A 56,893-nucleotide genomic window follows, 5' to 3' on the forward strand; every position below is an offset into this window, starting at 1 on the left:
AGGAAAGCTTGTCCTAGGCATTTTTGTTGTTGGAACTGATGTTCCTCTGATGAAGATGCTGGATTGATGTTGCCTGACCGCGCATCACCGGATGATATCTCGAGAAGCTGGTCTTAATGGTATGGCTTCGAGGTGCACCGGCGTGCCCTCAATGAAGACCGTACCGAACACGTCGATGTCATCAAAGAATGACCTGGTTGTAAAAGGTAACCGGGTCTGTCGCTTATGGGCGACTATGTGGTGAGCATAGACAATGAGAACGAACAAGTGTTCTAAGGGCATTTGGTGGATGCCTTGGCATGCACAGGCGAAGAAGGACGTGATACGCTGCGATAAGCTGTGGGGAGCTGCGAATAAGCTTTGATCCATAGATCTCCGAATGGGGCAACCCACCTTAAATGCTTGGAAAATCCAGTCTGTTTTATGAACGGCCTGGGTTTCCAAGCATTGTGATAAGGTATCTGCACCTGAATACATAGGGTGTAAGAAGCGAACGCAGGGAACTGAAACATCTAAGTACCTGCAGGAAAGGACATCAACCGAGACTCCGCAAGTAGTGGCGAGCGAACGCGGACCAGGCCAGTGGCAATGCTGAATAAAGTGGAACGGAATGGAAAGTCCGGCCATAGAGGGTGATAGCCCCTTACACGTAGAACAGGCATTGTCCTTGAGTAGGGCGGGACACGTGAAATCCTGTCTGAACATGGGGAGACCACTCTCCAAGCCTAAGTACTCGTGCATGACCGATAGCGAACAAGTACCGTGAGGGAAAGGTGAAAAGCACCCCGACGAGGGGAGTGAAATAGAACCTGAAACCGGATGCCTACAAACAGTCGGAGGGCGCAAGCCTGACGGCGTACCTTTTGTATAATGGGTCAACGACTTAGTGTAACTAGCAAGCTTAAGCCGGTAGGTGTAGGCGCAGCGAAAGCGAGTCTGAATAGGGCGATTTAGTTAGTTGCATTAGACCCGAAACCGAGTGATCTAGCCATGAGCAGGCTGAAGGTTGGGTAACACCAACTGGAGGGCCGAACCCATAACTGTTGCAATAGTTCGGGATGACTTGTGGCTAGGGGTGAAAGGCCAATCAAACTCGGAAATAGCTGGTTCTCCGCGAAATCTATTTAGGTAGAGCGTCGACCGAATACCCTCGGGGGTAGAGCACTGGATGGGCTATGGGGACTCACCGTCTTACTGATCCTAACCAAACTCCGAATACCGAGGAGTACTAGTCGGCAGACACACGGCGGGTGCTAACGTCCGTCGTGAAAAGGGCAACAACCCTGACCTCCAGCTAAGGTCCCCAAGTCATGGCTAAGTGGGAAAGGATGTGAGGATCCCAAAACAACCAGGATGTTGGCTTAGAAGCAGCCATCATTTAAAGAAAGCGTAACAGCTCACTGGTCTAAATAAGGGTCTTTGCGCCGAAAATGTAACGGGGCTAAAGCCATGCACCGAAGCTGAGGATTTGCAGCAATGCAAGTGGTAGCGGAGCGTTCCGTAAGTCTGTGAAGGCGGACCCGTGAGGGCTGCTGGAGATATCGGAAGTGCGAATGTTGACATGAGTAACGATAAAGAGGGTGAGAGACCCTCTCGCCGAAAGACCAAGGGTTCCTGCTTAAAGTTAATCTGAGCAGGGTTAGCCGGCCCCTAAGACGAGGCGGACACGCGTAGTCGATGGGAACCACGTTAATATTCGTGGGCCTGGTGGTAGTGACGGATCTCGTGTGTTGTTCAACCTTATTGGATTGGTTGGGCGGCGAAGAGGTTCCAGGAAATAGCTCCACCGTATAGACCGTACCCGAAACCGACACAGGTGGTCAGGTAGAGTATACCAAGGCGCTTGAGAGAACTATGTTGAAGGAACTCGGCAAATTGCACGCGTAACTTCGGAAGAAGCGTGACCCCATTTTACGCAAGTATGATGGGGTGGCACAGACCAGGGGGTAGCGACTGTTTATCAAAAACACAGGGCTCTGCGAAGTAGCAATACGACGTATAGGGTCTGACGCCTGCCCGGTGCTGGAAGGTTAAAGGGAGGGGTGCAAGCTCTGAACTGAAGCCCCAGTAAACGGCGGCCGTAACTATAACGGTCCTAAGGTAGCGAAATTCCTTGTCGGGTAAGTTCCGACCTGCACGAATGGCGTAACGACTTCCCCGCTGTCTCCAACATAGACTCAGTGAAATTGAATTCCCCGTGAAGATGCGGGGTTCCTGCGGTCAGACGGAAAGACCCCGTGCACCTTTACTATAGCTTTACACTGGCATTCGCCAAGGCATGTGTAGGATAGGTGGTAGGCTTTGAAGCAGGGACGCCAGTTCTTGTGGAGCCATCCTTGAAATACCACCCTTATCTTCGTGGATGTCTAACCGCGGTCCGTTATCCGGATCCGGGACAGTGTATGGTGGGTAGTTTGACTGGGGCGGTCGCCTCCGAAAGAGTAACGGAGGCGCGCGATGGTTAGCTCAGACCGGTCGGAAATCGGTCGTCGAGTGCAATGGCATAAGCTAGCCTGACTGCGAGACTGACAAGTCGAGCAGAGACGAAAGTCGGTCATAGTGATCCGGTGGTCCCGTGTGGAAGGGCCATCGCTCAACGGATAAAAGGTACGCCGGGGATAACAGGCTGATGACCCCCAAGAGTCCATATCGACGGGGTTGTTTGGCACCTCGATGTCGACTCATCGCATCCTGGGGCTGGAGCAGGTCCCAAGGGTATGGCTGTTCGCCATTTAAAGCGGTACGTGAGTTGGGTTCAGAACGTCGTGAGACAGTTCGGTCCCTATCTGCCGTGGGTGTAGGAATATTGACAGGATCTGTCCCTAGTACGAGAGGACCGGGATGGACGTATCTCTGGTGGATCTGTTGTCCTGCCAAGGGCATAGCAGAGTAGCTATATACGGAATGGATAACCGCTGAAGGCATCTAAGCGGGAAACCAACCTGAAAACGAGTGTTCCCTATCAGAGCCGTGGAAGACGACCACGTTGATAGGACGGGTGTGGAAGTGCAGCAATGCATGAAGCTTACCGTTACTAATAGCTCGATCGGCTTGATCGTTCTCATTGTTCATGTTCATCAACGATGAATTGACGTGTTCAAATCAAACGAAGCAATCGCTTCCCAGCTTCTCGAAAAACAACGCTTGTTGCGTTTTGCCGACCTGGTGGTTATCGCGGGGCGGCTGCACCCGTTCCCTTTCCGAACACGGCCGTGAAACGCCCCAGCGCCAATGGTACTTCGTCTTAAGACGCGGGAGAGTAGGTCGCTGCCAGGTCTGCAAAACGCAACAACAAAATCTTCTCATCACATAAGGGCCTCAAGCCCATAACAGAGGCCGCACATCGCGGCCTTTTTTGTTATAATATCAACTCCTCAGCAGTCACCACTGCTGAATGAGACTTCGCCAAAGGCAAAGTCATGGTGCCGCGGGGTGGAGCAGCCCGGTAGCTCGTCAGGCTCATAACCTGAAGGCCGCAGGTTCAAATCCTGCCCCCGCAACCAATATCTCCCAACACCAAAAATCCCCTCCCAGAATAACCACAAACACAGCATCCACAAAGCACCCGCAAGGGGACTTGAACAACACAGGCTCAGTTGGTGATTAATTTAGAAATATAGGTTTTTTGCGCTGGTCTGCGCCTGAAAAAGCGACCTTCGCCGTCCCTGGCATGGCAGTCTTCTAGCTCGAATAAACCGATGAACGTCGCTAGCCCTACGATCTGCATAATTCTGTATGCAAAGATCGACAGACAGGCGCTCCAACATCTCAGCAATACTCCAACTTCACTTTTGACGCACTTGAAGATCGAGGACGAGGTGTCGTCGGACTACATTACGATACACTTCCGGGTGCCAATGAAATCCGGGAGATACATGGCTGCCTCAACCTGTGCCGCAATATCTAAAGGTGTAGGAGAAGATTGATGAAGCCGATATACGCAGTGCTGGGTGTCTGTTCAGTGTCCGTTGCAGTTTTTGGTGGTGCGGCATCCTATTCCAGAGCGACCGATGTTCCATCGGAGAACGCCTCGCCAATTTATGGTGTGACCATTCCGGCCGGTTATCGGGACTGGAAGTTCATTGCACCAGCGCAGGAGGCGCCGCCACTGGATGAGTTGCGGGCGGTTCTTGGAAATGACATTGCCGTCGATGCCTATAAAAAGGGGACATTGCCGTTCCCTGATGGCTCGGTTCTGGTCAAGCTGGCGTACAAGCGCCAGCAGTCGACCGAATTTCAGCCAGCGACTGTTCCTGGTGCATCAACAACCGTGCAGGTGATGGTCAAGGATTCGAAAAAATATCCCGACAGCCACGGATGGGGCTTTGGGCGGTTTGTTGACGGCAAACCGGTAGACATCGCGCAGCATGAGACCTGTCTTTCGTGCCATGTCGGCAACGTCAAGGATCATGACTACGTCTTTACGCGCTACGCCCCCTAAGCATTCCGGCGTCCATATCCCCCCACGATATTGGTTGAAAGTATTTCGCCCCGCGCTTCTGAGAAAGCGGGGCGATTTTATTTTTACGGCGAGATCGGTGTTTCCTGAAAAGTCTGGTGTCCCAAAGGCCATCGACAATGGCCAGACCAATTCATTTTTGGAATGCCGCGCGGCTCTTTCTCCAAGCCGCGCGGCGGCGATGTTAACGGACTGATTTAAAGGCTGCCCTGAGTTCTTCCGCAAAGATCTGCGGTTGTTCCCAGGCAGCGAAATGTCCGCCTTTGGCTACCTGGTTATAGTAGGTCAGATTTGGATAGGCCTGTCGGCTCCAGCTTTCCGGTGCCTGGTAGATTTCCTTCGGGAATACGGTGATTCCAACGGGGATCTTGATATCCCGCGTTTTCTGCGTCTCTGAACTGAAATTGTTGTTGTTATTTTCCCAGTAAAACCGCGATGACGAAGCCCCGGTGTTGGTCAGCCAATACAAGGTAATGTCATTGAGCATCTCGTCGCGCGACAGGACCTTTTCCGGTACGCCGTCACTGTCGCTCCACTGCGCGAATTTCTCGTACATGAAGGAAGCAAGCCCCGCAGGCGAGTCCGAGAGCGAGTAGCCGATTGTCTGCGGTCGCGTGACCATCATGGCACCATACGCTGCATTCCGGCCAAAAAATGTACTCAACGATTGAAACGCATCACGTTCCGGCGACGTCAATTCAGCAGGGGCGGGATCGCCGCTATTGATTGCCTTCATGAGGTTTCCAGGCACGGTCGCCGGCATGTTGAGGTGGATAGCCAGAAGGCCCTCCGGAGCCTGCCGCGCCAAGGCATCCGATATAACGGAGCCGTGGTCTCCGCCCTGAGAAACATAGTGCTTGTATCCAAGCCGCTTCATCAACCTATCCCAGGCACGGGCCGTCCGATCTGGACCCCAGCCCAACTCCGTTGGTTTGCCGGAGAAGCCATAACCGGGGATCGATGGAATGACCACGTCAAAGGCATCTTCCGCCCGGCCACCATAGGCGGTTGGATCGGTCAGAGGTCCGATTGTCTTCAGGAACTCAAAAGGGGAACCGGGCCAGCCGTGCGTCAGGATGACCGGCAGGGCATTCGGGTGACGAGAGCGGACATGGATGAACTGAATATCGACGCCGTCGATGTTCGTTATGAATTCAGGCAATGCATTGAGCTGTGCCTCGGCCTTGCGCCAGTCATAGTCTGTTCCCCAGTAACGAACGAGGGCCTGCACGTTGGCAAGCTGAATGCCCTGCGAGATGTCACCAACCGTTTCCTTGTCCGGCCAACGGGTGTCGGCGATGCGTCTGCGCAGGTCATCAAGCTGGGACTGAGGAACATGGACCTGGAATGGACGGATGCTTTCGTCGGCTGTGGCCACTTGGGGGTCTGCGGCCGCTGCATTCGAGATGTGGGCTGCTGACACGAGCATGGCTGCCGCAAGCGCTGCGAGGATGCGGCGAGCCTCGACGTGTCTTTCGGCGACATTATTCTTGATCACGGGCATAGGTGTTTCCTTCGTCGTTGTTCATGACGAAATCAGGCTATGCAGCCGACGTATCCCGAATGTTTTCAGATTTGCGGGAACTGTATCAAAGCGTAGCTCTCCCGATTGTCCGCTTTTAACTGTCTGCTGTTTAGTAACATTTGGTGCGGCAAACCAAACTGATTTAAGGCGGGACGATACACCCCGACCGACAACATATCAGCGGTCGACGAGCGCCTGTATTGCTGCAAGGGACAGTGTTCCGTCAAAGCCGCCATTTTGCTCCAGCTTGCCCGTTAGCAACTGAACCGCCGCATTATAGGGTGTCGGGACACCGTGTAGGCGGCCGAGGAGGACGATCTCGCCGTTGAGATAATCGACCTCGCTCGAAGCTCCACGTTTGAAGCTTTGCCATGTCGATTGCTGACCGGACTGGATGCCGCTGTTTTCCGCTGTTTTCCAGTTTGATATATCAATGGTCCTCTCAATCGGTGATGCGGGCGAATAGCCCGCAGCCTGCAAAACATCCCGAGCCTCCTGCCCGAGCGCTGCACCGATTGAACCGGCCTGGTCATCCGTGCCATCGAAGAGTTCGAGCGCGTTCCTGACGTTGTGCAGCAGCTTCGCCGATTTCCAGCGGCGAATGTCTGCGCTGGTTTCGGCAAGATAGCCTGCCCGGATCAGGTCGGTGACAATCAGTTCGCTCGTTGCATCATTCCGTGAAGGAAAGCGCCCAACTGTAACGATACCAAGTTGCGGGTCACCGCCCACTGCTACCTTGCCGGTTTCCGTAAACCGGGCGGGCGTCATAATGCTGGCGCCGTAGACATGGGAAAATGTCCTGAGAGCCGCAGCCTCCGTTGCGAGACCATTCTGGAACGTGACGATCGGCAGGCTGGCGGCCACACCGTCGTTTTGATCTTGTAGCGGACGCCAGGACCAGAAGGATAATGCCGTGGCTGCATCCTGCGATTTGACTGTCAGCAACAGGATGTCGTCGGAGTTGAGTTCCGGAGGATTGCTGAGATCAAAAGCGTTCAAGTTGATCTGTCGTGTTCCGGATGGGCGCTGGAAACTCAATCCGTTTTGTTGGATATGCTTGATCTGAGCGCCGCGACCGACGAGTGCATAGCTGATACCCGTCAGTTCGAATTGTGCGGCAAGGCTGGCCCCGATCGCACCTGCGCCGATAATTACGTAACGTGTCATGTTTGCAGATACTCCCGAAGTAAGCGGACTTCTCGCAACAAAATTGGCTGTCACCCCGTGATACGCGCAAAAACGCGATCCAGAGCCTGCTTCAGAGCTGTTGTGCCGCCGTCTTTGTCGAAATCCACCTGTACCTGTTCGTTCAGGCCACCCTTCGTCGCAAATTCACGGCTGAGTTCGCCAAAGGAGCTGGTACGCGACTTTTTGGCTCTTTCAGCGAGACCATGAAAGAGCGGCGCCAAATAGGCCTGTCCTTTCGACCGGTCGAGACCATTGTCTTCAAGCCAATCTGTTGCCGCGTCCAGAATGTGGAAATAGGTCGACATCAGTGCGCTGGCTGCAGCCAGCAGGTCGTATTCTTTTTTGCTTTCGCACTGAACGGCGCTGCCAAGTGCATCGAAAAGTGCCGCCGTCTCAACGTCCGGCGGAAAAATTGCGGTTACACCAATGCGGTCTTCAACGAAGGGCAGCGGGATAGCCTGAACCAGATGTACGTCAGCACCGATCCACTCCAAAAGGGTCTGCCGTTCGATTGCCGCGATGACACTGATTACCGACTGACCGTCCCGAAATGAAAGTGGCTCAATAACCTCTCTCGCGATCTGCGGGCGGACGGCGAGAACGACGACGTCGCTCTGGTCAACGACCGCCTGATTGTCCCTGGCGACCGATGCGGTCTCGAAGTCGGCAGCAAGGCGTGAAGATATATCGGCGCTGCGTGGAGAAAGGTGCACCTTGCCAGCATAGGCAGGCGTCGCCAGCAGTCCTCGGACCATGGCCTCGGTGATGGCACCCGTGCCGACAAAGCCAATCGATTCAATGGTCATGGTTTTTACTCCGCAGCGCGCAACGGGCCCAATGTAACGTCCGTCGCATAGTTTTCGCGCATGAAATTGATGAAGTTGTCCTGGAACTGCCGGGTGTGGGCGTGTGCCAGTTCGTCGGCGAGGTCGACATTCTTGTCGCGGATGGCATTGAGCATCAGGCTGTGCTCGTCGGTCAGGAGATAGCCCTCATGCGTGCGTTCGAGGTATTCGAAGTGCAGATGGAGCATGCGTTGCCCCTGCGAGAGCAGCTTCTCGTAGAAGGAGGCCAGGTACTGGTTCTTGCCGGCATGGGCAATCGCCATATGGAATTCCTTGTTGGCCTCGGACATCGCCAGGTGATTGCCCGTCTTTACCGCTGCGGCGAAAGCCTTGTCGCACTTGGCGATGATCTTCAGGTCGGCTTCCGTGCGCAGTGCGGCAGCAAGCCTGGTGTTCATGCGCTGGGCGATGTCGAGCGCTTCGACATATTTTGGGAACGTCGCGACCTCGATCGGGGCAACGATGGTGCTGCGGTTTGAAAGCGTCACGACAAGTTCGTCGGATCCCAACCGGATCAGCGCTTCGCGCACCGGCGCGCGCGACATGTTGAAACGCTCCGCCAAAGTCGTCTCATCAAGAAGCTGTCCAGGTGGCAACGCCAGCGACAGAATCTCGTTGCGCAGCGTTTCATAGACACTTCTCGAGCCTGTTCCCCGCACCCGCTTCACTTCAACTTCTTCAGACACTTAAGTCCCTTTCACTTTCAGAGCTCGCATTGGGCCAGAAATCCACCGTCACAGCAATGTAAAATTTCCGCTTGACTTTGTCGACACCATGTTGACTCATAATGCTCAGTCGACACGAAGCCGACAGAGATAAGCAATAGAAACGGCTCTAGCCGACGAGTGGAACAAACGCGCTTCGCGCACAGCAAAGAGGAATGCCGATGCTTTCGAAGATGATAACGTCCGCACTGCGGGCGCTGCCTGCGCTCGCCCTTCTGGGAGGTCTCGCCGTCACATCCGCCCACGCCCAGACCGCTGAAGGCTACTGGCAGGGCGTGCAAAAGGCGGGAGTGCTGAAATGCGGTGCCGCCGTCGCACCACCCTACATCATGCGCGATCCCGCCACCGGTGATTACTCCGGTTTCTATGCTGATCTGTGCCGTGAATTCGCTGACGTTCTGAAGGTGAAGCCGGAGTTTGTCGACACCACCTGGGACAACATCGTGGCGGGCCTTCAGGCTGGAAAATGGGACGTGTCGCTGGCGCTGAACAGGACGCCTGCTCGTGCCATGGCGGTCCAGTTTTCCATTCCGGCGATGGAGTATCAGATCTCTCTCGCCTACAACAAAAACAACCCGAAAATACCTCAAGGCGCCTCGTCCGTTGCTGAAGTCGACAAGGCAGGTGTCACCATCGCGGTGATGTCCGGTACCGCACAGGACAAGGCAATCTCCGCTGCCGTGAAGAACGCCACCATCATGCGGTTGCCCGGCAATGACGAGACGCGCCTGGCCTTGACCTCCAAACGCGCCGATATTCTCGTCGATGCTTCGGACACCAATCTGTTGCTGACCCAGGAAAATCCCGATTGGGCAATAGCGCTCAATCCCAAGCCGGCGCTTGCAAAACAGGGTGTGTCCTTTGGCCTCCCGCATGGAATGACGGCCTCTGACGTCGAGGTCGTGAACATCTTCCTAGAAGAACGGGTTGCAACCGGTCACGTCGACGAACTGATCAAGAAGGCAATTGATCAGGTTCTCAAGGGCTCGAACTGACTCCGCCGGCAGCCGGCGGTCTCTGCCGGCTGCCTCCTATCGACGCCACGATAAACCGAGATCGGCCATGACCATGTCATTCAGTCTTCCCCTCGTGAAAATGCAGTCGTTGCACAAGAGCTATGGCAATGGCGCAGTTCAGGTGCTCAAGGGCATCGATATTGAAATGAAGCCTGGCGACCGGGTCGTTGTCATCGGACCAAGTGGCGGCGGCAAGAGCACTCTGCTTCGCGTCATGATGGGGCTGGAGCAGATCGACAGCGGCGCCGTCAGTTTTGATGGAAAACCCTATATTTCCTCTGAGGGGACGGGCAAAAAAACCGTCATCGACACCGATGTTCGCCGTTCGATCGGCATGGTGTTTCAGCACTACACTTTGTTTCCGCACCTCAACGTCATCCAGAACCTCGTACTCGCACCCTGCAAGGTGCGCGGTGAAGCAAGGGCGAAAGCGGAAGCCCGGGCCCAGGCCCTGCTAGAACGGTTCGGACTTGGCGCCAAGGCAAAGGCCTATCCGGCGCAACTGTCAGGTGGACAGAAGCAGCGTGTTGCCATTGCCCGTGCGTTGATGCTGGACCCGAAGCTGATGCTTTTCGATGAGGTGACCTCGGCGCTTGATCCGGAACTTGTCAGCGAGGTGGAGCAGGTGATCATGCAACTGGCGGCGCAGAACATGCCGATGATGATCGTCACGCACGACATGTGGTTTGCCAAGAACATCGCCTCGCGGGTGATCTTCTGTGCGGGCGGCGTGGTGGTGGAAGACGGGCCGCCGGAACAGGTGCTCGGTTCGCCGAAGGAAGAGCGCACCAAGGAGTTCATCGACCGCGTTTTCCATATCAAGCAATAGGAGGGGGCCGTGAACTACACGTTCGACTTCAATGCCGTTTCCTTCGCACCGCTCCTTCGAGGGCTATGGGTTTCGCTTGAACTGACTGTCGCCGCAAACATCATGGGTATCGTCGCCGGTTTCGGTCTGGCGTTGCTGCTGCTGAGCCCCTATCGGTTGGTCAGAATGCCGTTCATGCTGTTTGTCGAATTCTTTCGCTGCACACCGGCAATCGTCCAGATTGTCTGGATCTTTTATTGCGTGCCTATGTTGTTCGACGTGTTTCTCGATCCGATCACGATGGGCATCATGGCGCTGGGGCTGAACCTGACCGCGTTCAATGCCGAGGCCTATCGCGCCTCGATCCAGGCGGTGCCGAAGGAGCAGATCGACGCGGGAATTGCGCTCGGCCTCAATCCCTGGCAGCGCATTCTCTACATCGTGTTTCCGACTGCCTTTCGCGCTTCCGTGCCAGTGCTGCTGACAAACGGCATCGTCATCTTCCAACAGAGCGCTCTGGTCGCGATCGTCGCGATTGCCGACCTCATGTACGAGGGCAAGTCGCTGGCGACCGAAACCTATCGCCCGATTGAAACCTTCACGGTCGTTGCCCTGATCTATTTCGCTGTCTCGTTTCCCGTCACCCAGATCGTTGGGTTTCTGGAGCGTCGACGCCAGTTGCTGGCAAGCTAGGAGGATGTGATGTCACTTGATTTCTCGGTCCTGGCGCGTTTCGAAAACGCATTGTTGCTTGGGCTTTTTACCACGCTGAAGCTGACTGTAGTCTGTATTTTGCTTGGATGCTCGCTGGGCTTTATCGTCGGCCTTGCCAGAACATCGCGAAGCACCGTCCTTCGTTTTGTTTCCGGGCTCTACGTGGAGTTCTTTCGCGGTACGCCGGTACTGATCCAGCTTTTCTGGATCTTCTTCTGCCTGCCGCTGATCCTCGGCGTCGAACTGTCGAACTTCATGTCCGGTGTCATTGCCCTGACGCTCTATATGGGCGCGATCACCAGTGAGACATTCCGCGCCAGCCTCAGGTCTGTCGGACCGGAACAGCGGGATGCCTGCGTCGCGCTTGGTCTTCCCCCACGTATCCAGGTCACAAGTGTCGTGCTGCCGCAGGCGGTTCTTCGGGCAATCCCGACGCTCCTCTCCAACTGCGTCAGCCTGTTCAAGGAGAGCGCGCTGGTGTCAGCCGTCGGCATGGCTGACCTGATGTTTGTCGGCCAGAACATCTCCAACAACACGGCGCGACCCGTCGAGGTTCTGACAGTGGTCGCGCTGATCTATTTCGTCATCGCTTTTCCAATCACCCGCGCCGTCACGCTTGTTGAAGGGCGAATCCTCAAGAAACTTGCCCTTTAGCGCATCTGCCACAGGAGAATGCATCCATGAAATTGTCTGGCGTAATGCCCGCTCTCATCACCCCGTTCGATGCCAATGGAAAGGTCGATTTCAAGGCCTATGAAAAGCACCTGACGGCACTGCGTGCCGCCGGTGTCACGGGTTGGGTGCCGATGGGCTCGACCGGAGAATATTCCGCCATGTCGAATGACGAACGGCTGGAGGTTTTGAAGTTCGTGAAGGATTTCGCCATTGAAGGCGAGGCCCTGATCGCCGGTACCAACGCCCCGGCAACCCGGGAGGTCATCGAAAATACGTTGAAGGCCAAGGAGATCGGCTACGACACGGTTCTGCTTGCGACCCCGTTCTACACACGCCCGACGCAGGACGAATTGCTGGCGCATTTCCAGAGGGTGCTCGATGAAACGGATATCAACCTCGTGCTCTACAGCTATCCCTACAAGGACGGTGTCGAGATTGGTTTCGACATTCTCGATGCGCTGGCTGATGACCCACGCGTCATCGGCATCAAGGAAAGCTCGGGCTCGCTTCAGCGCGCCGTCGATATTCATTCCCGTTACGACGGCCGTATCGGACTGGTCTCGGGCTCTGACGATATCGCTCTCGATTTCATGTTCTGGGGGGCGGATTCCTGGATTTGCGGCCCTGCCAACTGCATGGCCAAGGCCTGCGTCGACCTTGATCGGACATTCCGCTCCGGTGATCTCAAGGCGGCCCGCGACAAGATGATCGTGCTCTACAAGGCCATGAACATTCTCGAGAGCGGAAAGTTCGTTCAAAAGGTCAAATATGGTTGCGAGTTGCAGGGGCTGTCCGTCGGCAATTGCCGTGCACCGCTCGGCGAACTGACCGCCGAAGAGAAGGCCGAATTCAAGGCCGCCATGCAGCCCATCCTGAACTGGTGAAAAAAATCGGCGGGCGTTCTGGCGCCCACCGCCATGACATCAATGGAGAATGCGAGCATGACAACCGTGATTGTCGGCGCAGGGATCATCGGTACAGCCATCGCTTACGAGCTGCAGAAGCGCGGGCACCAGGTGGTTCTTGTCGACAAGGGTGAGATCGGACGCGGGGCGTCGTATGGCAACATGGCATCCATCGCCGTGACTGAATTCATGCCCGCCTCGCGTCCATCCATCTGGAAACAGATTCCCGGCTGGATGCTCGACCCTGAAGGGCCGGTGCGCGTTCGCCCCGGTTATATGCCAAAGCTTCTCCCTTGGTTCGCCCGTTTTGTCGCCGCCTCACGTCCGGGAAAATTGCGCCAGCTTGAAGCGCAGGGGGCGGCACTTTGCAAACGCGTCTTTGACGATCTCCTTCCTCTGCTTCGGGAAACCGGATTGGAAGGCGAGCTGACCGATGAAGGTTGCCTGTCGCTTTATCTCGATGAGAAGGAGTTTCGTGCCGACCGTGAACACATCGAGCTCCTCGAGCGGTTTGATTTTCCACACCAGCGCCTGAGTGGCGACGAGGCGCGTGAACTGGAGCCGGCGCTGGCAAAAAACATTGGCATGGCGGTTCTGTTCCCACAAAACCGCAGCCTGCGCGATCCTTTCCGCCTGGTGAACCGTCTGGCGGACAAGTTCACAGCTCTTGCTGGTACCGTCGCACGCGGCGAAGTGGTGGGGTTCGATAGGAACGATCGCATCACGGCCGTGAACCTCGCAGATGGCGGCTCGATCTCCGCCGACAAAGTCGTGATCTGCGGTGGTGCCCATAGTGGCCGCCTCTCGAAAATTCTTGGTGAGCCCATCCCGCTGGAGACCGAGCGGGGATATCATACCCAGATCATGACGCCCGGTATCTCCATGAGTCATTCCATTATCTGGCCGGCCCGCGCCTTCATGGTCACGCCCACGGCGGGTGGCATCAGGGTTGGTGGTACGGTCGAAATGGCGGGTCTCGATGCGGCCCCCGATTATCGGCGCTCAAAAGTGACGGTGCGACGGGCGCAGACCGCTCTGCCCAACCTCAAATGCGAGAATTTTTCCGAGTGGATGGGGCATCGTCCCGCCCTTCCTGACACGGTGCCGGTTCTGTCCGCCTCGGCAAAGACGTCAGGCATTTTCTACGCCACCGGTCACGGCCATCTCGGGGTCACTTACGCCGCCACGACTGCGCGGCTGATGGCTGATCTCATCACAGGCGCCCCACCACCTATCGACATGCACCCCTATCGTATCGACCGTTTCTGATGGACGTTCGGTCAGACATATTCATGTGAGGATACCATGCAGAACAGACTTTTCATCGACGGCCAATGGATCGCTCCTGCAGACGGTGCCATTCTTCCGGTGATCGATCCGGCAACGGAAGAGGTCTTTCATCACATTGCGGCTGCCGGTCGGACGGAGGCGGATGCTGCAGTAAAAGCTGCGCGTCAAGCGTTTGACCATGGGCCGTGGCCAAGACTGTCTGGCAAGGAGCGCGCCTCCTATCTGCGTGCCATTGCGCAGGGTATTCGAGACCGTCTGCCCGATCTGGCGCAGATGGAGACCCGTGACAACGGCAAGCCCCTGCCGGAATCCGAATGGGATCTTGCCGACGCTGCCGGCTGCTTCGACTTTTACGCCGATCTTGCCGAAGAGCTGGATGGCGAGGTTGAGGACATCAAGCTTGCCGATGCCCGCTTTATCTCGAAAGCTGTGCGTGAGCCGCTTGGTGTTGCCGTCGCGATCGTGCCGTGGAACTACCCGTTGCTGATGGCGTCGTGGAAGGTTGCTCCGGCCCTTGCCGCCGGCTGCACCATGATCCTCAAACCAGCGGAGACGACATCGCTTACGGCGCTCGAACTTGGTGTTATTGCGGAAGCTGCAGGGTTGCCGAAAGGCGTCCTTAATATCCTCTCCGGAAAGGGGTCGGTGGTCGGGCAAGCTCTGGTCGATCACCCCGACGTTGACAAGGTTGCCTTCACCGGTTCGGGTCCGGTCGGCTCGCGTATCATGGCGGCCGGCGCGAAGGACATCAAACGCATCAGCCTCGAGCTTGGCGGCAAATCTCCCTTCGTGGTCTTCGCCGACGCCGACATCGAAAAGGCCGTTGAATGGATCATGTTCGGCATTTTCTGGAACCAGGGGCAGGTCTGCTCGGCGACATCGCGTGTACTGGTCGAGGCTGGTCTTTATCCGAGACTGCTGGACCGGCTCGTTGAGGAAGCCGGCAAGATCAGGATCGGCAATGGGCTAGACGCTGGAACGCTGCTTGGGCCTCTCGTCAACGAAGGACAGTACGATGATGTGCTGCGCCATATCGACCGGGCCGTCGAGCAAGGCGCGACCCTTGCCTGTGGCGGTCGGTATGACGGGTTTGAAAAAGGGTTCTGGGTTTCGCCGACAATCCTGACGGATGTGGCGCTCGACAGTGATGTCTGGATCGAGGAGATTTTCGGCCCCGTTGTCTGCATACGTCCGTTCGAAACCGAGGAAGAGGCGATTAGCCTTGCCAATGGGTCCCGCTTCGGGCTTGCAGCGGCTGTGATGTCCGCCGACGATGCGCGTTGCGAACGGGTTGCCGCAGCGTTCCGGGCCGGCATTGTATGGATAAATTGCTCGCAGCCGACATTCACCGAAGCGCCTTGGGGCGGTTACAAGCAGTCAGGCATTGGTCGTGAACTGGGCCGGTGGGGGCTCGACAATTATCTGGAGACCAAGCAGATCACCCGGCTGGTCAGCGATGAGCCATGGGGATGGTATCTGAAATGACCTTCGACAAGGTGCTCGATATCCTGCTTGTCCACTGCCAGGGCGAAAGCGGCAATGTCCTTGTCGGGGGTGCTCCGGACATCCCCGGTGAGACCATTCTCGAGAAGATGAACTATCTGAATGACGTGGACCCCTGGTTGCGTCTGTTCTTGACGCGCGAGCCGCGTGCCCAGGTGGTGCACACCACCAACCTGCTTCTGGCGCCGACCCGACCGGACGCCGACGCGGCATTTATCGTGTTGCAGCCTGACCGGGCGCATCCGATGTCCGGCTCCAACTGTATCTGCGTCGTGACGGCGCTTCTCGAAAGCGGTCGTTTGCAGATGGTCGAGCCGGAAACGGTCGTTCGCCTGGATACGGCAGCCGGGTTGATTGCCGCTCGAGCCAGATGCGAAGGCGGCCGCTGCCTGTGGGTCAGTCTCGATAATGTGCCCGCTTTCGTGCATCAACTCGACGTGGCCATCGACACACCCAAATGGGGGCTGATCACGGCGGACATTGCCTTTGGCGGTGTCTTCTACGCGCAGATCGATGTTGCGCAGATTGGGATGCGGATTGAGCCCGAAGCCGCGCGTGCCCTGGCGGAAGCCGGTACCGAAATCAAGGCGCTTCTGTCCAGTCAGATCAAGGTCAGCCATCCGGAAATTCCAAGTCTGGACGAGATCGCCTATGTGATGTTCCGTGATTATCAACCGGATGGCTCCGTCATCACCTGCACAACACTGAAGCCGGGACGCGTTGATCGCTCTCCATGCGGAACTGGTTCGTCGGCTAATCTTGCCATCCTTCATGCGAAGCATATGGCTGCGGTCGGAGACATAAGGGTTTCACGCAGTATCATCGGTGGAACCTTCTCGGCCGAGATCCTCGGCGAGACCGATATTGCCGGTCGTCCCGCCGTTTTGCCGCGTATCACGGGTCAGGCTTATGTCTTCGGGCGGCAGCAACTGCGGCTTGATCCAGAAGATCCCTTTGCCCATGGTTTTGCCATGTCGGATACCTGGGGACCGCAAGTGGGGGAACTATGAAACTTTCCGGACAATCCATCCTCGTGACCGGCGCGACGGGCGCCATTGGGCAGGCCATATGTCAGGCTCTTGCTACCGAGGGCGCGCGTGTCGTTGTTCATTATGGCCGCAATCGCGACGTTGCCGAAACGCTGGTGAGAACCCTGGGGGAAGGCCATTCGGCCGTCACTGCGGACCTCTCCAGTTCCGAGGGTGCGCAGCTTTTGTGGGATCAGTCGATTGCTGTGGCAGGCAAGCTTACCGGGCTGGTCAACAATGCCGGTATCCGCTCGGAGGTGGCAATCGACGCCCCGATGGACGAATGGCAACGGGTCTGGGCGCGTGAGATGCAGGTCAATTTCCTGTCTGCCGTCGATCTGTCGAAGCTCGCCATCCAGCACTTCCGCCATAACGGCGGTGGTCGCATCGTCAACATGGCGAGCCGCGCAGGGCAGCGTGGCTACACATCGAGCGCCATGGCCTATGGCGCATCAAAGGCTGCACTGATCAATCTCACCAAGTCCATTGCACAAAGCCATGGGCACGAGGGCATTACCTCCGTCGCGCTGGCGCCGGGGTGGGTGCGCACAGAGATGGCCGAAGCCTATATTGCCGAACATGGTGAGGCGGCAGCGCTCGCCGGCATTCCCATCGCCAGAATGGCCGACCCGCAAGAGATCGGCGAAATCACCGCATTTGCCTTCCGTCCTTCCCAGGCCTCCCTTAACGGCGCTGTGCTGGACGTGAATGGTGGCAGCTATATGAGGTAATCAGACATACGCTTCCAGAACAAAGTCGTTATTGTTACCGGTGCCGCAGGTGGCATCGGCGGCGCCATCAGCAGCCGTTTTGCGGCAGAGGGTGCCCACGTCATCGTCACGGATATGAATGGCGAGGGAGCCGAGGCAACGGCAAGCCAGATCAGGGGCGAGGGCGGCTCTGCCCGGGCCGTGGCCAGTGATATCTCGAACGCCGAGGGCTGCCGCGCCATCATCGACGATGTGATTGCTCACGAGGGCCGGATTGACGTCCTTTGCAACAATGCCGGTATCAACAGGCGTGGCAATCTGCTGTCATTGACGCCGGAGGACTGGCGTTTGAGTTTTGCCGTCAATATCGATGCGATGTTCCATCTTTGCCAGGCAGTGCTTCCGCATATGATCGAAGCCGGTGGCGGCGCTATCGTCAACACCGCGTCGCAATGGGGGCTCTACCCGGCACCGAACCACATTGCCTACAACGTCACAAAGGCGGCGGTTGCAAGCTTCACTCAGAACCTCGCCCGTGACTATGCGCCCAGCAACGTGCGCGTCAACGCGGTCTGCCCCGGCGAAATTCACACGCCAATGCTGGAAGCGGGGGTCAAGCGTTCGGGACGCACCATTGCCGACCTCGACAAGCTCGTACCCTTCGGCCGCATTGGCAAACCGGAAGAGGTTGCAGCACTGGTGGCATTCCTGGCGTCTGAGGAGGCGGCCTTCATGTGCGGTTCTCTGGTCGAAATCACGGGTGCTCAGGCCGTTGCGTGAGATTTAGGGCTCGCTGTTTATCGCTACTGCGAGCCCGCTGCACTCATCATCTGCCGCATCCGTTCGATCAACCGATCGAGAACGGCTATTCTCTGCGCTCCGACAGGGCGTATGGCGTAATAGGAAACCTCGATCTTCGGCTCGAACGGTATTGCAACCACCTTCGCATCGGCGGAACGGAGACTGGTGTGGTCGACAATGCCGACCCCCATGCCCGCGGCGGCGAAATAACAACAGTTGAGCATCGACGTTTCCATCGTGCTGATCGGCTGATGGTCTTCCGTCGAAAAGGCGCGGTCGAGCGCCAGTCGCAAAGGTGAATTCCTGCCGGGGATAAGAACACGTTCATCGAGCAGATCGCCAGGCGTGACGACCTGACGGGAAGCCAATCTGTGATCCGCCGTCATTGCCGCAACCGCATAGGAACTGTGCAGAGGCGTGGCGTTCTTGTCCGCCATTCTGGGTGAGGCGAATACCAGCCCGAGATCATACCGGTTCTGGTCGACCATATCCCAGATGTAGCGGCTGTTTTCGACGTCAATGACCAGCGGAATATCCAGCCGGTCACCGATCACCTCGACAATTGCCTTGTGAAGATAAGGCCTTACCAGCGATGTGACACTGCCAATCCGCAAGACGGTGTTCTTGTGTGCCCTTATGTCGCCTGCCGCCTGGGCGATCTGGTCGAGGCCGAGGTAAAGTCGCTCGACTTCCCGGTAGAACTGTGTCGCTTCGGCGGTTGGCACCAATCGCGCGCCCACGCGTTCAAACAATCGCATTTGGACGATATCTTCGAGATCGCGGATAAGGCGGCTGACAGCAGGCTGCGTGACGTTCATGGCCTCGGCGGCAGCGGTGATGCCACCGGTCATCATTACGGCGCGAAATGCTTCGACCTGTCTTGGTTTCAGCCTCAACTTGCAGTCCCTCACATAACATTACGGCATGGCTTAAGTACAAAATGCAATTTTTCTTTTGCCAGGTAAAACGTTAATTCGTCTTTTACCCGCAGGGAGCGCGGGTCGGACAACCCGGAGGAGTCCCCGTTATGAAATTTTCTGTTTTCGCAGCCGCAATGGCAGCGTCCGTTTTTGCCATGCCGCTCGCGAGCGAGGCCCGGGATCTGACCGTTGGCCTGTCCGCCTCTACGACGTCCATGGACCCGCAATTCTATGTCGTCGGCCCGAACAGCGCGATGGCGCGCAACATTTTCGATGGTCTCGTCAACCAGGACGACAAGCAGCAGATCCAGCCGGCTCTGGCTGTTTCCTGGACAATCGTTGATGACACGACCTGGGAATTCAAGCTTCGAGAAGGCGTGAAGTTCCACGACGGAAGCGATTTTACCGCTGAAGACGTGGTCGCCAGCATCAAGCGCATTCCGCTTGCCTCGACCAACAGCCCAAGCTCGTTTGCCGCTTATGTGAAGGCCATTACCGAGGTCGAAGCTGTCGATCCGCTGACGGTCCGCATCAAGACATCAGGCCCGACGCCGCTGTTGCTCAACAACCTCAGCCGTATCGCCATGCTTCCGGCCGAAATGGAAAAGGTTACGACCGGCGAGATGAACACCGGCAAGGGTGTTGTTGGCACCGGCCCGTTCAAGTTCGTTTCCTGGTCGCCGGACGACAATGTCGTTGTTGCGCGCAACGATACCTATTGGGGTGAAAAGGCTGCCTGGGACAAGGTTACCTTCCGCGTCTTCAAGAACCCGAGCGCCCGCGTGGCCGCCATGCTTTCGGGCGATGTCGACATGATCGAAAACATCCCGACGGCCGATACCCGCCGTCTGGAAGCTTCGGACAAGATGAAGGTCGTCAACATTGCCGGCAACCGCATCATGTACCTGCATATGGATCAGGGTCGTGAAGAATCGCCTTTCGCAAAGGGGGCTGATGGCAAGAACCCGCTGCTGAAACCGGAAGTACGTCGCGCGCTGTCGCTGTCCATCAACCGTGAAGCGCTTGTCGACCGTATCATGGACGGCCAGGGCGTGCCGGCCGGTCAGGTCGTTCCGGAAGGGTATTTCGGGTACGATCCGGCCATCAAGGTCGATGCCTATGACCCGAACAAGGCCAAGGAACTGCTGGCGAAAGCGGGTTACCCCGACGGTTTCCAGCTGACCTTCCATGCATCGAACGACCGTTATCCTAATGACAGCAAGGTTGCGCAGGCCATCGGCCAGTTCTTCAGCCGTGTTGGCGTGAAAACGGAAGTCGCGACGCTGCCGGGCAGCGTCTATTTCACACGCGCCTCGAACCTCGAATTTTCGTTCATCATGGGCGGTGCTGCTGTTGAAACGGGTGAGGCTTCCGGCGTTCTCGGACCGATCCTCGAAACCTACGGCGAAAAGGCTGGCCAGGGCAATCGCGGTCGTTACTCCAACCCGGAGTTCGACAAGGCTCTGAACGAAGCCCGATCAACGCTCGACGACGCAAAGCGTGAGGAACTTCTGAAGAAGGCCACTGAAATCGCAATGACGGATCTCGGTGTCATTCCGGTTTTCTATCTCGCCAACACCTGGGCGGTGAAGAGCGACATCAACTACGCCGGTCGCTCCGACGGTTACACGCTTCCCTACTACGTGAAGCCGAACTGATCGAAGAACAAGGAGCGGTCCACCATGTCTTTCAGCGGTGTATTTCCCTATCTCGTCTCGCCGGTTGATAGCGCCGGTCAGGTGAAGCAAGGTGTGCTGACGGATCTGGTGGATCATCTGATCGACGCTGGCGTCCATGGTCTGGCCCCGCTCGGCAGCACGGGTGAATTTGCCTATCTCTCCCAAGAGCAAAGACGCCGCGTCGTCGACACCGTGATCTCGGCCAATCGGGGCCGGGTTCCCGTTGTCGCCGGCGTGGCGTCGACATCCACTGCCGATGCCGTTGCCCAGACAGAATACATGGTAGAGGCCGGCGCAGATGGCATTCTGGCGATCCTCGAAGCGTATTTCCCGGTCAGTGACGAGGGCGTCGAAGCCTATTTCACCGCCATCGCCAAGGCGGCCAAGGGTCGTCCGGTGGTGCTCTACACCAATCCGCAGTTCCAGCGGTCCGATCTGTCTTTGCCGGTCATCGAACGACTGAGCAGGATCGATAACATCAGCTACATCAAGGACGCCTCGACCAACACGGGGCGGCTGCTTTCGATCATTGAGCGGACCCGTGGCCGCATGGAGGTATTTGCAGCCTCCGCGCATATTCCGGTCTGCGTGATGATGATTGGCGGGGTCGGCTGGATGGCCGGTCCAGCCTGCATCGTGCCCAAGCAGAGCATTGCACTCTACGAGGCGGCCAAGGCCGGCGACTGGACGCGTGCGATGGACCTTCAACGGCCGATGTGGAAGGTCAACGAGATTTTCGCGAAATATTCGATCGCCGCCTGCATCAAGACGGCGCTCGATCTGCAGGGTTTTGCCGTCGGTGCGCCAATGCATCCGCAAATGCCGCTCGGTGAGGCCGCGCGAGCGGAAATCGCCAGCGTGCTGCGCGATATTGGCGCGCTCTGAATTTTCTGATCCCACACATTGAAGGCATTGAGAATGAAGCCGATTTCGATCATCGTCGATTGTGATCCCGGTATCGATGACACGATTGCCCTGTTGACCGCATTCGTGTCGCCGGAACTCAAGATTCTGGGCATCACACCGGTCTGTGGCAACCAGCCGCTCGAGCGCACGGTGCGCAATGCGTTGCAGGTTTGCGAACTTGGCAACCGTATCGATATTCCGGTTTATGCCGGTTGCTTCCGGCCGATGCTGCGTGAGCCGATCCATGGGCAGTTTCATGGCAAGACCGGACTTGGCAACACCGTGTTGCCGGAACCGGTGAAAAAGGCCGAAGAAACGTCTGCCGTCGATTTCCTGATTGATGCGCTGTCCAAGGCCGCAGAGCAGGGCGAGCGTATCACGCTCTGCTGCCTGGGGCCGCTGACCAACGTCGCGGTCGCCCTGCGCATGAAACCGCAGATCGCCGAAGGCATCGAACGCATCGTGATGATGGGTGGTGCCTATCGCGAGCCGGGTAACCGCACAATGACCTCGGAATTCAACGTTCTCGCCGATCCGCATGCCGCTCATGTCGTGTTTTCGACTGGCATTCCACTGGTTGCCTTGTCGCTTGATGCCACGCATCAGGTCATGCTGAAGCCGGAGCACGTCGCAGAGTTTTCGCGTGTCAGTGGTCGCATCTCCGAAACACTGGCCGAGTTGATGGCATTTTGGGATCGCAACGATGTGCGTCGTTATGGTTCGCGCGGCGGTCCGCTGCATGATCCGCTGGTCATGGCCTATATCCTTGCGCCACATCTGTTCGAAACTGAGAAAGCCCGTGTTTTCGTCGAATATGAAAGCGAACTCTGCATGGGTCAGACGATTGCCGACTGGTACGGTAAGAGCGGCCTCGAACCGAATGCCGACATCGTCACGAAGGTCGATGCGGAAGGCGTGATTGCCTTCTTCCTTGAGCGCCTGTCGCGTTATGCCGAAAAGGCCATGGCATGAGTATCCACAAGGTCATCATTGATGCGGACCCGGGCGTGGACGATGCCGCCGCCATCCTGATGGCGCTTGCCTCGCCTGAAATCGAGGTGCTCGGCCTGTCGATCGTGGCTGGCAACGTGCCGCTCGGCGACACCGTCACGAATGCCTGCAAGCTTGTTGGCCTCAGTGGTCGCCGCGACGTACCTGTTCATGCCGGTGCGAGCGGCCCTCTGGTACGTGAGCAGGTTTACGGCAAATATGCCCGGATCGGCTCCTTTGACGATACGCTGGTCAAGGCTGGCGATATCGTGCCGTCGCAAGAAGGTGCTGTTCAGTTCATCGTGCGATCGGCGCGTGCTGCCGCAGCTGCAGGCGAACAGATCACCATCTGTGCCATCGGACCTATGACCAATGTGGCGCTGGCGTTGATCCAGCATACGGATGTTGCCCGTGGCATTCGCCAGATCGTTTCAATGGGTGGTGCGTTCACGGCTCTCGGGCACCGCACGCCCTGGGCAGAATTCAACATCTACGCCGACCCGCATGCGGCGGAAATCGTCTTCCAGTCCGGCGTACCCATCGTGCTGATGCCGCTCGACATGACATTTCAGGCGCTTTTCACCGCCGACCATTTCCAGCGCTTTCGCGCGGGTGGCGAAGCGGGTGCTGCGCTTTACAATCTCTTCTCCACCTTCGATCGCAGCGATGAAAAACGCTTTGGTCGTCCGGGCGGACCGATCCATGATGCGACGACGATCGCCTGGTTGATCCGGCCCGAACTGTTCACCAGCCGCGAGGCTTTTGTCGGCGTTCAGGTCACGGGCCTGACGATGGGTTATACCTACGCCGATTTCTACAAGAAGATGGACCGGCCGGCCAATGCCACTGTCGTCACCGACGTCGACGAAGCTGGGTTCATCGAATTGCTGATCGAGCGCATCGCCCGCCATGGCGACGACGCGCTCGACAGACGAACCCTGGGAGGCTCACACGCATGAGCGGATATCTCTTAAGCCGGTCGCTCCAGACCATACTCACACTGTTTGTCATGTCGGTCCTGGTTTTTGCCGGCCTCTATCTCGTCGGCAACCCTGTCGACTTGCTGTTGAGCCCGACTGCGACACCGGCCGAGCGCCTGCAGGTCATCCAGTCCTTTGGTCTCGATAAATCTGTCTGGGAACAATACTGGATCTTCCTCAGCAACGCCCTTTCGGGCGATCTCGGCAACTCCTTCGTGTTCAACCAGCCAGCGCTGACACTGATCATGAACCGCATGCCTGCGACACTCGAGCTCGCTTTTGTGGCGCTCGCCATGGCGCTGGTGATCGGTATTCCGCTGGGTGTTTACGCCGGCCTGAAGCCGAAAGGCTTCATCTCGAAATCGATCATGACCTTCTCGATCCTCGGTTTCAGCTTGCCGACCTTCTGGATTGGTCTTGTGATGATCATGCTGTTCAGCGTGTATTATGGCTGGCTTCCGTCCTCCGGTCGCGGCGACACCGTCAATGTGCTTGGCGTCCCGCTGTCGATGTTCACCTGGGATGGCCTGTCGCATCTTCTGCTGCCGGCGTTCAATCTGGCGCTCTTCAAGATTTCGCTGGTCATTCGTCTGACCCGCGCGGGCGTGATGGAAACGATGCAGCTCGATTTCGTCCGTTTTGCCCGCGCCAAGGGCCTGCCGGAACGCCGCATCGTTACCGTGCATGTGCTTAAAAACACCCTGATCCCGCTGATCACGGTCATCGGCCTCGAGCTTGGCTCGCTGATCGCCTTCGCGGTTGTCACCGAAACCATCTTTGCATGGCCGGGCATGGGCAAGCTGATCATCGACGCCATCGGTGTTCTCGATCGTCCCGTCATCCTCGCCTATCTGATGATCACCGTCGTGATGTTCAGCGTCATCAATCTTCTGGTCGACATCCTCTATTCGATCGTCGATCCCCGCGTCCGTCTTGAGGGGAACTCGTGATGACCGACAACAACAGCTCGACCGTTTCGGTCCATGCCGCTGCAAACAGCGGCGCAAAATCCGCCTCGCGTTCGCCATCGCGTGAAGTTCTTTTTGCCCTGATGCGTGACAAGCTGGCGCTGCTTGGTCTCGTATTGGTGACGGTGTTCATTCTCGCCGCCATCTTTGCTCCGATGATTGCGCCGCAGAACCCTTATGATCTGGCGCAGCTCGATATTCTCGATGGTCGCCTGCCGCCCGGTTCGGAAAGCATGGCGGGTATGACCTACCTGATCGGTACCGACACGCAGGGCCGTGACCTGTTCAGTGCCATTCTCTACGGCTTGCGAACCAGTATTCTCGTGGGTCTTTCCAGTGCGGCGATCGCACTTGTCATCGGTGCATCGATCGGTCTGACCAGCGCCTATGTCGGCGGCCGGCTGGACTCGATCCTGATGCGTATCGTCGACATTCAGCTTAGCTTCCCGGCCATTCTGATTGCGCTCATCTTCCTCGCCATTCTCGGCCAGGGCGTCGACAAGATCATTCTGGCGCTGGTGGTCACGCAGTGGGCCTATTATGCCCGTACGATCCGCGGCTCCGCCCTGGTTGAGCGCAAGCGGGCTTACGTCGATGCAGCCCGTTCGATGGCGTTGCCGGACCGCAGCATCCTTTTCCGGCATATTCTGCCCAACTGCCTGCCGCCGCTGATCGTCGTCGCCACCATGCGCGTCGCCTATGCCATCATGCTGGAGGCAACGCTCTCGTTCCTGGGCATCGGCTTGCCGGTCACCGAACCCTCGCTTGGCCTGCTGATTTCGAATGGCTTCGAGTACCTGCTGTCCGGCGACTACTGGATCAGCTTCTTCCCGGGCATCGCCCTTCTGTTGCTCATCGTCGCGATCAACCTGATCGGCGATTCCCTGCGCGACATCCTCAATCCGCGTCGTGAGGGCTAAGATCATGACCAAACCTATTCTTTCGATTTCCAACCTCAATACGGCATTCCGTGTTGGTGGTGAGTGGCGCAACGTCGTGCATGATGTCAGCTTCGATATCGCGCCGAAGGAAACCGTTGCCGTCGTCGGCGAATCCGGTTCCGGCAAGAGCGTGACTGCCATGTCTATCATGCGGCTCCTGTCGCCAGGCAACTCGCGCGTCACCGGCAAGATCGAATTCGAGGGCAAGGATCTTCTGTCGATCCCGCTCGGCGACATGCAGAAAATCCGCGGCAACCGCATCGGCATGATCTTCCAGGAGCCGATGACGTCGCTCAATCCGGTGCTGAAGATCGGTGAGCAGATCACCGAGGTGCTGCGTCAGCATCGCGGCATGTCGGAAGCGCAGGCACAGGCGGAAGCCGTGCGGCTTCTCGAAAAAGTCCGCATTCCCTCGGCCAAGTCGCGTCTCAACGAATACCCGATGAACTTTTCGGGCGGCATGCGTCAACGCGTCGTCATCGCCATTGCGCTTGCCTGCGATCCCAAGTTGCTGATCGCCGATGAACCGACGACCGCGCTCGACGTGACCATCCAGGCGCAGATCCTCGAGCTGATCAAGACGTTGCAGGAAGAAGAGGGCATGTCTGTTCTCTTCATCACTCACGACATGGGTGTTGTTGCGGAAATCTCCGACCGGACGGTGGTGATGTATCGTGGCGAGCAGGTCGAGACCGGCACGACGCACGATCTCTTCGCGGGTGCCAAGCATCCCTACACCCGCGCCCTTTTGTCGGCCGTTCCGCAGCTCGGCTCAATGACCGGGAAGGACCGTCCGTTGCGGTTCCCGCAGGTCGACATGGCAACCGGCGAAATCCAGCCGGTCAAGCCCACTGAAGATACGGTCAAGCGCGACCAGCCGCCGATCCTCAAGGTCGATAATCTCGTCACGCGCTTTCCGATCAAGAAGGGGTTCCTGCGCAAGACCATCGGTCGCATTCATGCGGTCGAGGGCGTTTCGCTGGAACTGCGTCAGGGAGAAACTCTGTCTCTGGTCGGCGAATCCGGTTGCGGGAAGTCAACGACCGGTCGATCGATCATCCGTCTGACCGATGCGGTTTCAGGCGAAGTCCAGATTGACGGCAAGAACGTATTGAAAGCTGGAAAGACCGATCTTGCCAATATCCGTCGCGAAGCGCAGATGATCTTTCAGGACCCGTTCGAAAGTCTCAATCCGCGCATTCGTGTCGGTCAGGCGATTGCCGAACCGATCATCACCCATGGTCTGGCGCCAGCCTCGCAAGCGCGTCAGCGTGTTGGGGAACTTCTCGAACGTGTCGGTCTCTCCGCGTCGATGGCGGATCGTTTCCCGCACGAGTTTTCCGGTGGCCAGCGTCAGCGCGTGTGTATCGCCCGCGCCCTCGCGCTGGAACCAAAGCTCCTGATTGCCGACGAATCCGTGTCCGCGCTCGACGTGTCGGTCAAGGCTCAGGTCATCAATCTGATGCTCGACCTGCAGGAAAAATACGGTCTCGGCTATCTGTTCATCAGCCATGACATGGCGGTTGTCGAGCGCATCAGCCACCGTGTCGCCGTCATGTATCTCGGCGAAATTGTCGAGATCGGCCCGCGTCAGGCCGTTTTTGAAAACCCGCAGCACGAATATACCAAACGTCTGATGGCCGCGGTTCCGATTGCAGATCCATCGCGTCGGCAGACACGCCGCATCTCTAATGACGAGATCAAGAGCCCGTTCCGCGCTGCCGATTATGTGCCGCCGAAGCGGACTTACGAAGAAGCCGGCGAAGGCCACTTCGTTCAGATCGCGTAAGGAAACCATGCCATGATCATCACCTTCGGCTCAATCAATGTCGACTTCGTGTACGAGGTCGAGGACATGCCGCAGCCGGGCCAGACGCTGCTTGCCAGACGCTTCCGCACGGAAGCCGGTGGCAAAGGGGCCAATCAGGCACTTGCTGCAGCCCGCGACGGGGCGGAGGTGGTGATGGTGGGTGCTGTCGGCCAGGATGGTCTGGCAGAGATCGGCCTGCAGAACCTCAAAACGGCAACGGATATCAGCCGTGTGGCCACTCTTCGCGAACCGACTGGCAATGCCTCGATCCATATCGACGCCAAGGGGCGGAATATGATTGTGGTCGCAGCTGGTGCCAACCTGGCGGTTTCTTCCGATAGCGTGGAGGAGGACATGCTGCAGCGGGCGAATATCGTGCTCATGCAAATGGAAAACGATGTGGCGGAAGTGGAAAAGCTCATCCGCCGCACGCATGCCTCCAGTGCCACCTCAATCCTCAACCTCGCACCGGCATTTCCCTTGTCGGAAGAGGTTCTCTCTTTGTGCGATCTGATCGTCGTCAATGAAGACGAAGCCGAGGCTTTGGCGGGTTGGCTCGGCTGCGGTGTATCGGCAGAGGACTTGTCCGCGCGCCTTGGTACCGGTGTCCTGCGTACACTTGGCGGTGACGGCGCCGAAGCCGTCGCGTTTGGCGACAAGGTGCGGGTCGCGGCCATGTCGATTGATGTGAAAGACACGACGGCGGCAGGCGATTGTTTTGTTGGTGTCCTTGCCTCGGCGCTTGATCGCGGCCTTTCGCTGAAAGAGGCCATGCTGCGCGCCTCGATTGCAGCGGGTTTGGCGTGCTCGCGGCCTGGAAGCCAGAGCAGTCTTCCTGAGCGAGACGAGACGGACAGGGTCATCATCTGATCCCCGTCGCCCCTAAGATTTCCCAGGTGCGTCGGAGAGTCAGAGCGAAACGGCATCCTCTCCGCCTTGAATCAAGATTCTTCGCGGCCTGATTGGAACTTCCGTGCCCTCTGGCGTCTTTTTATCGCATGGGCGCGCCACTGAAGAAAACCGACCGGCTGCAAGATGATCTCGACATTCGGGATGCGATCATCCACGTCCTCTATCTGAAACTCGTTGCCGAACGTGAGACGCGCGAAGCGATTATTGACGCTGCACGGTCGGGTGCCGCACCGGAAGTGCTTGAGGCGATTGCGTCAGACCCTGTTCCCGTGATCGATGAATTCGGACAACAGGAAACGGTCCGCAAGCTCCTGAATCAATTCGCGAAGATGAAATCCCGTTCTTCGGGAAAGAAGATCGGGCCGGGCCGGTGAAGTCATGTCCGGAAAACTTTCGACCTATCAAAGCAAACGCGATTTCAGGAAGACGACAGAGCCCGCCGGAACGGTCGAGATAAAGCCATCGCGGCGTCTTCGCTTTGTCATACAGAAACACGATGCGACCCGCCTCCATTACGATCTTCGCCTTGAGCTTGATGGGGTGTTCAAGTCATGGGCCGTGACGCGCGGTCCTTCACTCGATCCGGCAGACAAACGCCTGGCAGTCGAAGTTGAAGACCATCCGCTCGACTACGGCGATTTCGAAGGCACGATCCCGAAAGGTGAATATGGCGGTGGCACGGTCATGCTGTGGGACCGTGGTTATTGGGAGCCGGAGGGTGACATGTCGCCGGAAGATGCGCTCAAGAAAGGCGACCTCAAATTCGTCCTCAACGGGGATCGCCTGCAAGGCAGCTTCGTGCTTGTTCGCATGAAACACGACCGAAACGGCGGCAAGCGGACCAACTGGCTGCTGATAAAGCATCGTGACGATAAATCCGTCAGCCGGAACGGTGGCGCAATTCTCAATCGGGAAAAAACGTCGGTGGCATCGGGCCGGGAGATGGCGGCGATCACCGCCGGCACAGGGCGAAAGCCAAAGCCATTCATGTTGAGTGAAGCCGTTATCGGTGCCGACGCCGTATGGGACAGCAGCGAAGGGCGTGCGGCGGAAGAGAGGCAAAAGCAGCGACAGCGCGAGGCCAGAAAAAAAAGACCTGCGGCAAGCTCTATGCCCGCCTTCGTCCCGCCGCAGCTCTGCAAGTCTCAGGAGAGGCCGCCATCTTCGACAGGCTGGCTGCATGAAATCAAGTTCGACGGTTACCGTATCCAGATGCGTGTTGAGGCAGGCAAGGTTCAGCTCAAAACGCGCAAGGGGCTCGACTGGACTAAACGTTTCAGCCACATCGCCGGCGATGCCGCCGATCTTCCCGATGTTATCGTCGATGGAGAAATCTGTGCGCTGGATCACAGCGGCGCACCGGATTTTTCAGCACTTCAGGCGGCCTTGTCGGAGGGGCAAACCGAGCATCTGGTCTTTTTTGCTTTCGATCTCTTGTTCGATGGCGACGCTGATCTACGCGATCTGCCGCTTCAGGGGCGGAAATCACGGCTTGAGGCGCTTCTCGCGGAAGCAAAGCCCGGGCAGCGCATACGTTATGCCGATCATTTCGATACGGGCGGCGATGCCGTGCTTCGCTCGGCATGCCGGCTGTCTCTGGAGGGGATTGTATCAAAGAAGGCGGATGCGCCTTATCAGTCCGGTCGGAGTGATAGCTGGATAAAATCCAAGTGCCGGGCAGGTCATGAAGTGGTCATTGGCGGTTACGCCACAACCAACGGACGGTTTCGATCTCTTCTGGTCGGTGTCCATCGCGACAAGCACTTCGTCCATGTCGGCCGTGTCGGCACCGGTTTCGGCGCTGGCAGAGCTGATATGCTGATGGAAATGTTGGTGCCGCTGCAGGTCTCCCGTTCGCCCTTTACCGGGATAGGCGCACCGAAAAAGACGGCCGACATCCATTGGGTGAAACCGGAATGCGTTGCCGAAATCGAATTCGCGGGATGGACGGCGGATGGGCAGGTGCGTCAGGCCGCATTCAAGGGGTTGAGGGAAGACAAACCGGCCGCTGAGGTGACGACGGAGGTCGCGGCATCGGTCGGTCCGGTGAAACCCGGTGAAGCGCCGGTGCAGAAATCTGCTTCAAGGGCCACAGGCCGAAAGGGCGCAAAAGTGGAGATCATGGGTGTCCTCATTTCCAACCCTGACAAGGTGCTCTGGCCGGATAAAGAAGATCCCGTGACAAAGGAGGATCTGGCTCACTATTTCGAGGCTGTGGGGGATTGGATGATCGGTCACGTCAGGGGCAGACCCTGCTCAGTCATCCGGGCGCCCGACGGGATCGGCGGCGAGCAATTCTTCCAGCGCCATGCCATGCCTGGCATGTCGAACCTGCTGGAACTCGTCAAAGTCTCCGGTGACAAGAAGCCCTATCTGCAGGTCGACCGGATTGAGGGGCTGGTAGCACTGGCACAGGTTGCGTCACTCGAACTTCATCCCTGGAATTGCCATCCGGGTGAGCCGGAATTGCCTGGCCGTCTCGTCTTTGATCTCGATCCAGGCCCCGACGTTGCCTTTTCCACTGTGGTCGAGACGGCGCGCGATTTCCGCGACCGTCTAGATGAGCTTGGTCTTGTCAGTTTCTGCAAGACGACCGGTGGCAAGGGGTTGCATGTGGTTACGCCACTGAAGGCCGCAAACGGTGCGTCGCCCGACTGGGATGAGGCAAAGGATTTTGCTCGGCGGGTTTGTGAGTTGATGGCCGAGGAGAAACCCGACATCTATCTGACCAAAATGGCAAAAAAGCTTCGGGACGGGCGTATCTTTCTCGATTATCTGCGCAATGACCGCATGGCGACCGCGGTTGCTCCTCTGTCACCGCGTGCGCGGCCTGGTGCTACGGTCTCGATGCCGCTGACATGGACGCAGGTGAAATCGGATCTTGATCCCAAGCGGTTTACGATACGGACGGTCCCATCATTGCTCGGCAAGAGCGAGGCGTGGAAGGATTACGATCAATCGGGCCGCTCGCTGGCGGAAGCCATTAAACGTCTGGAAAAAATGAGCTGAGGCGCAGCATTTGAGAGGCCTTCGGCTATTTCGTCTTTTTCGATCGACGATTGTCTGCCTCGACCGATTTGCGTAGCGCATCCATGATGTTGATCACGTTGCTCGGTTTCTCTGTCTCCGTTTCGGTGGGCTTTTTGGCTGTGGTCGGCTTACGCTGCTTTTTCTTGGACTTGATGAGATCAAGGAGGTTTTCCTGAACCGGATCGGAAACCATCTTGCCGTCCCAGTGCCGGGTCTGCGTCTTGATGAGTTTGCGAATTAACGGAAGCGCTTCCCTTTCGGTTTTTGTTTCGGCCAAGCCGGCGAAATAGTCGCCTGCCTCTCGCACTTCGTCGCCATATCTCAGCGTCCAGAGTACAATTCCCTTGCCGCGTGGCTCGAGCATGACCGCCCGTTCACGACGTCCAAGCACCAGCCTGGAAATACCGACCATTTTCTGCTGGTCCATGGCGGCGCGAATGACGGCAAAGGCCTCTTCACTGACCTTGTCGTTGGGTGTGAGATAATACGGCTTGTCCAACCAGATCCAGTCAATCTCGTCACGTGGGGTGAAGGTCGAAATGTCGATCGTTTTCGTGCTTTCCAGTGCGACGTGCTCGAGGTCTTCATCCTCAAGCATGACATAATCATCATCGCCGCGCTGATACCCTTTCACCTCGTCCTGTTCGCGGACCCCCTTACCGGTAACGGCATCGACGTAGTGGCTTTGAACGCGGTTGCCCGTCTCGCGATTGAGAGTATGGAATTTCACCTTTTCGCTGTCGGACGTTGCAGGCGTCATCTCCACCGAACAGGTGACGAGCGATAGTTTCAGATAACCTTTCCAATGTGGACGAAGTGGCATGATGGCAATCTCCGTTTCATCCGGCCTTCCGCCGCGGCGATGACGACGACGAGGCGGTCTTGTTGCTGGAAACTTTCTTCCTCGGTGGATTGGTGTTGGCAGATTCACGCTTCGCTGTAGATGCCTTCATGGCCTGCGCGCTCTCTCGCAACGCCTGCAGAAGGTCGCTGGGTTTCGATGCTTTTGGAGCAGCGATCTTCTTGAACGGCTTGCCCTCGATCTTCGCCTTCACCAGTTCGGCCAGTGCATCCTCGTAACGGTCATCGAATTTCGAGACGTCAAAGCTGCCGCGTTTCGTTCCAATGATATGAGCAGCAAGATCGAGCATCTCGGCGTCAATTTTGATGTCGGTCATTTCTTGGAAAGCGTCCTCGGCCGGGCGAACCTCGTAATCGAAGTTCAGTGTGGTGCCAATCAGGCCATCGCCACTGGGACGGATCAACAGGGTGCGAAGACGGCGAAAAAGTACTGTAGTTGCAATGGCGGCAACTTTAGCCTCCCTCATGCCGTCGCGCAGCAACGCAAACGCTTCCTCGCCCATTTTCTGCGGAGCCAGATAATAGGGTTTGTCGAAATAGACGTCGTCGATTTCCGTGCAGGCTATGAACGCGTCTATGGCAAGTGTCTTGTCGCTGTCGGGAATGGCTGCGGCGATCTCCTCCGGCTCTAGCATGACATATCGGCCATTGCCGGTTTCATAACCCTTCACCTGGTCGTCGTGTTCGACGACATCTCCCGTCTCGCTGTCGATGAACTCGCGACGGACGCGATTTCCGGTCTTTCGGTTGAGAATGTTGAAGCTGATCCGTTCGGAGGAGGATGCTGCAGTGTAAAGTGCCACCGGACAGGTGACCTCCCCGAACTTGATATAGCCCTTCCAGTTGGCGCGCGGTGCCGCCATCTCCGTGACTCCCGATACGGACAATAACGCTAAACGAAGCGGCTGGTGATTCGTTCCGCCGCTGCGGCCCGATCAGCTCAACAGATCTTCATTCACGCACTGGTGTTCACGGGTCGGCATAACCGCGCGGCTTGATGCGGATTTCACGATTGGTCGTGTCGGTTATGAAGATGAAAGCGCCGCCCGCTGTTGAATGGGCAGGGACATAGTCGAGGATGACCTCAACGCTTTCCAATACGTTTCCAGCGTCGATGACGTCGCCCCGGACAGTCACTGCGGCGGCAGTTCGGTCAGAACGGTTCAGCACCTGAAACTCGACGCGATGGCCGGATTCAATGACGCTGTCCTTGCCGACCTGAATGGCAAGATCCGGAGGGTTGGTATTTTGGGTCAGTGCCTCGTAGCCGACCCACGCCAGAATACTAGCGACCACCAGGCCTGAAAGTACACCGGTGGCCCACTCGATCCAATGAGGTTCCTGTGCTTCGGGGTGTTTTGACTTGCTGGCCATGCGCCCTCGCTAAAGAATGAGCCGTGCGGCTGCAGCGCCGATTGCGCCTGGAAACGACAGAACGATAGTCGACATCAGCATCTGCGTCGGTACCGTGTGATCGAGCCGCCCGAATATCCAGAGCACATAGAGGCTGACGATCAGTGCAACGACGTAACCGGGAAAGGTGAAGCGGAAAAAGACATGCCACCGCGGTGTATCATCCGGTATCTCGTGGGTGCCTCTGAACGAGACGGCATAAACGAACCCGTGCATGATGGCGATCGATATCAGAATGGCGACAAAAGCATGCCAGGGTGTCATCCTGTAGGAAATGAGGATTACTTCTTCAGTCGGAGCGACATTCAGGTTGAGAAAAAGCGCGCCGACCGCCATGAGGAAAAGCTCGCGACTGTAGCGAGTTGAGAGCTGTCCTTCGACAGGATCGTTTTCATCCACATCGCTGTTCTTATCTTCTTCATCGCTCGTATCCGACTTGTCTCCGAACTGTGAGCGACCGAGCAACGCGCCGATACTTGCCGGTACAGCCTGGATCGCGATCTTTCCGAGCATTTCCGAAAATGGCATGTCTGGCTTGATGTCTCCAAGCAAGACAAGGATTGCCGCACTCATGACAACGCCAAGTGCATAGGCGATCATGGCGTCGCGATACGCCTCACGCCATGTGGACGTCCGTTCGAAGCCGATCATCCTTGCGAGCATGATCAGGAGCGGAATGTTGAGAAGCAGCAGAACGAACAACCTGTAACGCTCGATGTAAAATCCAAGCTGCCACAACTCCATGGTCATCAGCATGGGAATGCCGAAAAGCAGGGCGCCGGCGGCACCGCGAGCGATGCCAATCGCAAATTCTGTCAGCTCTGGTGGTTCCGCCTTTCTGATTGAAGCGCCTGCCATTGCCATTTCTCTCTTCTGCACCCGGATGCGTGCCCGCCGATCGCGTGAAGCGCGTTTCATTAATTGCGGCGACTGCAAATCGTTCCAAGTGCAATGGTTTTGGGACTGACTGCGTGAGGCGGAACCAAACATCCCTTTTCCTCATTGCTTGATGGCGACCGAGCCCCGGCCCAATAGGCGCAGGGATCTTCTTCTTTTTTTCAGTTCAGTGCGAGTGTGTGAGCATGCGTGATATGGATCAGCAGAAGCGCCGGGTTCTGATTACGGGCGCCAGTGTTGCTGGCACGACATTGGCCTGGTGGCTTAATCATTGGGGATTTGACGTCACGGTCGTGGAGCGCCATCCCCAGTTTCTCGATGGCGGCCAGAATATCGATGTCCGGGGTGCAGGGCGGGACGTGCTCCATAAGATGCGGCTCGAAGACGTGGTAGCCAGGAATGGAACTGGCGAAGAGGGCATCCGCTTCGTCAACGAAAATAACGAGACGATTGCCGAATTCGACGTCGATGAAATTGGCCCCGATGGGCCGACGGCGGAGCTGGAAATTCTGCGCGGCGATCTCGCAAGAATCCTCTTCGAGGCTTGCGGGCACGATACCCGGTTTCGCTTCGGCGATTGTATCGAGGATATCGATGACCAGAAAGATGGTGCTGTCGTAACATTCAAATCTGGCAATCAGGAAAACTACGATCTGGTGATCGTCGCGGAAGGCGTCGGATCATCAACTCGGGAAATGTTCTTCATGGGGGAGAATGAGCCGCGATGGCTTGATGTCATCATGGGTTACTTCACCATCCCCAAAAGCGAGAGCGACGTTGACCATTGCCGCATTTACACAGCCGGCGAAGGCAGGAGCATATGGTTGCGGCCCGACAACAAAGGGACGACGCGCGTTATCCTCGTTGTGCAGAAAAAGCCAGATGAAGAAGACGCGTTGTCGCCTGAAGAGCAGAAGGAATTCCTGAGACAGCATTTCCACGATGCCGGCTGGGAGGCACCTCGCGTGCTGCAGGGGCTCGACACCGCCAATGATCTATATTTCGACGTTCTTCGCCAGGTGAAGATGGAGCGCTGGTCGAGCGGCCACGTGGTTTTGACTGGCGATGCCGCATGGTGTGCAACCCCGATTGCAGGGATTGGCACCACGCTTGCCATTGTTGGAGCCTATGTTCTTGCCGGAGAACTGGCAACCGCCAAAGATCTTGATACGGCGCTGCATCGCTATGACGAGCTGATGCGGCCCTATGTCGAAAAGGGTCAGGGGGTGCCAAAAATTGCACCCAAAATGCTGCAGCCGCAAACCCGCTTCGGTGTTGCTCTCCAGCATGCGGTGCTGAGAGTGGCCGCGAGCCCCGGCGTCAAAAAGATCGTGACAAAATTCTTCACGCCCGACGCCGACGAGTTCACGGTCCCTGACTACGATCGGGGTAGACGCTGAAAAGGCGAAGACCACTAAGCTGATCCTCGCCTTGCTCCCAGATTAGACGCGCTGCAGTGCGACGGCGATGCCCTGGCCGACGCCAATGCACATGGTGGCAAGAGCATATTGGCCGTGTCCGAGCGAAAGCTCCATGGCGGCAGTACCACTGATACGGGCGCCCGACATCCCCAGTGGATGGCCGAGTGCGATCGCGCCTCCGTTCGGATTGACGTTTTCCGCCTCATCCGAGAGACCTAGGTCTCTGAGCACAGCAATACCCTGCGACGCGAAGGCTTCGTTCAGTTCGATGACATCGAACTGCGAAGGGGTGAGGCCAAGTCGTGCGCAAAGTTTGTGCGTGGCTGGCGCTGGCCCAAATCCCATAACACGCGGTGCAACACCTGCTGTGGCCCCACCCATGATACGCGCAATCGGTGTCAGACCGTATTTGCGTGCGGCGGCTTCCGACGCGATGATGAGGGCTGCAGCCCCATCGTTTACACCAGAGGCATTGCCGGCAGTCACGGTGGCGCCTTCCAGGCGGTTGACGGGCTTCAGCTTTGCAAGGGCCTCGAGGCTGGTTGAACGCGGATGCTCGTCCGCAGACACGACGATTGGGTCGCCTTTTCTCTGCGCGACCGAGACAGGCGTGATTTCCTTGGCCAGCCGGCCATTTGCCTGTGCAGCAGCAGCCTTCGCCTGTGAACGCACGGCAAAGGCGTCCTGGTCTTCGCGTGATACATGGTAGTCGATGGCCACGTTGTCGCCGGTTTCCGGCATGGAATCGACACCGTATTGCTTCTTCATGGCGGGGTTGACGAAACGCCAGCCAATCGTCGTATCGTAGATTTCGGCGTTGCGGGAAAATGCGGTTTCCGCCTTTGGCATAACGAAGGGCGCACGGCTCATGCTTTCCACACCGCCTGCTATCATCAAGTCGGCTTCGCCTGCCTTGATCGCACGCGCCGCCGTGATAACGGCGTCCATGCCGGAACCGCAGAGGCGATTGATGGTCGTGCCAGTCAAGGAAACAGGAAGACCTGCCAGAAGCAACGACATGCGGGCAACGTTCCGGTTATCCTCGCCGGCCTGGTTGGCGCAGCCATAGACGACATCGCCCACCGCTTCCCAGTCGACAGACGTGTTGCGCTCCATCAAGGCCTTGAGCGGTATCGCGCCCAGATCGTCGGCGCGTACGGATGAGAGCGAGCCGCCGAAACGGCCGATCGGGGTGCGGATATAATCGCAAATGAATGCGTCAGTCATAAAATCCTCCTCAAGCGGACCGGTGTGAAATCGGATGCGACTTCCAAACACCGGAACGCTTTATGAATTCACAGTGTCGGAACGGTCAGATCGGCTACGGCGCCATCGATGTGGAGCTTGGCACCCGTCATGGCCTGCAGTTCTTCGACACTCATGCCCGGCAGCTTTTCACGCAGGACAAAATGCCCGTCCACGATGTCGATGACGGCGTGGCTGGTGTAGATGCGGGTGATGCAGGCAACGCCGGTCAGCGGGAAGGTGCATTTTTCAACGAGCTTCGGTTCGCCATTCTTGGTGACGTGTTCGGTGATGACAAACACCTGCTTGGCGCCGTGAACCAGATCCATGGCGCCGCCGACGGCCGGCACACCCTTTGAGCCAACCCGCCAGTTGGCAAGATCGCCGTTTTCGGCAACCTGAAGCGCCCCCAGAATGGCTACGTCGAGATGACCGCCGCGCACCATCGCGAAGCTGTCTGCATGGTGAAAGAACGCGGCACCCGGCTTCAGGGTCACGGCCTTTTTGCCGGCATTGATCAGATCCCAGTCTTCCTCACCGGGCGTCGGCGCTTCCCCGAAATTCAGGATGCCGTTTTCGGTGTGAAACACGGCCTGACGTCCCGGAGGCTGATAACGCGCCACCATTTCCGGAAAACCGATGCCGAGGTTCACATAGGCGCCGTCTTCAATATCCTGGGCGGCGCGCCAGGCGATCTGCGCGTTGGAAAGCTTGATGTCGTCACGGACATCGACCGTCAGCGTATCGGCGCTCATGCGTAAATTCCTCCCTCATACTGCATCCCGGCGCGGATCATTGCCTCTTCCTGCTGCGGGTTCGCCACTTCGACGACGCGGTCGACGAAAATTCCAGGTGTCACGACCTGTTCCGGGTCGATGCCGCCGGCCTCGACAATCTTGGAAACCTGAACGATCGTCTTGGCTGCGGCCATGCACATCAGCGGATTGAAGTTGCGGGCGGCCTTGTTGTAGGTGAGGTTGCCGTGCGTATCGCCGACATGCGCCTTCACGATCGCAAAATCGGCCTTCAGCCAGCGTTCCTGAACATAATGTCGACCATCGAATTCAGCGATCGGCTTGCCGTTGGCAAGCTCGGTTCCGTAGGCAGTCGGCGTATAAAAGGCCGGAATGCCCGCTCCGCCGGCTCTGATGCGCTCGGCCAGTGTCCCCTGTGGTACCAGTTCAAGCTCGATTTCGCCGGCAAGATATTTGTCGGTGAAGGCGCGCGGGTCGGACGATTTCGGAAATGAGCAGATCATTTTGGCGACCATGCCCGCGTCGATCATCGCGGCAATGCCGATCCTGCCGTTTCCGGCATTGTTGTTGATGACGGTGAGATTTCTGGGGCGCTTGTCGATCAGCGCATGAATGAGTTCAATCGGTGCGCCGGAACCGCCGAAGCCGCCGATCATCACCACGGCGCCGTCGCCGATAGCGGAAACCGCTTCCGCGGCACTTTGCGATCTCTTGTCCATTCGACCTCCCTAGATCTTACGTCGACAAACTGTCTGTGTTCTCGCCAGTAGATACGACTCATCAAGGCTTGCGGCAATGAAGTTTGTGCGTTAATTGATATTTGTTCATATATCGCACAAACGAGAGGGCTAAGCCGTGAAGGAAACGGATTTCGTAAGCGGCTTTGCCAAGGGTTTGCGTGTAATCGAGGCATTCGGCGAGAGCGACCGGCGCCTGTCGATTGCCGATGTTGCCAAGAAAACGGGGCTTGATCGCGCCACGGTGCGACGCTCGCTACTGACCCTCTTCGAGCTGCAATATGCTGACTATGATGGCAAGTTCTTCACGCTGACGCCTCGCATCCTGCGGCTTGGACATTCCTATCTGTCCGCCACGCCCTTGCCGACGCTGTTGCAACCTCATCTTGACGTGCTGGCGGAAAAGATCGGCCAGAGTTCATCTGCATCCGTGCTCGATGATACGCAGATCCTTTACATCGCCCGTGCATCGCAACGGCGCGTCATGTCGATTAACCTCAATCCCGGCAGCCGCCTTCCGGCTTACTGTTCTTCAATGGGTCGGGTGCTGCTTGCCGCCCTCAGCGACAGCAATGCGCGCGATGTGCTTGCGAGATCCGATCTGCGGGCCAACACCGACCGCACGCTTGTCGACCCCGACGCGATCATGAACGAGCTCGGTCGTGTCAGGGAGCTTGGATATGCCTTGATCGATCAGGAACTCGAACTGGGCCTGAGATCGATCGCTGTGCCTTTGAAGAACAGGCGCGGTGAAACGATAGCGGCCTTGAACGTCGGCGCTCCGGCTGCACATATCTCGCTGGAGCAGATGACGGATGACGTTCTGCCCCTGCTGAAAGAGGCGGCGGAAAACATCATGCCTCTGTTGAACTGACTGGTCTGATCCGGGACGTTCAGCCGCGTTGGCGCATCGTGTAGAGAAATACGGGACCGCCGATCAGTGCAGTCAGAAGACCGGCCGGCATTTGCCATGGGAAGATTAGGGTTCTCCCGAGCCAATCGGCTGTCAGCATCAGAACACCGCCGGCAAGCGCGGAGGCAAAAATCTGCGGCAGCGTGCGGGTAATGCCAAACTGGCGCACCATATGCGGCGCCAGCAGTCCAACGAAACTTGCGGGTCCAACAATGATGGTTGCACCCGCGGTGGCAATGGCGCTGTAGAGAATGATCGCACCACGTGTGCGCGAAATCCGCAGTCCGAGCGATCGGGCGCTGTCTTCACCAAGTCCGAGCAGTTCAAGCGGACGGTTAAGCAGCGGAACAACGAACAGGGCCAGGGCGGCCAAGACGGCCACTGTTATCGCCTGGTCGGTGGTGACACGGTAGGTGGAGCCGGAAAACCATGTGAGAAGAAGCCCTCGCGCAGGCCCCCCGACGGCCACGACAAATGCGCCGATGGCTCCGACAATTGCCGACAGAGCGATACCGATCAGAATGATCCTGTCAGGTGCGAAATTCGCGCGCCTGCCCAGGATCAACATCGCCGCTGTCACCAGGAGCGAGCCGGTGGCACATGCGATGAGCAGGTCGCCGGATGTGTAGGACGTCGAAACGAAGAGCAGTGCGATAGCGCCAAGCGTTGCGCCGGCCGATATGCCCATGACCTCGGGACTTGCCATGGGATTGGCCGTGACAAGTTGAACAAGCACGCCGCTGATGCCCAAGAGAACACCTGCAGAGACGGCGCCGACGACGCGCATGAGGCGCCAACGCGCAATCAGGTTGACGTCGGTACTCCACTCCCAACCCGCCGGACCATGGCCGACGGCAAGCGTGATGATAACGAGGGCAGAGAGGACGACGGCGCAACCCGCCAGATGGTTCGGCATAAGCCGGATACGGTGAGATGTCATCTGCTGGGTTTGCGACCGGATGGCGCCGGATCTGGCCATCAGAGCGGTTCAATCGATGCGGGTTTTGAGATTGCGCCTGGATACATAACGAGGTTCGAGCACAGCGGAAGATTGGCAAGCTATAGCCTGGCCGCGCCCTCAAAACTAGTGGAAAACTGTCATATTTAAAGCGCCCGCGTCATGCGGCTTTCGCTGATGACGCGGGCTGACGTTTCAGCCGAGATACTGGGCGTCCGTCACATGCTCGAGCCAGTCCACGACCTTTCCGTCAACATGCTCCTGGATGGCGATATGTGTCATGGCGGTTTCCGGCGAGGCACCGTGCCAGTGTTTTTCACCAGGTTCGAACCAGACCACATCGCCGGGATGGATCTCCATGATCGGGCCGCCCTCGCGTTGCACACGCCCGCGCCCTGATGTCACCAGCAATGTCTGGCCGAGAGGATGAGTATGCCACGCGGTTCTTGCACCGGGTTCGAAGGTCACAGAAGCCGAAGCGGCACGGCGCGCATCGTTTGCCGAAAACAAAGGGTCGACGCGAACATTTCCCGTAAACCAATCCGACGGACCCTTTGCCGACGGTTGCGAACCACTTTTGGTGATAATCATTGTGCTTCCTTCCTCAGAGAATCTGCCCGTTGATGCAGCAAGAGGCGACCGCCGGTCCATTGAAACTTCGTCTGACCCCATCAACCCGCTGCCTATGTTACCACAATGGCCTGTGATGGCTGCTGCTCGAAATGGGGCGCAGCATCGACGCAGCCAAAATGTGGACCGAGGAATGGACCTTTCAAAGATAGAAACACTCATCGAATTCGTCGGCCGGTCCAGCATTACCGAACTGACGGTCACCGAGAAGGACACCACTGTCCGCATTTTCCGAGAAAGGTCGGCAAATGCTTTGTCGTCAACGGCTGAGAGTGTCGCCGCTGTCGAGCAACCCGCGCAAGCCACCGTGCCTGAAGACAAGCCTGCAACGGGCGGGTTTGCAGTCAACGCTCCCATCTTTGGTGTCCTGCATATTGCTCCGGCTCCGAATGATCCGCCTTTCGTTGCCGTCGGCGATGAGGTTGTCGAAGGGCAGACACTTTTTATCATCGAAGCGATGAAGGTTTTCAACAAGATTGCCGCGCCGCGCGCTGGCCGCATCACGCGTCTGACGGACGTGAACGGTGCGGAGGTCGAGGCTGGTGACATGCTTGCGGAGATCGCGTGATGCAGCCGCAACAACGTTTCGACAAGGTTCTGATCGCCAATCGCGGCGAAATTGCTCTGCGCGTCGTTCGCGCCTGCCGTGACATGGGCTTGAAGACGGTCGTTGTCTGCTCGGAAGCTGACCGGAATGCCGCCTATACCCGAAGCGCCGACGAAGCGATCTGCATTGGTCCGGCGCCTGCCCCGAAAAGTTACCTGAACCAGAATGCCATTTTGCTCGCGGCACGTCTTTCTGGCGCCGGTGCCGTTCATCCAGGCTATGGTTTCCTCTCGGAAAACGCTCGGTTCTCCGCTTCCGTCGACGAGGCGGGGCTGACGTTCATCGGGCCGGATGCTACCGCGATCGCCACGATGGGCGACAAGATTGCTGCCAAGAGCGCCATGGTTGCCGCCGGTGTGCCCTGCGTTCCAGGTCCCGACAGTGAACTTCCCGCAGAACCGGAGGCGATCCGCGCCATCGCGTCGGAGATCGGCTATCCGATCATCGTCAAGGCTGCCGGTGGTGGTGGCGGGCGCGGCATGCGGGTCGTGCTTGAAGAGGCTGATCTGCTGGAAGCGGTGACATTGACCCGCGAAGAAGCCCGCAAGGCTTTTGGAACGCCGGCGCTCTACATGGAGAAATTCCTCCAGTATCCGCGCCATATTGAAATTCAGGTGCTGTGCGACACGCATGGAAATGCTGTCTGGCTTGGCCACCGTGATTGCTCCATGCAACGGCGCCACCAGAAGGTTGTCGAAGAGGCGCCGGCGCCGGGCATTTCCGATGCGCTGATTGGTCCCGTTGGAGAAGCATGCGTCAAAGCCTGCCAGCAGATCGGTTACCGCGGTGTTGGCACCTTCGAGTTCCTCTATGAAGATGGCGCGTTCTATTTCATCGAAATGAACACGCGTCTGCAGGTAGAGCATCCCGTGACCGAGGAAACCAGCGGCGTCGATATCGTCCAGCAGCAGATCCGTGTTGCGCAGGGCGAAGAGTTGCCGATGAACCAGAACGACGTGGCCTGCCAGGGGCACGCCATCGAATGCCGTATCAATGCCGAAGACCCGGCCACCTTCATGCCGTCGGCCGGCGTCATTGCCGCGCTCGAACTGCCGACAGGCGAAGGCGTTCGTGTCGATACGCATGTCGAAGCCGGTTACAGGGTCTCTCCCTATTACGACTCCTTGATCGCCAAGCTTATCGTGCACGGGCGTGATCGGGCTGAGGCCATGGCCCGCACCCGCGCCGCGCTCGCCGCCTTCAAGCTGGACGGCATCGCGACCAATCTGCCGCTGTTGCGGGAGTTGTTTGAAGACCCGGCTTTTGAAGAGGGCCAAACGGACATCCATTATCTCGAAAAATGGCTGAAGACGCGGGGGCGCGCATGAGCAAGGTTGATTTCACCGATCCCGCGATCATCGAAAGGCTGACACTCGTTCTTGAAGCCGCCGGTGTCGATGGTATCGAGATCACCCGCCGGGACCAGACCGTGCGGATCGTTGTGGCCGGATCTGCGGGAAGATCCGCGCGTGATATGAGAGCCAGCAAGTCGGAGACCGCGTCTGCCGCGATCTTCAAGGCGCCGATGGCGGGCGTGTTCTGGCCATCAGATCTTTCGCGCGCGCCAACGCAGGGCAGTTCTGCGAATGACAATCTGGTGGGCTTCCTCCGTGTCGGACCAGTTCTGTTGCCGGTGAAAGCCGGGACCTCGAAACGCCTTCGCCGCCATCTCGTTGAACCCGGAACGGTCGTCGGCTTCGGCGACCCGATTGCAGAAGTCGAGCCAGAAGCATGAACGCCTCGATTGCCAAAATCCTAGCCCCTTTGGAGGTCTTTTCACAGGACCGCAATGGCGCGCGCGTGTCGCCGATTGGCTCCCGCGCTTTCCTTCTTGAAGCCACGGGCGATTTCGACCTTGCCTCGCAGCGGCGGATCTGGGCTTTGTCCAAGGTCGTCGAAACCTGGAGCGAAACCCAAGAAATCGTTCCTGGCATGACCAATCTCCTCGTTGTGCTCAAGGCCACGCCCGATGACCCGGAGGCCTTGGCACTGCGTCTTCTGGAAGACTGGGATCAGGCCGAGAGCATCGATCTTGCCGGAAGAACGATCGAAATTGCCGTGACCTATGGCGGTGATCACGCCACCGATCTTGCCGCGCTTTGCGACCGGTCAGGATTGTCAGACCGCGAAGTGGTGCGCATTCATTACGAAGGGACCTATCGGGTGTTTGCACTCGGAAGTGCGCCTGGGTTCGGTTACCTGCACGGTCTTGATCCGCGTATCTACATGCCGCGAAAGACTGTTCCTTCGCTTAACATGGCAAGAGGCTGTGTCACCATAGGCGGCATGCAGACCGGTGTTGCGGTACTGACCGGCCCGAATGGCTGGAATTCAATCGGCTTTGCCGAATTGCAGATGTTTGATCCAATGTCGGAGACGCCTGCCATCATGGCGCCGGGTGATACGGTGCGTTTCGTGCCAGCGAGCATAGAGCTATGATAGAGATCATCCACACGGGACCGTTCAATACGGTACAGGACCTTGGCCGCCCCGGTTTCCGAAATATCGGTGTTACCACCAGCGGCGCAATGGATACGCTGGCCTTGAAGGTCGGAAACACTCTGATCGGCAATGACGCAGGCGCTGCCGCGCTCGAGATTCAGACCTATCCCTTCAAGCTGCGGTTCTCGAAGCCGACCGCGTTTGTTGTCACCGGTGCCGATTGCGGCGCATCGCTTGATGGCGCAGCCATTCAATCCTGCTGCGCTTTGCCGGTGCAAGCTGGGCAGGTTCTGGAACTGGGCCAACCCCGTACTGGCACCCGCGCCTATATCTGCGTTGCTGGCGGCATTGATGTCGCAACTGTCATGGGATCGCGCAGTACGTCGCTGCGCGGTGCCTTCGGCGGTAACGACGGCCGTTTCCTCGCGGTCGGCGATACATTGCGCGTCGATGAGGTTTCCGAACCACTGAATTTTCCGGCGGCGGGCGTCGCCTTTGTCGATCCGGTCTATGCGCTGGCGGATGCTTTTCCGGCAGCGGAAGATGGTGTGCTTTCGGTTCGTGCCATTCCGGCCGGTGAACATGCGCTTTTCGGCGATGATGCCGAGCGTTTCTGGTCGCAGACCTGGAAAATCTCAACCCAGAGCGACAGAACTGGTTATCGACTGATGGGCGATGCCATCAAGCCGACAACACCGGTGGAAATGCGCTCGCATGGTGTTGTTTCCGGCGTTGTGCAGGTCCCGCCGAGCGGTGAGCCAATCATCCAGATGGCCGACGCCAACACGGCAGGTGGTTATCCCAAGATTGCCGGCGTTATCGAGGCCGACCTGTGGCGACTTGGCCAGGCGCGCATCGGCAGCCGGTTGCGGTTTGTCCGCGTGACGCATCAGCAAGCGGCTGAGGTCGAAAAGTCGGTCGCTGCATTCATTGCCGATGTCCGCAGAACCTCGCGCATGGTTTGCCAGGCGCTTGCCGTTATCAACTGACGCGAAGGAGGGACGAATGAAGATCGATCTGAATTCCGACATGGGTGAGGGTTTTGGCCCTTACCGACTGTGTGATGATGAAGCGATGATGAAGGTTGTCTCCTCGGCCAACATCGCCTGCGGTTTTCACGGCGGTGACCCCGACACGATGGTCCGGATGGTACGGCTGGCCAAAGCGAACGGTGTGGGCATCGGTGCACATCCCGGCCTGCCCGATCGTGCCGGTTTTGGTCGCCGCGAAATTCCTTATTCGGCGGATGAGCTGCGTCAGCAGATGCTCTATCAGCTCGGTGCGCTCAGGGCGATTGCCGCAAGCGAAGGCCAGCAGGTCGCTCATTTCAGCTTCCATGCGGCAATGGGCAATATGGTCAACGGGGACCCGAAGCTTGCCGATCTGATGATGGATGCGATCCGCGCCGTTGATCCGGGGCTTATCATTTTTGCAATGCCGGGCAGTGAGATTGAAAGCGCTGCAAAGCGTGCTTCGCTGAAGACGCTCACCCTTTTTCTGGCGGACAGAGCCTATGACCGTGAAGGCCGTCTGGTTACCCGAGGTCTGCCCGGTGCGCTGATAAAAGAAGAATCTGCAGTGCGCGCCCGCGTTCGCCAGTTCCTGATCGATGGGACTGTCACGACCATTGATGGCGCAACCATCGCCATGGCGGCCCGCTCGATTCTCGTTCACAGCGATACGCCGGGTTCTCTCGAACTGGCGCGCATTGTCCGTAGCGAAATAGAAAATGTCGGCGGCTCGCTGGCGCCTGCATCCGAAGTTGCCGGCTGAGGTTTTCAGCCGATCCGTTTTCACCATCTGTTCAAAACTGGAAGACCAGACCATGCCTGCGATTGCCGACCGATTGAAAAATGTCTCGATTTCCGCTTCCGCCGCAATGACGCAACGCGCGCGCGAACTTGCCGCTCAAGGCATCAAGGTGGTGAGCCTTTCGTCCGGAGAACCAGATTTCCCGACGCCTGCACACGCCGTCGAAGCCGCTCATGCGGCCGCTCTTGCAGGTGATACGAAATATCCCACCATGGATGGTACGCCGGCGATGAAGGCGGCGATCATCCGCAAGTTCAAGCGCGACAACAACCTCGTTTACGAACCGAACCAGATCGTTGTTTCCGGCGGCGGCAAGCAGGTCATCTTCAATGCTGTCTTGGCAACCTGCAATCCGGGCGATGAAGTTGTCATTCCTGCGCCGTCCTGGGTCAGCTATGCAGATATCGTCAAGTTCGCTGGTGGCGTTCCGGTTTCGGTAGCGTGCCCGGAAAATGCAGGTTTCAAGCTGCGGCCCGAAGACCTCGAGGCAGCGATCACTCCACGCACCAAGTGGCTTTTCCTGAATTTCCCGAACAATCCGACCGGCGCCGCCTGCTCGCGTGCTGAAATGGCGGCGATTGCGGAGGTCATGCTGCGCCATCCGCATGTCTGGATTCTGACGGATGATATCTACGAACATCTCGTCTACGACGATTTTGAATTCTGCACGATTGCCGAGGTCGAGCCACGTCTTTACGATCGCGTGTTGACCATGAATGGCGTGTCGAAGGCCTATGCGATGACCGGCTGGCGCCTCGGTTACTGCGGCGGTCCGAAGGATCTGATTGCGGCAATCAGCAACGTCAACGGACAAAACAGCGGCGGTACCTCGACCTTGACGCAGGCTGCATCCGTGGCCGCGCTCGATGGGCCGCAGGATCTTCTCAAGGAACGTTCGTCCATCTACAAGACCCGCCGCGATTACGTGCTGGGCAGGCTTGCGGAAATCGACGGTCTGCGGGCGCACAAGCCGGAAGGTGCGTTTTACATTTTCCCGAACATTTCCGAGCTCATCGGCAAGACCAGCAAGGGCGGTCGCAAGATTGCGACCGACGTCGATTTCGTCATGGGTCTGGTCGAAGAACACCACGTGGCAACGGTGCAGGGCGCGGCATACGGCATGAGCCCGTATTTCCGCATCTCCTATGCGACAAGCATGGAAATGCTGGAAGAGGGCTGCAACCGCATCGCAGAATTCTGCAACGGGCTGCGTTGAGCGACTACGATTTCAGGCGGGCGGTGAGCTCCATCAGAATGGATTTCACCGCCAGCGCCGGCTCCGACAACTCGCTTTGGTCGGAAACACAGAACGACAGGGTTTCCTCGATCCTTGGCGTGATGGGGCGCACAATAAGAGGTTCGCTCGTTTCGGCCAGAAGGCGCTCGCTGATCGCCTTCGGCATGATCGTTGCACCCATGCCATCGGTTACGGCACGCGATAGCGTCCGGACGATTTCGATTTCTGCCACGACGTTCAGTGAGACGCGTGCGCGGGTGAAGGCGAGATCAACCGCACGACGCACAAAATTGTAAGGCGGCGGCATGAGAATGGGGACATCCTCCAGCGCCGAAATTGGCAGAGGCTGATCGCTTGCTTCGATCCCCATTCGGCTGTGACCGACGAAATAGAAATCCTCGTTGAGCAAAGGCTCAAAACGCACGCCCTTGATTGGCCCCGAGCCGTGAATGAGCGCCATTTCCAGACGCCCGTTCATGATCATCTGGCTGTAGGTCTGACCGACGCTTTCTGTCAGATGAAGCAGGATTCCGGGGTGACGTTTGCGGGTCTCGATCAACAGATCTGCGGAGAGCGTTGCCGCACTGCTGAATGGCACAAGGCCGACGGACACGCGGCCGACCAGTGAGGCGCCTGTTGCTTTGACGTCTGATTGAGCGAGATCCATCTGGCGAAGGATGATCTGCGCGTGCCGATAGACGGCACGGCCCGCCTCGGTCATGGACACGCCCTGCTGGCTGCGAATCAGAAGCTTCTGCTGGAAATGATCTTCCAATCCGGCAAGCTGCTGGCTCAAGGCGGGCTGCGCAATATGCAAAACGTCGGCGGCGCGGGTAATGCTGCCGGTGTCGACGATCACGATGAACGACCTCAGTCGCCGTATGTCCATGAAAGTTCCCTCTTTATCTGTAGCGCGATTTTCGCAGGCCGCGCGGAGGATTGCAACGCGACCAACAGCCGCCAGCGGCAAAAAAGAAGCCGTGCTTTTGCAGTCTCTGGAAAAGACGAACTTCTAAGTGTCTGTCTGCGCTTGATGATTTGGAGCGAATGGGCTCCATAACGCATCCTTATCCATCCAGATTCAATCCGTCTTAGGCAGAACGCCAAAGCTCCGCTAATCTCAAATTCAACGACAAGGGGATGAATACGAATGTCTTTTTCCGACTATAAAACGGCTCTTGTAACCGGCGCTTCCGGAGGGATTGGCGCGGCGATCGTTGAGCGTTTCCGGCGTGAGAACATTGAAGTGCATGCCGTGGCAAGAAGTGCTGACGCGCTTCAGGAACTGGCAGAGCGTACCGGTTGCATCCCGCATGCTATCGACGTGACCGACCGTGAGGCGCTGGCGAAGCTTGCCTCCGAAATCGACTTCGACATTCTCGTCAACAACGCTGGTGTCGACCGGCCGAAGAAGTTCCTTGAAGCGGAAGATGGCGATATCGACCTGCTGATCGATGTGAATCTGCGCGCCGTACTGCATCTGTGCCGGCTGATCGTGCCTGGCATGGCGGAACGCGATCGCGGCCACGTCATCAACATCTCCTCCATTGCCGGCAACTACAATTTCGGCGGCAACTCCACCTATCACGCCACGAAAGCCGGCGTTGCCATGCTGTCCAACCAGCTGCGCATCGATACGTTCGGCAAGCGGGTTCGCGTCACCGAAATCTGCCCTGGTCGCGTCGCCACGGACATCTTCAATCACGTTCACGGTAACGACCCGTCGATCCGCGAGCGCTTCATCGATGGTTTCGAATTGCCTCAGGCTTCCGATATTGCCGATGCAATTGCCTTTGCGGTTGCAGCACCCGTCTCGATGAACATCGGTCACATGGAAATCACCCCGACGCTGCAGGTCATGGGCGGTTTGCAGACGGCGAAACCACAAACGCCCGCTGTTGTCGGCAGTGCCAAAGGGGCAGAGCGGTGAGCGGCTTCGATCTATCAGCGATTTTCTCAAATCCTGAATATGTCGGGATGCTTCTGCATGGCATCCAGATGACATTTGTCATCTTCCTCGGCTCCTGGACGCTTGCGATGACGCTGGCAATTCTGCTGCTGGCGCTTCGGGTTTCGCCGTTTCGCTTCGGTGAGCCGATCGTTGCCGCTTACGTCTCCTATCACCGCAACGTGCCGACACTCGTTCAGCTGATGTTGTGGTACTTCGGCATTTTCACGCTCATGCCGCAAGGTTTGTCGGACTGGCTTGCCAGCCACAATGCGGAGGCGATCTTCGCGGTGATCGGCCTTGGTCTCTGCCAGGCAGCCTATTTCAGCGAGGATTTGCGGTCAGGCCTGCGTTCTGTCAGCAAGGGGCAGATGGAAGCTGCTCAGGCGCTCGGCCATGGTTACGTCTCCGCCATGCGCTTCGTGATCATGCCGCAGGGCGTTCGCAATGCCTTGCCGCCCCTCATCAATCACAGCGTATCGCTTTTCAAGAACAGCAGCATTGCCATCGTCATCGGTGCACCTGAATTGACGCACGCCGTGAAGGAAGTCGAAAACCTCAGCTTCCGCACATTCGAGATCTATACGATCGGCACTGTCACCTATCTGTTCTTCTCACTCATCATCATGGGCATCGGAGCTTATCTCTCGATGCGTGGCGATCCCGCGCGGAGGGCGCGCGCATGATCCAGGATTTCATCAATATCATTCAGGATTACTGGCTGCTGCTTCTGATCGGGCAGTATCCGAACGGGCCGCTCGGCGGGCTTGCCAACACCCTCATCCTTTCTGCACTGGCGATCGCACTGGCTTTTCCGGTCAGCATTTTGATGGCTCTTGCCCGCCTGTCCAAGTGGCGGCTCCTGAGCTGGCCGATTACCGGTCTCGTCTATGTCACGCGCGGCGTGCCGCTCCTGATGCTCATTCTGTGGTGCTACTTCGTCATCCCGCTGTGGACCGGCGCCGACGTGCCAAGCTTCCTGATCATGCTGGTCACGCTGGTCATCTATCAGGGCGCATTTTTGAGCGAAGTGGTGCGGGCGGGTATCGTATCGCTCGGCCAGGGACAGATGGATGCCGCCCGTGCCCTGGGGCACAGCCATCTCGGTTCGATGCGTTACGTCATCCTGCCGCAGGCGCTCTACAACATGATCCCGAGCATGATCTCCACGTTCGTTTCGACGATCAAGGACACCACGCTTGGTTACGTCATCAATGTGCCGGATCTGACCTTTGCGGCGAGCCAGGTCAACAACCAGCTTCTGACGCAGCCCTTCCAGGTCTTCCTCATTCTCGCAGTGGTCTACTACGTCCTGTGTTGGAGCCTGACCTATGTTGCCAACAGCGTCGAGCGGCGGATCGCGCGCCGCCGGGCCGGCCCGCGCAATGTCCGCCTTCCTGCAGAGGCAGCCCCACTTAAAACCATTACGGAGCAGCTATGAGCACCCCAGTTTCCGGGCCGAAGGCCGAGCAGGCGATCCGCATTTCCGATGTCTGCAAAAGTTACGGCGATTATCAGGTTCTGAAGAACGTCAACGCCGAGGTGGCGCGCGGCGAGGTCGTGGTGATCTGTGGCCCATCCGGTTCCGGCAAATCGACGCTCATCCGCACGGTCAACCGTCTCGAAGAGATCAACAGCGGCGGTATCAGCTTCGAAGGGCAGGACATTCACGCGCCGATGCGCAGCAATGAACTGAACAAGCTGCGCAGCCGCATCGGCTTCGTGTTCCAGAGTTTCAACCTGTTCCCGCACCTATCAGTGGTCGACAACGTTTCGATGTCGCCGATCCGGGTGAAAGGGGTTCCAGCCAACGTTGCCCATGAAAAGGCTCTCAAGCTGCTCGATCGGGTTGGCCTTGCCGACAAGGCCAATTCTTATCCCGGCCAGCTTTCCGGTGGTCAGCAGCAGCGCGTCGCGATTGCCCGTGCGCTGGCCATGGAGCCGCCGGTCATGCTGTTCGACGAGCCGACCAGCGCTCTCGATCCGGAAATGGTTGGCGAAGTCCTGAGTGTGATGAAGAGCCTCGCCGCCGAAGGCATGACCATGCTTTGCGTCACCCACGAAATGGGCTTTGCACGAGATGTTGCGGACCGGATCTGGTTCATTGACGCGGGCGAAATCCTCGAAACGGCTCCGCCTGAGGAGTTTTTCAAAAATCCACGACATCCGCGCGCTCAGCGTTTTCTCGCTGATCTGCGGCACTGACTGCCTTCTTTTAAAAATAACAATGGAGAACAGCAAATGAACTGGAAATTCGCAATTCTGACATCGCTCGTCGCCAGCACCGCTGTCGTCGCGCCAGCCAAAGCCGACCAGCTTGCCGATATTCAGGCAGCGAAGACGCTGCGTTGTGCAACCTTCGCCGATGTGACGCCCTTTGCCGCGCCGGACCCGAAGACCCGCGAAATGGTCGGCTTCGACGTTGATCTCTGCAACGCCATCGCCAAGGAAATGGGCGTCAAGGCTGAAATCAAGCCGGTATCGGTTGAAGCACGTGTCCCGGAAGTGAAACTCGGCCGCGTCGACATCACCGTTGCCAACCTCGCCTATACCCAGAGCCGCGCCGAGCAGATCCAGTTCAGCGACCCCTATTATCTCGCCAAGGAAATGCTGATCGTTCCGACCACGGACGAAGGCAAGGCCAAGGCAGATTATGTCGGTCAGCGTATTGCATCTACGAAGGGCTCGACGTCTGAAATGTCGATCAAGCTCAACAAGTCCGAACCCTTGACATTCCAGGATACTGGTTCTGCCTATCTTGCCGTTCAGCAGGGCAAGGCGCGCGGCATGGTCGCAAACACGATGACGACGACGAAGCTTGTCAATGAATCGAAGACCCGGGGCAAGGAAATGCGCATGATCGAAGAGCCCATGCTCTACCAGCCGATCGGTATTGGCATGCAGAAAGATCAGCCGGCGCTGACCGCCAAGGTCAACGAGATCCTGCGCAAGCTCGACGCTGATGGTGAGATCAACAAGATCTGGGACAAGTGGCTCGGTCAGGGCACCGAATACAAAATGACCCGTACCGACAAGGTCGTGCCGCTCTCCGAGCTGAAGTTCGATCCGATTCCCTGATCTGACGCACCAGGCGTCCGGTCCTTAAAAACCTGAAAAACTGACTATTGCCGACGGCGGCAATCTTGCCGCCGTGCGGCTCACTATGGCCTCGAGGAGGGCCTCATGACCCACATTAAAGATATTCCCGCACGTCCCTCCAAGGAGGATCTGGAGGCTCTTTCGAAGTTCTCTCCGGCAACGATCCATGAGGCTCAGGGCCGTCGTGGTGCGCTGTCGTCGCGTCTGAAGCCGGTCGACTACCGCATGAAACTCTGTGGCCCTGCCTTCACGGTGAAGTCCTCGCCGCGCGACAACATCATGCTGCAGCTTGCGATCAATTACGCCAAGCCGGGCGATATCATCGTCGTATCCGCCGGTGAATATGAAGAAGCCGGTTCGTTCGGCGATGTTCTGGCCAATGCCTGCCTTGCCAAGGGTATCGGCGGTCTTGTGACCGATACGGGCGTGCGCGATACGTTGCAGCTTCGCGAGCTCGGTTTCCCGGTGTTTTCGCTGAGCACCTGCATCAAGGGCACCGTCAAGGAAACGATCGGCACCACCAACGACACGATCATCGTCGGCGGCGAGATCATTCAACCGGGCGATGTTATCGTTGGCGATGCCGACGGTCTTGTTGTTGTTCGTCGTGATGAAGTTGCCGAAGTCGCCAAGCTTTCGCAGGCGCGCGAAGATGCCGAAGCCGGTTACATCGCCGCCTACAAAGCCGGCAAGACGGTGGTCGAGGTCAGCAATCTCGAGCCCGTGCTGAAGGCAAAGGGTCTGGTTGTCGGCATCTGACTTACGGGCAAGCGGAAGGGAATTGGGGTCTGGCATGAGCGCGGCACTGAAGGATCTGGTCATCTCGTCTGCCGAGGTTGCCGTTGATATCGTCGGCATGAACAAGTGGTACGGCGATTTCCACGTGCTGCGCGACATCAACCTCAAGGTCATGCGCGGCGAGCGCATCGTCATTGCCGGCCCTTCCGGTTCCGGCAAGTCGACCATGATCCGCTGCATCAACCGTCTGGAAGAACATCAGTCGGGCAACATCTTCGTTGACGGTATCGAACTCACCAACGACCTGAAGAAGATCGATGAAGTGCGTCGCGAAGTCGGCATGGTGTTCCAGCACTTCAACCTCTTCCCGCATCTGACGATCCTGGAAAACTGCACGCTGGCACCGATCTGGGTTCGCAAGATGCCGAAGAAGGAGGCCGAGGAAGTGGCGATGCACTACCTCAAGCGCGTCAAGATCCCCGAGCAGGCCAACAAATATCCCGGCCAGCTTTCCGGTGGTCAGCAGCAGCGTGTGGCAATCGCCCGCTCGCTGTGCATGAAGCCGAAGATCATGCTGTTCGACGAACCGACCTCGGCACTTGACCCGGAAATGGTCAAGGAAGTGCTGGATACGATGGTGAGCCTTGCCGAAGACGGCATGACCATGCTGTGCGTGACCCACGAAATGGGCTTTGCCCGTCAGGTGGCAAACCGGGTGATCTTCATGGATCAGGGCCAGATCGTCGAACAGAACTCTCCGCAGGAGTTCTTCGACAATCCGCAGCACGAGCGCACCAAGCTCTTCCTCAGCCAGATTCTGCACTAGAGGTTGCCTGGAGGAGAACTATCTCAGACCGAACTCTGTTCGGGCGTGGCCATGTCGCCCGAAAAGACAACGTGCCTTGAACGTGCCGCCTTTCGCGCATAAATAGAAAGTCCACGCAGCACCAACAGGACGGTTTCATATGGATTTCAACCCGATCGCAAAGTCACATCGCCTTGCCATACGGGGAAACCATATCCATGCCGCACTTTATCACCCTTTCGAATGTTTCCTGGTCGACGCCTGACGGTCGCCAGCTCTTTTCCGGTCTCAATCTCACGCTTGGTCCTGAACGCGCTGGCCTGATTGGCCGCAACGGCGTTGGAAAGACCACACTCCTGAACCTGATGGCCGGAGATACATCTCCGTCTTCCGGATCGATTTCGGTTTCCGGAACTGTCCACGTGCTTCGCCAAAGCGTTCAGGTTTCAGCAGATGGTACGGTTGCGGATCTGTTCGGTGCGAGCGATGCTCTCGCAGTTCTCGGCCGTGCTCAATTGGGCGAGGCGACGGTAGATGAGCTGGCCGACATTGACTGGATGCTGGAGGCGAATATTGCCAGCGCCCTGTCGGACGTTGGCCTTGATGCGCCGTCCACGACGCCGCTCGCGCATCTCTCCGGTGGACAGCGCACACGCGCAGCACTTGCCGCGCAAATCCACGCCGCGCCTGATTTTCTCATCCTCGATGAGCCGACCAACAATCTCGACCGGGAAGGCCGGTTGGCCGTCATCGACTTTCTGGCGAAGTGGCGTGGTGGCGCAATCATCGTCAGCCATGATCGTGAACTTCTGGAGACAGTGGATTCCATCGTCGAAATAACGTCATTGGGTGTCAGTCGTTATGGCGGAAACTGGAGCCATTACAGGGAGCGCAAAGCGCTGGAAATGGCCTCGGCGCAGCATGACCTCGCTGATGCGCAAAAGCGTCTGGCGGATACTGCGCGCAAGGCGCAGGACACGGTCGAACGCAAAGCGCGTCGCGACAGCGCCGGCAAGAAGAAAGCGGCGCGGGGTGATATGCCGAAGATCGTCGCAGGTGGATTGAAGATGCGCGCCGAACAGACGGGTGGTGCCAACGCTCTGCTCGCCAATCGGCTGGAGACTGAGGCACTGGATGACGTGAAGACGGCGCGCGAGCGTATCGAGATCTTGCAACCGCTTTCGGTCACCTTGCCATCCTGCCATCTGCCCGCGGCAAAGACCGTGCTGCGTATGGAGGGCCTGGTAGCGGGGTATGAACCGGACCGGCCCATATTGCGCGATCTCTCCTTCCACATCACGGGACCGGAACGGGTTGCTGTTACTGGCGCCAATGGATCGGGCAAGACGACCCTTCTCTCGGTGATCACGGGCGTCCTGCCGGTAGCGTCTGGAACGCTGCAGGTCGAGGTGCGCTCGGCCTTTCTCGATCAGCAGGTCAGCCTGCTCGATCCGGCCTCGTCGATCCGTGACAATTTTCTGCGCCTGAACCCGAAGGCGGGGGAAAATGCCTGCCGGGCGTCGCTCGCACGTTTCCTTTTCCGGGCGGATGCAGCGCTGCAGAAGGTCGAAACATTGTCAGGCGGGCAGATGTTGCGGGCAGGGCTGGCCTGTGTGCTTGGTGGCACTGAACCGCCACAGTTGCTGATACTGGATGAGCCGACAAATCACCTTGATATCGAGTCCATTGCGGCCGTGGAGGCCGGACTGAGAGCCTATGACGGCGCAATATTGGTCGTCAGCCATGACGAAACCTTCCTCGACAATATCGGCATCGATCGACGACTGAAACTTGGCTCCTAGACGCGGCAGTTACTGCGCTATCCGGTAGCCCAGCTTCTCGGAAAGTGCGTTGGCCGTATCGCGTAATTCCTCTCCCAGACGGGCGATCTTTTCGTCGCTTGCTTCGCTTCGTATCAGGCTTAGTGCGATACCCGCCGACGCGGCCCCTGAGTAGTCGCGTATGGCGGCACCAATGCAGAGCATTCCCTCGCGGATCTGGCCGTCGTCGATGGAGTAGCCACGGCTGCGCGTCGATGCCAGTTCGTGCTCCAGCTTCGATAGCGAGCTCACGCTTCTTGGTGTCAGGGGAGGCGGAAAGCTTTCGAACAAGGTTTTCAGCTCATCGGTGCTGAGGTCGGAGAGCAGCATCTTGCCGGTCGCTGTAAACGGCGCCGGCAGACGCATGCCGATACGAAACGTATGCCCGAGCGGCTGGGCCGAGTTCCGACAGCCGATATAGACGACTTCGGCGCCTTCGCGAACGGTCAGCGTGACCGTGTACGGGTCGAGATCGTGCCGTTCGGCAAGCTGTTCGTGAAATGTCGAAACGATATCGAGTTGCGACAGAAACCCGTTTGCCCATCGCAGCGGATGGGGACCGGCACGCAAGGTTCCGTCCGCCGATTTGGCAAGAAGATCAAGCTCCACCATGACTGCCAAGAGGCCATGCGCCGTGCTTTTGGGCAGATCCATGAGGCGGGTCAGTTCTGCGGCTGTCAGGTGCTGGGGGGAGCCGGCAACCATGTCCAGAATGCGCACTGCACGTCTGAGGGCCGGCACAGTGTCTGATATTTGCGACGATTGTTGATCTGCGGTCATGCAACCTCCTTGACACATCAGCGTGCTTCGGCCCATAGTTCATTGTATTGATTCAAGTTCAATTAGTTGAACTTTACTATGGGAGAGACAGATGATCAAGCTTAAAAACGCTGCTCTGTTGCGTGATGCGTGTTTTGTGGATGGCCGCTGGTTGAAAGCTGCCGATGGCAAAACGATTGCCGTTGAAAATCCCGCCAATCTGGAAATCATCGGGCATGTCCCTTCGCTTTCGGCCGCAGAGACGGAAGCCGCAGTCGAGGCTGCCGGAAAGGCATTTTCCGAGTGGAGCCGGCGCGCTGCCAAGGATCGCGCAGCAATCTTGCGCCGCTGGTTTGATCTGATGGTGGCAAATGCTGACGATCTCGGTGCGTTGATGACCGCAGAGCAGGGGAAGCCGCTTGCGGAGGCAAAGGGCGAGGCGCTTTATGCCGCATCCTTCGTGGAATG

General features: G+C 57.8%; 55 protein-coding genes, 1 tRNA gene and 2 rRNA genes (1 of these 58 only partly in view). 42 read left to right on the forward strand and 16 right to left on the reverse strand.

Going from position 1 to position 56,893, the window contains the following annotated elements; all coding sequences use genetic code 11:
* The first annotated feature begins 261 nt into the window (after nucleotides 1-261).
* From FY156_21980 to FY156_21995, 4 genes are all read left to right on the forward strand, one after another.
* Nucleotides 262-3,066, forward strand: a 23S ribosomal RNA gene (locus FY156_21980).
* A 95-nt stretch (nucleotides 3,067-3,161) separates the two neighbouring features.
* Nucleotides 3,162-3,276: ribosomal RNA gene (gene rrf, locus FY156_21985) — 5S ribosomal RNA — on the forward strand.
* Nucleotides 3,277-3,426: 150 nt separating this feature from the next.
* Nucleotides 3,427-3,503: transfer RNA gene (locus FY156_21990), tRNA-Met, on the forward strand.
* A 422-nt stretch (nucleotides 3,504-3,925) separates the two neighbouring features.
* Nucleotides 3,926-4,441 (forward strand): cytochrome P460 family protein, encoded by a 516-nt coding sequence (locus FY156_21995; GenBank protein ID UXS04163.1) that lies wholly within the window; start codon nucleotides 3,926-3,928, stop codon nucleotides 4,439-4,441.
* A 202-nt stretch (nucleotides 4,442-4,643) separates the two neighbouring features.
* Here the strand turns inward: FY156_21995 and FY156_22000 are convergent, their stop codons facing one another.
* From FY156_22000 to FY156_22015, 4 genes are all read right to left on the reverse strand, one after another.
* Nucleotides 4,644-5,963, reverse strand: a complete 1,320-nt coding sequence (locus tag FY156_22000) for an epoxide hydrolase (protein ID UXS04164.1) — start codon at nucleotides 5,961-5,963, stop codon at nucleotides 4,644-4,646.
* Between the two features lie 198 nt (nucleotides 5,964-6,161).
* Nucleotides 6,162-7,151 (reverse strand): ketopantoate reductase family protein, encoded by a 990-nt coding sequence (locus FY156_22005; protein UXS04165.1) that lies wholly within the window; start codon nucleotides 7,149-7,151, stop codon nucleotides 6,162-6,164.
* A gap of 50 nt (nucleotides 7,152-7,201) precedes the next feature.
* The gene (locus tag FY156_22010) at nucleotides 7,202-7,978 is read right to left on the reverse strand and encodes an NAD(P)-binding domain-containing protein (GenBank protein ID UXS04166.1); all 777 of its coding nucleotides are present in this window, start codon (nucleotides 7,976-7,978) and stop codon (nucleotides 7,202-7,204) included.
* A gap of 5 nt (nucleotides 7,979-7,983) precedes the next feature.
* Entirely contained in the window at nucleotides 7,984-8,703 is a 720-nt protein-coding gene (locus tag FY156_22015; GenBank protein UXS04167.1) for a GntR family transcriptional regulator, read from the reverse strand.
* A gap of 200 nt (nucleotides 8,704-8,903) precedes the next feature.
* On the opposite strand from FY156_22015, the gene FY156_22020 reads away from it, so the two are divergent.
* The 10 genes from FY156_22020 (at nucleotide 8,904) to FY156_22065 (ending at nucleotide 18,171) form a co-directional block, all read left to right on the forward strand.
* Entirely contained in the window at nucleotides 8,904-9,737 is an 834-nt protein-coding gene (locus tag FY156_22020) for a transporter substrate-binding domain-containing protein (protein UXS04168.1), read from the forward strand.
* Between the two features lie 67 nt (nucleotides 9,738-9,804).
* Entirely contained in the window at nucleotides 9,805-10,587 is a 783-nt protein-coding gene (locus FY156_22025) for an amino acid ABC transporter ATP-binding protein (GenBank protein ID UXS04169.1), read from the forward strand.
* Between the two features lie 9 nt (nucleotides 10,588-10,596).
* Nucleotides 10,597-11,259, forward strand: a complete 663-nt coding sequence (locus FY156_22030) for an amino acid ABC transporter permease (protein ID UXS04170.1) — start codon at nucleotides 10,597-10,599, stop codon at nucleotides 11,257-11,259.
* A gap of 9 nt (nucleotides 11,260-11,268) precedes the next feature.
* Complete coding sequence (locus tag FY156_22035; protein UXS04171.1) at nucleotides 11,269-11,934, forward strand: amino acid ABC transporter permease; 666 nt, start codon at nucleotides 11,269-11,271, stop codon at nucleotides 11,932-11,934.
* 26 nt (nucleotides 11,935-11,960) lie between these two features.
* Complete coding sequence (gene dapA / locus FY156_22040; protein UXS04172.1) at nucleotides 11,961-12,839, forward strand: 4-hydroxy-tetrahydrodipicolinate synthase; 879 nt, start codon at nucleotides 11,961-11,963, stop codon at nucleotides 12,837-12,839.
* A gap of 57 nt (nucleotides 12,840-12,896) precedes the next feature.
* Complete coding sequence (locus tag FY156_22045; protein ID UXS04173.1) at nucleotides 12,897-14,129, forward strand: FAD-binding oxidoreductase; 1,233 nt, start codon at nucleotides 12,897-12,899, stop codon at nucleotides 14,127-14,129.
* A 36-nt stretch (nucleotides 14,130-14,165) separates the two neighbouring features.
* Nucleotides 14,166-15,635: an aldehyde dehydrogenase family protein gene (locus FY156_22050; GenBank protein ID UXS04174.1), complete on the forward strand. Its 1,470-nt coding sequence runs from the start codon at nucleotides 14,166-14,168 to the stop codon at nucleotides 15,633-15,635.
* Nucleotides 15,632-16,663 (forward strand): proline racemase, encoded by a 1,032-nt coding sequence (locus FY156_22055; protein UXS05201.1) that lies wholly within the window; start codon nucleotides 15,632-15,634, stop codon nucleotides 16,661-16,663. Before FY156_22050 ends, FY156_22055 begins: the two co-directional genes overlap by 4 nt.
* Nucleotides 16,660-17,412, forward strand: a complete 753-nt coding sequence (locus FY156_22060) for an SDR family oxidoreductase (GenBank protein UXS04175.1) — start codon at nucleotides 16,660-16,662, stop codon at nucleotides 17,410-17,412. Before FY156_22055 ends, FY156_22060 begins: the two co-directional genes overlap by 4 nt.
* A gap of 6 nt (nucleotides 17,413-17,418) precedes the next feature.
* On the forward strand, nucleotides 17,419-18,171 hold the full coding sequence (locus FY156_22065) for an SDR family oxidoreductase (protein ID UXS05202.1): 753 nt from the start codon (nucleotides 17,419-17,421) through the stop codon (nucleotides 18,169-18,171).
* A 23-nt stretch (nucleotides 18,172-18,194) separates the two neighbouring features.
* Here FY156_22065 and FY156_22070 read toward each other — a convergent pair whose 3' ends face one another.
* Complete coding sequence (locus tag FY156_22070) at nucleotides 18,195-19,088, reverse strand: LysR family transcriptional regulator (GenBank protein ID UXS04176.1); 894 nt, start codon at nucleotides 19,086-19,088, stop codon at nucleotides 18,195-18,197.
* Nucleotides 19,089-19,219: 131 nt separating this feature from the next.
* Between FY156_22070 and FY156_22075 the strand changes: the two genes are divergently transcribed.
* From FY156_22075 to ligD, 10 genes are all read left to right on the forward strand, one after another.
* A complete protein-coding gene (locus tag FY156_22075; protein UXS04177.1) occupies nucleotides 19,220-20,770 on the forward strand; it encodes an ABC transporter substrate-binding protein in 1,551 nt (516 codons plus the stop codon).
* Between the two features lie 24 nt (nucleotides 20,771-20,794).
* Nucleotides 20,795-21,676: a dihydrodipicolinate synthase family protein gene (locus FY156_22080; GenBank protein UXS04178.1), complete on the forward strand. Its 882-nt coding sequence runs from the start codon at nucleotides 20,795-20,797 to the stop codon at nucleotides 21,674-21,676.
* Nucleotides 21,677-21,709: 33 nt separating this feature from the next.
* Nucleotides 21,710-22,669, forward strand: a complete 960-nt coding sequence (locus FY156_22085; protein ID UXS04179.1) for a nucleoside hydrolase — start codon at nucleotides 21,710-21,712, stop codon at nucleotides 22,667-22,669.
* Nucleotides 22,666-23,646, forward strand: a complete 981-nt coding sequence (locus FY156_22090) for a nucleoside hydrolase (GenBank protein ID UXS04180.1) — start codon at nucleotides 22,666-22,668, stop codon at nucleotides 23,644-23,646. Before FY156_22085 ends, FY156_22090 begins: the two co-directional genes overlap by 4 nt.
* Nucleotides 23,643-24,617 (forward strand): ABC transporter permease, encoded by a 975-nt coding sequence (locus FY156_22095; GenBank protein UXS04181.1) that lies wholly within the window; start codon nucleotides 23,643-23,645, stop codon nucleotides 24,615-24,617. Before FY156_22090 ends, FY156_22095 begins: the two co-directional genes overlap by 4 nt.
* The gene (locus FY156_22100; protein UXS04182.1) at nucleotides 24,617-25,555 is read left to right on the forward strand and encodes an ABC transporter permease; all 939 of its coding nucleotides are present in this window, start codon (nucleotides 24,617-24,619) and stop codon (nucleotides 25,553-25,555) included. Before FY156_22095 ends, FY156_22100 begins: the two co-directional genes overlap by 1 nt.
* Before the next feature lie 4 nt (nucleotides 25,556-25,559).
* Nucleotides 25,560-27,365 (forward strand): ABC transporter ATP-binding protein, encoded by a 1,806-nt coding sequence (locus FY156_22105; protein UXS04183.1) that lies wholly within the window; start codon nucleotides 25,560-25,562, stop codon nucleotides 27,363-27,365.
* 12 nt (nucleotides 27,366-27,377) lie between these two features.
* Nucleotides 27,378-28,256 carry a ribokinase gene (locus FY156_22110; protein ID UXS04184.1) on the forward strand — a complete coding sequence of 293 codons (879 nt, stop codon included), beginning with the start codon at nucleotides 27,378-27,380 and terminating at the stop codon, nucleotides 28,254-28,256.
* Between the two features lie 128 nt (nucleotides 28,257-28,384).
* Complete coding sequence (locus FY156_22115; protein UXS04185.1) at nucleotides 28,385-28,672, forward strand: hypothetical protein; 288 nt, start codon at nucleotides 28,385-28,387, stop codon at nucleotides 28,670-28,672.
* A gap of 4 nt (nucleotides 28,673-28,676) precedes the next feature.
* Nucleotides 28,677-31,307 (forward strand): DNA ligase D, encoded by a 2,631-nt coding sequence (ligD, locus tag FY156_22120; protein ID UXS04186.1) that lies wholly within the window; start codon nucleotides 28,677-28,679, stop codon nucleotides 31,305-31,307.
* A gap of 25 nt (nucleotides 31,308-31,332) precedes the next feature.
* Here ligD and FY156_22125 read toward each other — a convergent pair whose 3' ends face one another.
* From FY156_22125 to FY156_22140, 4 genes are all read right to left on the reverse strand, one after another.
* Nucleotides 31,333-32,151: a Ku protein gene (locus FY156_22125; GenBank protein ID UXS04187.1), complete on the reverse strand. Its 819-nt coding sequence runs from the start codon at nucleotides 32,149-32,151 to the stop codon at nucleotides 31,333-31,335.
* A gap of 16 nt (nucleotides 32,152-32,167) precedes the next feature.
* Nucleotides 32,168-33,052 carry a Ku protein gene (locus FY156_22130; protein UXS04188.1) on the reverse strand — a complete coding sequence of 295 codons (885 nt, stop codon included), beginning with the start codon at nucleotides 33,050-33,052 and terminating at the stop codon, nucleotides 32,168-32,170.
* A gap of 106 nt (nucleotides 33,053-33,158) precedes the next feature.
* A complete protein-coding gene (locus tag FY156_22135) occupies nucleotides 33,159-33,563 on the reverse strand; it encodes a hypothetical protein (GenBank protein ID UXS04189.1) in 405 nt (134 codons plus the stop codon).
* Between the two features lie 9 nt (nucleotides 33,564-33,572).
* Nucleotides 33,573-34,466, reverse strand: a complete 894-nt coding sequence (locus FY156_22140; protein ID UXS04190.1) for a TIGR02587 family membrane protein — start codon at nucleotides 34,464-34,466, stop codon at nucleotides 33,573-33,575.
* Nucleotides 34,467-34,693: 227 nt separating this feature from the next.
* Between FY156_22140 and FY156_22145 the strand changes: the two genes are divergently transcribed.
* Nucleotides 34,694-35,899, forward strand: coding sequence for an FAD-binding monooxygenase (locus tag FY156_22145; protein ID UXS05203.1), 1,206 nt, complete (start codon nucleotides 34,694-34,696; stop codon nucleotides 35,897-35,899).
* Between the two features lie 42 nt (nucleotides 35,900-35,941).
* On the opposite strand, the gene pcaF is transcribed toward FY156_22145, so the two are convergent.
* From pcaF to FY156_22160, 3 genes are all read right to left on the reverse strand, one after another.
* Nucleotides 35,942-37,147 (reverse strand): 3-oxoadipyl-CoA thiolase, encoded by a 1,206-nt coding sequence (pcaF, locus tag FY156_22150; protein ID UXS04191.1) that lies wholly within the window; start codon nucleotides 37,145-37,147, stop codon nucleotides 35,942-35,944.
* Between the two features lie 68 nt (nucleotides 37,148-37,215).
* Complete coding sequence (locus FY156_22155) at nucleotides 37,216-37,905, reverse strand: CoA transferase subunit B (protein ID UXS05204.1); 690 nt, start codon at nucleotides 37,903-37,905, stop codon at nucleotides 37,216-37,218.
* A gap of 11 nt (nucleotides 37,906-37,916) precedes the next feature.
* Nucleotides 37,917-38,639, reverse strand: coding sequence for a 3-oxoacid CoA-transferase subunit A (locus FY156_22160; protein UXS04192.1), 723 nt, complete (start codon nucleotides 38,637-38,639; stop codon nucleotides 37,917-37,919).
* 136 nt (nucleotides 38,640-38,775) lie between these two features.
* On the opposite strand from FY156_22160, the gene FY156_22165 reads away from it, so the two are divergent.
* Complete coding sequence (locus FY156_22165; protein ID UXS04193.1) at nucleotides 38,776-39,531, forward strand: IclR family transcriptional regulator; 756 nt, start codon at nucleotides 38,776-38,778, stop codon at nucleotides 39,529-39,531.
* 19 nt (nucleotides 39,532-39,550) lie between these two features.
* Here the strand turns inward: FY156_22165 and FY156_22170 are convergent, their stop codons facing one another.
* Nucleotides 39,551-40,549, reverse strand: coding sequence for an iron chelate uptake ABC transporter family permease subunit (locus FY156_22170; protein UXS04194.1), 999 nt, complete (start codon nucleotides 40,547-40,549; stop codon nucleotides 39,551-39,553).
* 174 nt (nucleotides 40,550-40,723) lie between these two features.
* Nucleotides 40,724-41,119, reverse strand: a complete 396-nt coding sequence (locus tag FY156_22175) for a cupin domain-containing protein (GenBank protein UXS04195.1) — start codon at nucleotides 41,117-41,119, stop codon at nucleotides 40,724-40,726.
* 172 nt (nucleotides 41,120-41,291) lie between these two features.
* On the opposite strand from FY156_22175, the gene FY156_22180 reads away from it, so the two are divergent.
* From FY156_22180 to FY156_22210, 7 genes are read left to right on the forward strand one after another with little or no spacing between them, the layout of a single operon-like run.
* Nucleotides 41,292-41,726, forward strand: coding sequence for an acetyl-CoA carboxylase biotin carboxyl carrier protein subunit (locus FY156_22180; protein ID UXS04196.1), 435 nt, complete (start codon nucleotides 41,292-41,294; stop codon nucleotides 41,724-41,726).
* A complete protein-coding gene (gene accC, locus FY156_22185; GenBank protein ID UXS04197.1) occupies nucleotides 41,726-43,093 on the forward strand; it encodes an acetyl-CoA carboxylase biotin carboxylase subunit in 1,368 nt (455 codons plus the stop codon). The genes FY156_22180 and accC overlap by 1 nt, the downstream gene beginning before the upstream one ends.
* Complete coding sequence (locus FY156_22190; protein UXS04198.1) at nucleotides 43,090-43,500, forward strand: acetyl-CoA carboxylase; 411 nt, start codon at nucleotides 43,090-43,092, stop codon at nucleotides 43,498-43,500. Before accC ends, FY156_22190 begins: the two co-directional genes overlap by 4 nt.
* Nucleotides 43,497-44,204: a 5-oxoprolinase subunit PxpB gene (gene pxpB / locus FY156_22195; GenBank protein ID UXS04199.1), complete on the forward strand. Its 708-nt coding sequence runs from the start codon at nucleotides 43,497-43,499 to the stop codon at nucleotides 44,202-44,204. Before FY156_22190 ends, pxpB begins: the two co-directional genes overlap by 4 nt.
* Entirely contained in the window at nucleotides 44,201-45,196 is a 996-nt protein-coding gene (locus FY156_22200; protein UXS04200.1) for a biotin-dependent carboxyltransferase family protein, read from the forward strand. Before pxpB ends, FY156_22200 begins: the two co-directional genes overlap by 4 nt.
* Nucleotides 45,197-45,212: 16 nt before the next feature.
* Nucleotides 45,213-45,980: a LamB/YcsF family protein gene (locus FY156_22205; GenBank protein ID UXS04201.1), complete on the forward strand. Its 768-nt coding sequence runs from the start codon at nucleotides 45,213-45,215 to the stop codon at nucleotides 45,978-45,980.
* Nucleotides 45,981-46,032: 52 nt separating this feature from the next.
* Nucleotides 46,033-47,235, forward strand: coding sequence for a pyridoxal phosphate-dependent aminotransferase (locus tag FY156_22210; GenBank protein UXS05205.1), 1,203 nt, complete (start codon nucleotides 46,033-46,035; stop codon nucleotides 47,233-47,235).
* 4 nt (nucleotides 47,236-47,239) lie between these two features.
* On the opposite strand, the gene nac is transcribed toward FY156_22210, so the two are convergent.
* Nucleotides 47,240-48,145: a nitrogen assimilation transcriptional regulator gene (nac, locus tag FY156_22215; protein ID UXS04202.1), complete on the reverse strand. Its 906-nt coding sequence runs from the start codon at nucleotides 48,143-48,145 to the stop codon at nucleotides 47,240-47,242.
* A 261-nt stretch (nucleotides 48,146-48,406) separates the two neighbouring features.
* Here nac and FY156_22220 point away from each other — a divergent pair, with 261 nt between their 5' ends.
* From FY156_22220 to FY156_22255, 8 genes are all read left to right on the forward strand, one after another.
* Nucleotides 48,407-49,186, forward strand: a complete 780-nt coding sequence (locus tag FY156_22220) for an SDR family oxidoreductase (GenBank protein ID UXS04203.1) — start codon at nucleotides 48,407-48,409, stop codon at nucleotides 49,184-49,186.
* Entirely contained in the window at nucleotides 49,183-49,890 is a 708-nt protein-coding gene (locus FY156_22225) for an amino acid ABC transporter permease (protein ID UXS04204.1), read from the forward strand. Before FY156_22220 ends, FY156_22225 begins: the two co-directional genes overlap by 4 nt.
* Nucleotides 49,887-50,645 carry an amino acid ABC transporter permease gene (locus FY156_22230; GenBank protein ID UXS04205.1) on the forward strand — a complete coding sequence of 253 codons (759 nt, stop codon included), beginning with the start codon at nucleotides 49,887-49,889 and terminating at the stop codon, nucleotides 50,643-50,645. The genes FY156_22225 and FY156_22230 overlap by 4 nt, the downstream gene beginning before the upstream one ends.
* The gene (locus FY156_22235; protein ID UXS04206.1) at nucleotides 50,642-51,409 is read left to right on the forward strand and encodes an amino acid ABC transporter ATP-binding protein; all 768 of its coding nucleotides are present in this window, start codon (nucleotides 50,642-50,644) and stop codon (nucleotides 51,407-51,409) included. The genes FY156_22230 and FY156_22235 overlap by 4 nt, the downstream gene beginning before the upstream one ends.
* Nucleotides 51,410-51,445: 36 nt before the next feature.
* Nucleotides 51,446-52,282 carry an ABC transporter substrate-binding protein gene (locus tag FY156_22240; protein UXS04207.1) on the forward strand — a complete coding sequence of 279 codons (837 nt, stop codon included), beginning with the start codon at nucleotides 51,446-51,448 and terminating at the stop codon, nucleotides 52,280-52,282.
* Nucleotides 52,283-52,387: 105 nt separating this feature from the next.
* On the forward strand, nucleotides 52,388-53,062 hold the full coding sequence (locus FY156_22245; protein UXS04208.1) for an RraA family protein: 675 nt from the start codon (nucleotides 52,388-52,390) through the stop codon (nucleotides 53,060-53,062).
* Between the two features lie 34 nt (nucleotides 53,063-53,096).
* Complete coding sequence (locus tag FY156_22250; GenBank protein ID UXS04209.1) at nucleotides 53,097-53,867, forward strand: amino acid ABC transporter ATP-binding protein; 771 nt, start codon at nucleotides 53,097-53,099, stop codon at nucleotides 53,865-53,867.
* Nucleotides 53,868-54,064: 197 nt separating this feature from the next.
* A complete protein-coding gene (locus FY156_22255; protein ID UXS04210.1) occupies nucleotides 54,065-55,648 on the forward strand; it encodes an ABC-F family ATP-binding cassette domain-containing protein in 1,584 nt (527 codons plus the stop codon).
* 9 nt (nucleotides 55,649-55,657) lie between these two features.
* Here the strand turns inward: FY156_22255 and FY156_22260 are convergent, their stop codons facing one another.
* A complete protein-coding gene (locus FY156_22260; GenBank protein UXS04211.1) occupies nucleotides 55,658-56,446 on the reverse strand; it encodes an IclR family transcriptional regulator in 789 nt (262 codons plus the stop codon).
* 91 nt (nucleotides 56,447-56,537) lie between these two features.
* Between FY156_22260 and FY156_22265 the strand changes: the two genes are divergently transcribed.
* Nucleotides 56,538-56,893, forward strand: partial view of an NAD-dependent succinate-semialdehyde dehydrogenase gene (locus FY156_22265; protein UXS04212.1) — the start only. It continues 1,099 nt past the right edge of the window; the window shows 356 of its 1,455 coding nt (coding positions 1-356); the start codon lies at nucleotides 56,538-56,540; its stop codon lies beyond the right edge, outside the window.

It is taken from the genome of Agrobacterium tumefaciens, from assembly GCA_025559845.1.
GTDB lineage: Bacteria > Pseudomonadota > Alphaproteobacteria > Rhizobiales > Rhizobiaceae > Agrobacterium.

What these genes read in the sequence shown, in the direction of transcription:
- FY156_21995 (UXS04163.1), top strand. Translation starts at nt 3,926, where the DNA reads ATGAAGCCGATATACGCAGTGCTGGGTGTCTGTTCAGTGTCCGTTGCA.
- FY156_22000 (UXS04164.1), bottom strand. Translation starts at nt 5,963, where the DNA reads ATGCCCGTGATCAAGAATAATGTCGCCGAAAGACACGTCGAGGCTCGC.
- FY156_22005 (UXS04165.1), bottom strand. Translation starts at nt 7,151, where the DNA reads ATGACACGTTACGTAATTATCGGCGCAGGTGCGATCGGGGCCAGCCTT.
- FY156_22010 (UXS04166.1), bottom strand. Translation starts at nt 7,978, where the DNA reads ATGACCATTGAATCGATTGGCTTTGTCGGCACGGGTGCCATCACCGAG.
- FY156_22020 (UXS04168.1), top strand. Translation starts at nt 8,904, where the DNA reads ATGCTTTCGAAGATGATAACGTCCGCACTGCGGGCGCTGCCTGCGCTC.
- FY156_22025 (UXS04169.1), top strand. Translation starts at nt 9,805, where the DNA reads ATGACCATGTCATTCAGTCTTCCCCTCGTGAAAATGCAGTCGTTGCAC.
- FY156_22035 (UXS04171.1), top strand. Translation starts at nt 11,269, where the DNA reads ATGTCACTTGATTTCTCGGTCCTGGCGCGTTTCGAAAACGCATTGTTG.
- dapA (UXS04172.1), top strand. Translation starts at nt 11,961, where the DNA reads ATGAAATTGTCTGGCGTAATGCCCGCTCTCATCACCCCGTTCGATGCC.
- FY156_22045 (UXS04173.1), top strand. Translation starts at nt 12,897, where the DNA reads ATGACAACCGTGATTGTCGGCGCAGGGATCATCGGTACAGCCATCGCT.
- FY156_22050 (UXS04174.1), top strand. Translation starts at nt 14,166, where the DNA reads ATGCAGAACAGACTTTTCATCGACGGCCAATGGATCGCTCCTGCAGAC.
- FY156_22055 (UXS05201.1), top strand. Translation starts at nt 15,632, where the DNA reads ATGACCTTCGACAAGGTGCTCGATATCCTGCTTGTCCACTGCCAGGGC.
- FY156_22060 (UXS04175.1), top strand. Translation starts at nt 16,660, where the DNA reads ATGAAACTTTCCGGACAATCCATCCTCGTGACCGGCGCGACGGGCGCC.
- FY156_22075 (UXS04177.1), top strand. Translation starts at nt 19,220, where the DNA reads ATGAAATTTTCTGTTTTCGCAGCCGCAATGGCAGCGTCCGTTTTTGCC.
- FY156_22080 (UXS04178.1), top strand. Translation starts at nt 20,795, where the DNA reads ATGTCTTTCAGCGGTGTATTTCCCTATCTCGTCTCGCCGGTTGATAGC.
- FY156_22085 (UXS04179.1), top strand. Translation starts at nt 21,710, where the DNA reads ATGAAGCCGATTTCGATCATCGTCGATTGTGATCCCGGTATCGATGAC.
- FY156_22090 (UXS04180.1), top strand. Translation starts at nt 22,666, where the DNA reads ATGAGTATCCACAAGGTCATCATTGATGCGGACCCGGGCGTGGACGAT.
- FY156_22095 (UXS04181.1), top strand. Translation starts at nt 23,643, where the DNA reads ATGAGCGGATATCTCTTAAGCCGGTCGCTCCAGACCATACTCACACTG.
- FY156_22100 (UXS04182.1), top strand. Translation starts at nt 24,617, where the DNA reads ATGACCGACAACAACAGCTCGACCGTTTCGGTCCATGCCGCTGCAAAC.
- FY156_22105 (UXS04183.1), top strand. Translation starts at nt 25,560, where the DNA reads ATGACCAAACCTATTCTTTCGATTTCCAACCTCAATACGGCATTCCGT.
- FY156_22110 (UXS04184.1), top strand. Translation starts at nt 27,378, where the DNA reads ATGATCATCACCTTCGGCTCAATCAATGTCGACTTCGTGTACGAGGTC.
- FY156_22115 (UXS04185.1), top strand. Translation starts at nt 28,385, where the DNA reads ATGGGCGCGCCACTGAAGAAAACCGACCGGCTGCAAGATGATCTCGAC.
- ligD (UXS04186.1), top strand. Translation starts at nt 28,677, where the DNA reads ATGTCCGGAAAACTTTCGACCTATCAAAGCAAACGCGATTTCAGGAAG.
- FY156_22125 (UXS04187.1), bottom strand. Translation starts at nt 32,151, where the DNA reads ATGCCACTTCGTCCACATTGGAAAGGTTATCTGAAACTATCGCTCGTC.
- FY156_22130 (UXS04188.1), bottom strand. Translation starts at nt 33,052, where the DNA reads ATGGCGGCACCGCGCGCCAACTGGAAGGGCTATATCAAGTTCGGGGAG.
- FY156_22135 (UXS04189.1), bottom strand. Translation starts at nt 33,563, where the DNA reads ATGGCCAGCAAGTCAAAACACCCCGAAGCACAGGAACCTCATTGGATC.
- FY156_22140 (UXS04190.1), bottom strand. Translation starts at nt 34,466, where the DNA reads ATGGCAATGGCAGGCGCTTCAATCAGAAAGGCGGAACCACCAGAGCTG.
- FY156_22145 (UXS05203.1), top strand. Translation starts at nt 34,694, where the DNA reads ATGGATCAGCAGAAGCGCCGGGTTCTGATTACGGGCGCCAGTGTTGCT.
- pcaF (UXS04191.1), bottom strand. Translation starts at nt 37,147, where the DNA reads ATGACTGACGCATTCATTTGCGATTATATCCGCACCCCGATCGGCCGT.
- FY156_22160 (UXS04192.1), bottom strand. Translation starts at nt 38,639, where the DNA reads ATGGACAAGAGATCGCAAAGTGCCGCGGAAGCGGTTTCCGCTATCGGC.
- FY156_22170 (UXS04194.1), bottom strand. Translation starts at nt 40,549, where the DNA reads ATGGCCAGATCCGGCGCCATCCGGTCGCAAACCCAGCAGATGACATCT.
- FY156_22175 (UXS04195.1), bottom strand. Translation starts at nt 41,119, where the DNA reads ATGATTATCACCAAAAGTGGTTCGCAACCGTCGGCAAAGGGTCCGTCG.
- FY156_22180 (UXS04196.1), top strand. Translation starts at nt 41,292, where the DNA reads ATGGACCTTTCAAAGATAGAAACACTCATCGAATTCGTCGGCCGGTCC.
- accC (UXS04197.1), top strand. Translation starts at nt 41,726, where the DNA reads ATGCAGCCGCAACAACGTTTCGACAAGGTTCTGATCGCCAATCGCGGC.
- FY156_22190 (UXS04198.1), top strand. Translation starts at nt 43,090, where the DNA reads ATGAGCAAGGTTGATTTCACCGATCCCGCGATCATCGAAAGGCTGACA.
- pxpB (UXS04199.1), top strand. Translation starts at nt 43,497, where the DNA reads ATGAACGCCTCGATTGCCAAAATCCTAGCCCCTTTGGAGGTCTTTTCA.
- FY156_22200 (UXS04200.1), top strand. Translation starts at nt 44,201, where the DNA reads ATGATAGAGATCATCCACACGGGACCGTTCAATACGGTACAGGACCTT.
- FY156_22205 (UXS04201.1), top strand. Translation starts at nt 45,213, where the DNA reads ATGAAGATCGATCTGAATTCCGACATGGGTGAGGGTTTTGGCCCTTAC.
- FY156_22210 (UXS05205.1), top strand. Translation starts at nt 46,033, where the DNA reads ATGCCTGCGATTGCCGACCGATTGAAAAATGTCTCGATTTCCGCTTCC.
- nac (UXS04202.1), bottom strand. Translation starts at nt 48,145, where the DNA reads ATGGACATACGGCGACTGAGGTCGTTCATCGTGATCGTCGACACCGGC.
- FY156_22220 (UXS04203.1), top strand. Translation starts at nt 48,407, where the DNA reads ATGTCTTTTTCCGACTATAAAACGGCTCTTGTAACCGGCGCTTCCGGA.
- FY156_22230 (UXS04205.1), top strand. Translation starts at nt 49,887, where the DNA reads ATGATCCAGGATTTCATCAATATCATTCAGGATTACTGGCTGCTGCTT.
- FY156_22235 (UXS04206.1), top strand. Translation starts at nt 50,642, where the DNA reads ATGAGCACCCCAGTTTCCGGGCCGAAGGCCGAGCAGGCGATCCGCATT.
- FY156_22240 (UXS04207.1), top strand. Translation starts at nt 51,446, where the DNA reads ATGAACTGGAAATTCGCAATTCTGACATCGCTCGTCGCCAGCACCGCT.
- FY156_22245 (UXS04208.1), top strand. Translation starts at nt 52,388, where the DNA reads ATGACCCACATTAAAGATATTCCCGCACGTCCCTCCAAGGAGGATCTG.
- FY156_22250 (UXS04209.1), top strand. Translation starts at nt 53,097, where the DNA reads ATGAGCGCGGCACTGAAGGATCTGGTCATCTCGTCTGCCGAGGTTGCC.
- FY156_22255 (UXS04210.1), top strand. Translation starts at nt 54,065, where the DNA reads ATGCCGCACTTTATCACCCTTTCGAATGTTTCCTGGTCGACGCCTGAC.
- FY156_22260 (UXS04211.1), bottom strand. Translation starts at nt 56,446, where the DNA reads ATGACCGCAGATCAACAATCGTCGCAAATATCAGACACTGTGCCGGCC.